This window comes from Candidatus Poribacteria bacterium (genome assembly GCA_026706025.1).
In the GTDB taxonomy this organism is placed as follows: Bacteria; Poribacteria; WGA-4E; order WGA-4E; family WGA-3G; genus WGA-3G.
On the sequence record JAPOZO010000075.1, the window covers coordinates 1 to 57,671 of the forward strand.

A 57,671-nucleotide genomic window follows, 5' to 3' on the forward strand; every position below is an offset into this window, starting at 1 on the left:
CGAGAGTATACCTAAAATATCAGAAAATGTATACTTATTTATTGGGTTCACCATAGTTTTATAGTTTGGAAACTTATTTTCAATGCAAATCCTTGCTATTGATTCGCAGGGAACCCCTTGTAGCATAGGCTGTTAGCCTGTGCATCAATTAGCGCAACCATAGATGTCAATTTTAGAAAAAACAACCCTTGCAGTCCCCAGGTCCGGTAGGTTCGGTTTCCTAACCGAACCGGATACGACGCGGAGACCTTGAAAACTTCAAACCCCTCTTGAATCCCGTACGGATGGCATCTGTGTAGAAAAACTCCCAGACGCAAGCTCCAGAGGGGCGGCATTTGTAAGGATGCTCCTATAAAATACAACGAAATATCCCTAAATTGACACTTATGGTGCATCAAGGAGCGCAACCTAACAGGATACGCTACGAAAGAGAAACTAAACGAACTCGATTTAAGTCTCATTTGTGATTGACAGAGATGGAAAAATGTGATACACTTTTGGAAATTTATCTATACGAAGGTTTGTACATAAAATGACAAAATATCCTAATCGGGCTGCACTTTATGAAGCGCATAACATATATCGGGACGCTATGCGTCCATTCATCGTTCGGTGCTTAAAAAGGGTTCGAGGCGAAAGGGTTGAAGATTTAATTCGAGATTCCTTACCCGATCCAGAAGTGGAACAATTCGAGAGCGACCTGCAAAAACACAACGGAAACATTGAAGCTGCGATGGATAGCAAGCATTTTCCGCACATTATTGGAAAATATTGGCATTGGGATCGGGCTTTCAGTCAACAATTTGATTCAAATTCAAAAATCCAATATAAGACTGGAACTATAGCGGACGGTCGAAATCTTTGGGCACATCCAGGGGTAGAGGATCTGAACTCTGACCGCACTCAGGCAGACCTAACTTACGTCGCTGAGGTACTCGGCGAGATCGGAAATAGGGAGGCAAAGGAGGCAGTTGAAACCATCCGAGATCAACTTTTTTCTGATGAAGTTGAAGAACATCCAGCGGAAGTAGAGAATGCTGCTCTTAAGGAAAACCTCGCGGATATGACTAAGCAGCTTGATGAAGCGAAAGCAGAAAAAACTGAATTGGAGAAACAAATCAAGACTAAATCAGATCGGCTGACAGAAATGGAGAGAGAATGGCTTGCTTCCGAAGAACGTCTTGAAGAAGCGGAAGTAGAGAATGCTGAATTGAAAAAGTGTCTCTCGGAAGCAGAAAATCGTCTAAGAACTGTCGAATCGGAGAGGGACGAACACATCAAAACCTTGACGGAACAGCCGAGGACGGTAGAAGCGGAGAAGACTATATTGGAGGAACGCCCCAAAAATTTGCCAAAGCAGCCAGAAATTAAGGAGTGGCGAAGGAAAATTTGGAAACAATTGTGCGACTATGCAGCTCAAAAGGACACTCCAGTTAGATTTCATAAACCGGGTTCGGAAAATTACTTAAACGTTAGCAGAAGTTTGATAGCTCTTACTGGCTTTAACATGAAGGTGTGGTTGGGCAGGGACAATAGGGAAATTGCCATCCGGCTTTATATGTCAAAACAAAATTTTTACATCCTTGAGAAACAGCGGAAAGAAATTGAGCAGGAGTTTTGTGAATCTCTTGAATGGGAGAAGTTACCTCAGCGTAGTGATAGCCGGATTTCCTTACGTAAAGATATCATTGATCCGACAGATGAATCAGACTGGCAAAACCAGCACGAATGGGTTATCTCAAAACTTGAAAAATTCCATAAAAAATTCAATGAAGTCTTTCTACCGAGAATCCAGGAACTCAATACCTCCAATTCGCTATCCGAAGACGAGGAGGACTTGCCGCTAAATACTGCTACACTTAATGAGGTAGTTATCTCCCCAGAAGATTTTGAATCATGGATAGAAGACGAAGAACCATGGGATGAGGCAGATGAGGACAATGTTTTTTCAAACGAAGTGTATACAGAATCCCAAAGTTATTCCGAGAGTCCTGCGAAGTCTCCAAAATATCAGCGGAAATGGCGGCGACCTGGGGCGGTAGCTGCTCTCCGTGACCCTGCCGAGATTCAGGAGGCTGAGGCAAAAATTGCGAACATTCTCAATCCGCGTGAAAAAACTCGTTTAGAGCGTGAATTGCGTGAGGCAAAACGCGCCGTGGATGGTTTTTGATTTTATGAACCGTAATTTACACAATGGAATCAGCGAACTCGCTGGAGCTAGTCGTCAACGCTTGGCAGATGCGAGAGCACTTCTCAATGCTGCTCGGTGGCGGGGAGCAATGTACGTTGGAGGTTATGCAGTAGAGTGTCTCTTGAAAACGAAATTGATGCACATCTACAATTGCCAAAATTTGCACGCGTTAGAGGACCTACTTCGGCAACGTTCTATACTTCCCGCGCACCGCACAGTTTTTACGCATCAATTGGAAGATTTGCTAAGACTTACCCCAGGCTATAACCGGTTAATACATAATCGTGAGATGTTATCCTTGTTTAACAAAATCAACCAATGGACACCAAACTGGCGTTACATATCCAAGCCGACAAATCGTAGAGAGGCAACTGAGTTCATAACTTCTATTGAAAGGTTTATACACTGGATAAATAACAACCTGTAAGGGAGAATTTACATAATGGCATGTGAAATATTAAAGCAGAAAATCCATGATACGCTCAGGGACGGATACTTCAGCGATACAAAAGATTTTGTAGATGTTTCTGACGGTTCCGCAGATCATGTCCATATTGTCATTGTTAGCCGAAAATTCAATGGACACACCATGGGAGGTAGAAGTGATATCATTTGGGATGAATTGGTAAAGCATCTTTCTCAAGAGGAATGGGGACACGTATTCCTCTCTATTGGTGCAACGCCAGAAGAGGTCCAGCTCTGGTAGCGAGGGATTTACAGAATGGCATCCGAAACTTTAAAACAAAAAATTCACGATACTCTCAAAACAGGTTCTTTTCCCGACCCAGACTATTTCATTGATGTTTTCGACGACGGAGATGAACACATCCGCATCCTTGTCATCAGTCGTAAATTTGATATTTACAAATACAAACGCTCAGAACGGGAGGACCGGGTCTGGGAAGACATTGTCCAAGTGTTATCCGAGGACGAACTGGCGCGTATTTCTCATATCGTCGCTGTGAACCCTGAAGAAATTAAAATTTATACCTAACGCTATATACAAAGGAAGTTATGAATCAAACCGAATTTTACCAAGCAAAACTCAATTACGAAACGGATTCTTGGGATCTCTATGAAGCACTCAATAACGGAGAATCTATCGTTGTCATAGATGCTCGTTCCGCAGAGGCTCACGCACTTGAACATATACCAACATCCATAAATATCCCGCATCGAACAATGTCTGAGGCGACTACACGTGAACTCGATAAATCTAAGGTGTATGTGACCTACTGTGACGGTATCGGCTGTAATGCTTCTACCAAAGGTGCTTTAAATATGGCGAAGTTGGGGTTTAATGTTAAAGAGTTGATGGGTGGTTTAGATTGGTGGAAGCGCGATGGCTATGAAACGAAAGGCGAACAAGGCGTTCCGGGAACTGAAGTTGTGTGCGGGTGTTAAACAGGATAGCGGAATTTAATTTGCAACTGCGAATAAGATACTGTATAATTAAAATCAGTCTGTTTCGCTTGCAGCCAAAAAGTACTATTTAACTTGCAATTGCTGACGAGATAGGTTATAATTAACACTAACATTCCCCCATAGCTCAGTCGGTAGAGCAGATGGCTGTTAACCATCGTGTCGGCGGTTCGAGTCCGTCTGGGGGAGCTTCAATTTGCTGGCGGGCTTTGTTCAAGGTTCGTCAGCAAAAATTTTTAACGTGTTTTCCTTCAAACTTGCTCCACTTTTCCAATGGAGGTTCTCATGCCTAAGAAATTTACCGATGCACAGCTGGATGAACTCTTAGCGAAAGGCTATTTAATTGTACCCGACTACTATTCAGGTGAACAACTTGCGGAGATGCAGGCTGCCCAACGCCGTGTACTCCCGACATGGGAAGAAGTTAAGGATGACCCGCCACCCGGTAGAGCGACTTTGACCGAATTCCCGCCCGCTGAAATGGCGTTATTACGTGCGATCGTGGACCCCGATGCCTGGGCATTCGCACGTAAATTTCTGAAAACGGAGCATATTCACTACCGTGCTGGGTGTATGATTGCACGCTATCCCGGATTTAAAGGCCCGGGTGTCGGTAGCGATCCAAGCAATTTGCACATTGATAACGGCAACAACTCACTGCTACCACAGTCCGAGAGTGCTCGTGAATTCGGGCAACTCGGCTTTTGGGTACACCTTGAGGATGTTGACGCAGATCAGGCACCGCTTAGACTACTTGCTAAGGAACACGGACGGGATACCTCTGAATACGAACCGCTTATTTGTAAAGGCGGAACCCTCTGTATTTTCAACAACTATACACTGCATTCGGCAAGCGATTATCTACGCGAGGACGGACAACGCTACACGTGGGGCTTCGGTCTCGGACGCGCAGACCACTATTGGGAAGGTTTTCGGCACTACACAGACAAAGGTCGGAATCCAACGTTCTCGAAATTCATCGGCACACTGACAGCAGCAGAGCGTGAAGTCTTTCGATTTCCGCCTGCGGGTCACCCATACTACACGCCCCAAACGCTTAAGGCATTAGAAGAACAGTACCCGGGCTGGAACACACGCGGCGAATATTGAATCGGATATGATGAAAGTTATGATTCCACCAATTAAATGTCAAGGAATAAAAAGCAAACTTGTTCCTTTCATAAAGCGAGTTGTGGACTGGTCTTTTGAAGGCAGATGGATTGAACCGTTTATGGGGTCAGGCGTTGTCGGTTTCAATATCACACCGCGCAACGCTGTCTTTGCAGATAGCAACCCATGTCTGATTAATTTCTATAACGCAATCGCGAGCGGAAAGATAGATGGTCTGAAAGTGAGAAAATTCCTTGAACAACAAGGCGAAATACTATCAAGATGTGGGCAAGATTACTATTATGAAGTTCGACAGCGGTTTAATAAAACGCATGAACCCTTAGATTTTCTCTTTTTAAATCGCTGCTGCTTCAATGGAATGATTCGCTTTAATCGTAAAGGGGACTTTAATGTGCCTTTCGGGCACAAGCCTCAGCGATTTGCCAAAGCATACATCACAAAGATTGTGAATCAAGTTGACTACGTTTACGTCTTGTCAAGGCATTCCAACTGGTCTTTTATCTGCCAAGATTATAGAGAAACACTCAAAGAGATTTCTGAAGACGATTTTGTCTATTGTGATCCGCCTTATGTTGGACGGCACGTCGATTATTTCGATAGTTGGGACGAAGAGAATGAACAATATCTATTTGAGACTTTGAATCAATCTCCTGGCAAATTTATCTTATCTACTTGGCATAGCAATCAGCACAGGGAGAATGTCTTTCTGAAGACGTTGTGGTCGGAATTTAATATGTTAACCAAGGAGCACTTCTATTACCTTGGCGCGAAGGAAGAAAATAGGAAACCGATGCTTGAGGCATTGGTAATGAATTACACACCTAAACACTTGCATGAGGAACCGACTGAGCGAGCCGAACAACTTTTGCTTCTCGAAAAGTTGGCAGAATATCAAAAAAGTGAGAGTTTGGTATCGTGAAATTGAGTCAAGAATGTTAAAAATCTGTTTTTCGGAGCGGTTCGGCCATCAACCATCCGATGACGTTGATAATATCGTCCTGCCGTTCCTGTAGCATCACTTCGATGAGTGCCGGTTTTTCGGCAGCAAGTGCGTCGCGTAAGGTGTCCTTGAAATCACCCAAATTCTCAACCCGCTTGGCATACGCACCGAAAGATTTTGCGAATTCAACGAAATCAGGATTGAGCAGATCGGTATCAATTGTGCGTCCTTCGCATCCCTTTATTTGAGACCCTTTAATCGCTGACAAGGCACCGTCATTTACGACAATCGCCACGACGTTGATGCCGTATTTCATAGCGGTTGCCATTTCCACTGCACCCATCAGGAACCCACCATCGCCACTGAAACAGATAACCGGACGGTCGGGATGTGCCACCTTCGCACCAATCGCCGCAGGGTATGCGTGTCCTAACGCTACGCCGATATTCGGATAGAGGAAAGTCCTCGGATCGTAGATAGGAAATTCAGCAAAGGACGCATAGCCGAGGGCATGGACATCAATCGCATAGATAGTATCCCGTGGAAGCACATCCTGTAATTCATGGATGACTGGCAACGATGGCTGTGCATCAAATTTTGTGCGGAGTTCTGCCAGTGTCTCGTCCCAGTCATTTTCGCCGGGACCAACATCCTCAATGAGTGCTTGCAACGTCAGTTTCATATCACCGACGACTCCCACATCACACGGATATTCAAGTCCAATCTCGTCTGCGTCTTCGTCAATTTGGATGAAGGGTTGGGGCAGTTCCAGACTCCAGTTTCGGGTATCAATTGAGGTGAAGCGGGGTCCGATGCCGATTAGACAATCAGCCCGTTGGAGTGCCTCGCGTCCGAGATAGCCGTAGCAGATTTGTAATGCCAGCGGATGGTCTTCTGATAAAACGCCTTTTCCATTACGGGTAACGATGACAGGTGCGTTCAGTTTTTCGGCGAGGAGCCGTAACTCGTTTCGGGCGTTTGCGTGAAAGACGGCTGATCCGGCAAAGATTAATGGCATCTTGGCGTTGCGGATAGTTTCAACGGCGGTGCTGAGGTCTGTATCGTCGGGTGGCGGTAATTCGGCGCGTTCCACACGCTTGGGGATTCGGACCTCGCCTTCTCCTGTGACGACATCCATCGGGAATTCCAGCACTGTCGGTCCGGGTCTCCCGTTCCGCATCGCTTTAAAGGCGTTTTCGACGACGACAGGAATCTCGGCGACGGTGTGTGCGATAGCACAGTACTTCGTGAGCGACTCGAAAAACCGCATCTGATCCAAACCGTGGAACATTTTGCTCGGGTGTTTGCTGTAGAGACTGGAATCGCTCTGTCCGGTGATGAGTAGAACAGGGGCGCAATCGGTAAATGCCTCTAAAATCCCTGTTGATGCGTTGCTGGCACCCGGTCCCGGCACAGTAATAGCGACACCCACCTCTCCCGTTGCGCGGGCAAAGCCGTCCGCCATCTGCGTTGCTGCATATTCATGTCGGACGAGGTAGTGGTCAATTGTGTCTTTTCCGCGTCGCAGCAAAGCGTCGTAAATCTGAATGTTTTGGGTGCCGGGCATTCCGAAAACCGCTGAGATGCCTTGCGCTTTCAAGCATTCGATGAGAATATCTCCGCCTTTCACGTTTCAGTCTCCTTTGTGTTCTTTAAGAAAATTTTCTAACCACGCATCGGGGTCATACCCCAGTCTGCGTAGGAGTCGGCAGCCGATACCTTTTAGAAAATTTGGGATGAGATTAAAGAGTCTAAGTCGCCAGTTCATAATTGGTAACACCATTTCTACTTGAAGAGTTCCGATAACCGATCGTCTTCAGAAATCCATCCGTCGCTTGCGGGGGCGGGGGGTAGCGGGTATCAATAGAGAACGTTCCCGACAATAGTATTATCATGGCAATCACAGAAATAAAAAAAATCACAGTTCAAATCCCGCCTACAAGATAGCGTCGCCAGTGTTTTTATCGAAAAAGTACATACGTTCTGGGACAAACGAGACATAGAGATGTTGCCCAATCTCCGCTGCAAAGTTCGGGGCTGTGCATGCCTTGAGAATAGTATGCGCGCCTGCGGCATCCGTTCCGAGGGTCACCTCAACGATTGTTTCCGCGCCAAGCGGTTCGACACTATAGACTTCCGCTTGAAAAGCGTTCGGAATGGATTGATGACTCACAAGGACATCCTCAGCGTGCGCGCCAAAGACAGTGTCGCTGTTTGAGGTGTTGTCGTTCAGTGCTTTAGCAATCCGGGCATCTTGGATTGTCACAGAATTGTTATTTCCAGTGTCGTCTGCTAATTTCAAGTGAAGTTCGCCATTGGTGCTGGTGATGTCGCATGGGATGCAATTCATGCTCGGATTACCGATGAAACCCGCGACAAATAGGTTGGCAGGGTGGTTATAGATGTCCGACGGGGTTCCAAGTTGCTGGATTCTACCCGCTTCAAGCACGGCGATTCTGTCCGCCATTGACATTGCTTCGATTTGGTCGTGTGTTACATAGAAAGTCGTCGTGCCGAGTTCACGTTGCCGCCAACGGATTTCGGCGCGCATTTCCGTGCGGAGTTTCGCATCCAGATTGGATATCGGCTCGTCCATGAGGAAGACTTGCGGACGACGTACCATCGCCCGTCCGAGTCCGACGCGCTGTGTCTCACCACCGCTCAACTGGTTCGGCATACGCATGAGCAGGTGTTCGATATGGAGCATCTGCGCGATATCTCTGACACGCCGGTCGATTTCCTCGGTAGAGAGTTTTCTCGGATGTAATGGAAACGCCATATTCTCATAAACGCTCAGATGTGGATAGAGAATATGGGATTGAAAGACGAAGGCGACATCGCGTTCTGCTGGCGTTTTATCGTTAACACTGACATCGTCCAAATAAATTGTGCCTTCTTCGGGTTTGTCCAAGCCAGCGATGCAGCGGAGCGTTGTCGTTTTCCCAGCACCTGTTTGACCGAGAAGCACGAAGAATTCTTGGTCTTGGATATCGAGGGTGATGTCGTCGAGCGCAGTAAGGTCACCGAATCGTTTCGTGATGTTTTCGAGTTTTACTGTTGCCATAAATATTCTATATTAACGCAAGTTGCCACTGGTCTATAGACATAGCACTCCTACGGAGTGCTATCGCTTAAATACGCCGTTTCTATAGACATAACACCCCTACGGGGTGAAGAAAGTGTCCGAGAAATCGTGTTACAATGTTCAAAACCCGTTGGTAGCAACTTGGGTTATATTACTGTATTGTGGATATTGATTTAGTATAGCATGCATCGCGTTTAGCGGTCAACAAGAATTAGTTTTCAGTCCAGAGCGATTCAGTTGTTCCGTTCTTCGGTCAGGTTTCTACCCCAGGCCCGGGAGGTGCGGTTTTGCGATGTACCATAGGGGTCAATTTAGCGATTATCCATGCCAGTCTCGGCAGAGTAAGTCTGAACTCTGATTGCTGTGATTTTTCTGATTTTTCTGATAAGATCTCTGATGGAAAATAAGATGCTGAGTGCGGCGTTGAAGTTTCTACAAAGACGGCGTTCCCGCAGAACTGCCGAGTCGTCAGGACTCGGTTTGCAGTTGATTGTGATAGGCACTCTTATCATGCAAATCAGAGCCATCAGAAAAATCACAGTTCAGAACGCAACAGTGGAAAGCGTTAGGAATGCAGATCGCATTTGGGTGTGTACACCGCAAAACCGACCATCTCGGTTTGCGTGCCGAGGGTGTTTTTGCAGACCGAGATGGCTATTTTTCTTAAATTGACACTTATGGCTTCACTATAAATTGACACCTATGGGTCCTACTTGCGTATCAGCAGCTTGCGCGTCGCCGCGTAATCACCCGCCTTAAGCGTGTAGAAATACAGACCTGTCGCAACCTTCTCACCGAGTTCATTTCTGCCATCCCAATAGATCGCACGCGAACGGCTATGATACAAACCCGCAGCCTGATACCCCAGCTGCAACTCCCGCACCACAACACCGCGTATATCGTAGATCGTCAGTGTAACGTCAGCCGGTTTGGCGAGCTGATACGGGATCCACGTTTCAGGGTTGAATGGGTTGGGATAGTTCGTGAGCAAGAGGGTCTCATCCGGAATTACAGGCGTTGTTTGCACGGATGGCGCAGCACCGACTACATCTGTGACATTGATAGTGACGGTAATTCTATTGCCGCCATGGTTCCCGTCATAGACGGTCACGGTTACTGTATAAGATGTCTTCGTTTCATAATCCAGTGGATCTTTGGTTTGGAGCTGTCCAGAGGTGTCGACAATGCTGAACGAATCCGCATCCGTGCCACCGAGTGTGTAGGTGAGCACATGAGTGGTATCCGCATCTGTCGCGCCTACCGCCGTGCCGATGTTTGTATTGGCTGCGGTATTCTCCGCGACGGAGCGAGTGGTGCTGGTGCCGTCTGTGAACACAGGTGGGTTGTTATTCAAATCAATATGATAAATCTGAACACTCGGATTTGCTGCCTTGAGGCGCACAAGGGGCCCATAATCCGAAATTGGATTTCTGTGGACATATAAATCCGTCAGCGAAGTCAAATTTTCAAGTTCGGATACATCGGTGATATTGTTTCCGAACAGCCTGAGGGATGTCAGCTGTGTGAGTTTGTCAAAGATACCCGCCGGCAACGAGGTTAGAGCATTGTTCCACAGCCTGAGCCCTGTCAGGGCAGTGTTTTTATCAAAGATACCCGCCGGCAACGCAGTTAGAGCGTTCTCGTTCAGGTAGAGATCTTCCAGGGCAGTGAGTCTGTCAAAGATACCCGCCGGCAACGAAGTTAGAGCGTTGTCGGCCAGAGAGAGACCTTCCAGCGCAGTGAGGTGGTCAAAGATACCCGCCGGCAACGAAGTTAGAGCGTTGTCGGCCAGGTCGAGCCATGTCAGCGCAGTGAGGTGGTCAAAGATGCCCGCCGGCAACGAAGTTAGAAGGTTGTCGTCCAGGTCGAGCGTTGTCAGGGCAGTGAGGTGGTCAAAGATACCCGCCGGCAACGAAGTTAGACGGTTCTCGTCCAACTGGAGCGTTGTCAGGGCAGTGAGGTGGTCAAGGATACCCGCCGGCAACGAAGTTAGAAGGTTGTCGGCCAGGTCGAGCGTTGTCAGGGCAGTGAGGTGGTCAAAGATACCCGCCGGCAACGAAGTTAGATCGTTGCCGCCCAGGTCGAGCTCTGTCATCTCAGTGAGTCCATCAAAATCACCGAGCATTAGAGAGACAATGCTCGCGCCTGGCGGATCAAGCGCAGTAATTGACGCAAGGTGTGCTTCCGTCACATCATCAACATTACTAACACTCGATATTGCCACGATAGCGTCTTGCACTTGTGTTGTGCGTTCAGCGACAGGTTTTAGAACAGTGACAGTGACAGTAATACTATCACGCTTACCCCTACCATCTGAAGCAATGATAGTTACGCTATAGGATTGTCCATAGGTAAGGGATCCACTGGTTCGGAGTTGCCCCGAGGTGTTAACAACGGTAAACGATGTCGCATCTGTACCACTCAGACTGTAGGTGAGTGTATCATTACTGCTGAGATCTGTGGCAGAAACCGGATTACCGACGTTTCTACCGGTTGGCTTGCCCCCCAGTACAGAACGTGTGGTGCTCCTGCCCTCTGAAAAGAAAGGGGCATAGTTTTCCACCACAATCTTAACGGTAATACTATCACTCCCGCCCTTACCATCAGAAACGGTGATCGTTACCGTATAGGATGTTTGCGTATCATAGGCAAGTAAGACCCTGGTTTGAAGCTGTCCAGAGGCACTGTCAATACGAAACGAAGCCGCATCTGTACCACTTAGACTGTAGGTGAGTGTATCATTCCTATTCACATCCGTGGCAGAGACCGGAGCGCCGATGTTTTTGCCGGCTCCCGTGTTCTCTACTACAGAACGTATGGTGCTGGTGCCCTCTGCAAAGACAGGTGCTCTATTGGGCGGTCTTTCGTAGACATCTGTAACGCTGATTGTGACGGTGATGCTGTCTGTCAAACTACCATCAGAAACAGAGACAATAACCGTATAGGATCGTTTCCTCTCATAGTCAAGATGAGCATTGGTTTGGAGCTGCCCAGAAGTGCTGATAATACTGAACGATGCCGCATCTGGACCACTCAGACTGTAGGTTAATTCATCGTTGTCCGGGTCTGTTGCCCCAACAGCACTGCCGATATTGATACCCGAACGCGTATTTTCAGCAATGGAACGTGTCGTGCTGCTGTCCTCTGTAAAGGCGGGCGCACGGTTTTCCTCCACATCTGTAACATCTATTGTGACGGTGATGGTATCTGTGATCTTGCCATCTGAGACGTGGATTGTAACCGAATAAGATGTTTCTGTTTCATAGTCAAGAGCCGCCTTTGTTTTAATCTGTCCCGTCTCGCTATCAATGTCAAATGTATCTGCATCTGCTGCATCAAGGCTATAGGTCAAAGTATCCCCGTCCACATCCGTCGCACTGTAAGGCGTACCGATGCTTTCACCCGCTGGTGTATTTTCTGCGACAGTGTGCGTTGTGAGACTCTCAACCGCAAATACGGGTGCTTCGTTGACATCAGAGACCTTGATCGTAACAGCAAGCGTATCCGTGAGCGTGCCATCGGAGACGGTGAGCCTGACGGAGTATGTCTTTTGCGTTTCAAAATCTAAAAGAGCCTTCGTTTTCAGCTGTCCCGTCTCACTATCAATGTCAAACGCATCGGCATCTGTCCCATTATCAAGGCTATAGGTCAAGGTATCCGCGTCTACATCCGTCGCACTATAAGGCGTACCGATGCTCTCACCCGCTGGTGTATTTTCTGCGACAGTGTGCGTTGTGAGACTCTCAGTCGCAAATACGGGTGCCTCGTTGACATCAGAGACGTTGATCGTAACAGCAAGCGTCCCCGTGAGCTTGCCATCGGAGACGCTGAGCCTGACGGCATACGTCTTTTTCGTTTCAAAATCCAGTGCTGCCTTCGTTTTCAACTGCCCTGTCTCGCTATCGAGGTCAAACGCTGCAGCATCTGTCCCATCATCAAGGCTATAGGTCAAGGTATCCGCGTCCACATCCGTCGCGCTGTAAGGGGGCCCGATGTTCTCACCCGTTGGTGTATTTTCTGCGACAGTGTGTGTTGTGAGACTCTCAGTCGCAAATACGGGTGCCTCGTTGACATCAGAGACGTTGATCGTAACAGCAAGCGTCCCCGTGAGCTTGCCATCGGAGACGCTGAGCCTGACGGCATACGTCTTTTTCGTTTCAAAATCCAGTGCTGCCTTCGTTTTCAACTGCCCTGTCTCGCTATCGAGGTCAAACGCTGCAGCATCTGTCCCATCATCAAGGCTATAGGTCAAGGTATCCGCGTCCACATCCGTCGCGCTGTAAGGGGGCCCGATGTTCTCACCCGTTGGTGTATTTTCTGCGACAGTGTGTGTTGTGAGACTCTCAGTCGCAAATACGGGTGCCTCGTTGACATCAGAGACGTTGATCGTAACGTCAATCGTATCCGTGAGCGTGCCATCGGAAACGGTGAGCGTGAGGGAATACGTCTTTTTCGTTTCAAAGTCCAGCGATGCCTTCGTTTTGATCTGTCCGGTCTTGCTATTGAGGTCAAACGCTGCAGCACCTGCTCCATCAAGGCTATAGGTCAAGGTAGTGCCTGTATTCACATCGGTTGCTATCACAGGGAGACCAACGTTAGTGCCGATAGCCACATTTTCAGCGATTGCGCGGAGGGTGTTCGCACCCTCCGTGAAGACCGGTGGTACGTTGATCTGTTCGATAACTTCCAAGGGGTGTGTTGTGGATTTGACAAGCACGTACCCGTTATGTGTCGCGGGATGCATCGGCAGTGGCGTTTCAATCTCCACGGTGACAGCATGGATCGTATTAGGCGTGCGCGTCAGCGTCAGCGTTCTACTTTCCACACTGCCTTTCGGAATGATGATCGCCGTCGCGCCATCTACCGAAGTGCCATTGGCAACCTTGATCGGTAGCATTATTTCAAAGGGCGCGCCACTCGGCACAACTGCCTTGAACCGGTTCGTTCCAACCTTTTCGAGTGCCACGACCAACGGCAATTGTGAAGCCGCGTCCGGGTTCCAACGCAGATCCAATTGCTGGAGCTCCGTCAAACCCTCAAAGATACCGGCTGGCAGTGAAGTCAGATTGTTATGAGATAACAGGAGACTCTGAAGATAGGGTGTTCCATCAAAGAGACCACTCGGTAAATCTGTGAGTGCATTCTGCTGCAAGTTAATCGCATATAGAGCCGAAAGTCCCTCAAACACATCGGCAGAGAGCGCAGGCAAGTCATTACGCTGTAGATAAAGATGTGTCAGTGATGTTAAATTGCGAAAAATACCACTCGGTAGCGTTGTCAATTGGTTAGCATTTAGGGAGAGTTCTGTCAGAGAAACGAGGTCGTCAAAGATACCGCTCGGCAGGCGGGTGAGATCGTTGCCATCAAGAGAAAGCCTTCTCAGCGATAGCATGCCATCGAAATCCCCTGCCTGCAAGGCTGTGATCGCAGCATTTGATAGATTTAGGCTTGTGATTGCAGCGAGATCAATCTCTGTCACTGTGCTACAGTCCTCTACGCCGACAGCTGCCGCAATCGCCGCGGCGACCTGTTCGGTGCGGTGGCAGACAGTCGATTGTGCGAGCGTATACCCATAATGATAAGCAGGCAATCCGGGGAACCGAAGGAATGCCACTTTTGGCGTTTCGGTGCCCGTGCCGACGACTGTAAAGGGCACGCTTTCCATGCTGCCTTGCGGGATCACAACACGCCTCGCACCGCTTGCTATATCAATCGGCAGCACGATATTAAACGGCGCGCCTGTGGGCATCACCGCCTTAAACGCACCACCACCGACACTTTGCAGAGACACAATTAGCGGTAATGGGTCAAGGACATTGCCCCCCAGTCTGAGCGATGTCAGTGCTGGCAATCCGGTAAAAATACCTGTCGGCAGGCTGCTGAGGTGGTTGCCATACAGATTCAGGTTGCGTAGGGCAGTCATACCCGAGAAATCACCCGGTTTCAGGGATGAAATACCGCTATTTCTCAGGTTAAGGGTTCTGATCGCAGCAACATCTGCTTCGGTAACACTGGCGGCATCTGTCGCGTTGGGAACAGCAGCAACAATCGCATCCCGCACCTCTGGCGTGCGTTCTATTACCGGGAGAAACCCCGCACTCCTGAGAGTATCGTTGACATCCATCACACTGACAATCACCGTGATCGTATCCGAGAGTTCTTCATCTTCAACGGTGATGGTCAGCGTGTAGAGCCGTTGGGTTTCATAGTCAAGCTGTGCTTTCGTTTTCAGTTGTCCGGTGGCAGTGTCAATCGCAAACGCATCCGCATGAACGCCGCCGAGGGTATACCTTAAAAAGTCATCAGTCGCATCGGTTGCCAACACAGGAGGCCCGATATTCAGCCCGACAGCGGTATTCTCAAAAACGACACGCGTGGTGCTGTCGCCTTCATAGAAAGACGGTGCCGTGTTTACAACTTCGTCTATGTCGGTGACGGTGATTGTCACCGTGATGGTGTCTGTGAGACTCCCATCAGAGACGGTGATTGTCACCCTATAGGCGTTTTGGGTCTCATAGTCAAGGGATGCTTTTGTTTTCAGTTGTCCGGTGGCAGTGTCCATGGCAAACGCGCTCGCATCCGCGCCACTCAGTGTGTACGTCAATGGGTCGTTTTCAGCATCTCTTGCGCGGATCGCCGCACCGATGTTTGTCGATGCAGCGGTATTTTCCGCGACAGGACGCGTAGTGCTTGTCCCATCTATGAACACAGGTGCCGTATTGATTCCCGCGATGACCGATAACGGAGCAGTATCAGCCGTGACAAGCGTATAGCCGTAATGCTCACTCGGCAGCCGCGGCAACGTCTCAATATCCACGGTCACTCCACCGGTGGTGCCAGGCGGGCGTGTGACAGTGAGTGTTTCACTTTCCAGACGACCCTGCGGAATAGTGACTGTCGTGGCACCCCCTGTGATGCTGCCGTTTGTAACGGCAATGGACAGCACATAATCAAAAGTCGCACCTATGGGGGCAACTGCCTTGAATTGCCCTTCAGCCATTTTTTCTAACGCAACAGGCATCGGCAGTGGGTCAATCGCATTGCCACCGAGACGGATCGTTCGCAACGCTGTCAATCCCTCAAAGATACCATCAGGGAGGCGACGGAGTTGATTGCCATACAGATTCAGATCGCTCAGTGCGGTCAGTCCATCAAAATCATCTGCTTTCAGGGTTGCGATATTTTTCCCTTTCAGGTTAAGGGTCGTAATCGCTGCGAGATGTGCTTCGGTCACGTCGGCAGCAGCGTCAATATCCGGCACCGTCGCAACAATAGCATCCCGCACCTGCGGCGTGCGTCCACTCACAGGCGTAACAACCGCATCACCTTGGAGATATGTTCCAAAAAACATTAAAAGTATGAAAAAAATTGCTAAAGTCCATTTACGGTTTTCAATCAACAGTTTCATAAACGCCTCCATTTTCTTTTTTATAGTAAAGCCCATAATTATTTCGACGCGCTATTGATCGTAGGGGCTGGGTTACCCAGCCCTTACGATCAGGCAATGTGGGTTGCTATCGTGGTGTGTCAATTTATTTTCGTGCTTTAGCGCATCGCTAATCGGCTCTTGTTTTTGTAGCCGTCGGATGTGACAATAAAAAAAGCCCGCGACAAAACGCTCCGTGCAAAACGGAACGCGCGCAGGCATGACAAAGGATAGAACGACCGTGAAGGTTATACTATCTTGTGAAGTATTGTGCTTATTAAATGTTAAGCGGGGGGGGGGGTGTTATCCTTAAAGACAGGACTGTTAACTGTGAGTTAATAACACACGAAATCAACGAACGGACAGAGAAACGGCGCGCAGTATGAACGCTTACACCATAGACCCTATCTCCGCGTAAAATCGGTGTAGTGATGTTGATATTGGTGTGTTCGTTTTGCATAGTGGTACTTCAATCGGTAGAAATTAAGACTTACACGACTTGTGCTAATTGTTAATAATATACGAGATTAATTAATAATATACGAGATTAATTAATAATATACGAGATTAATTATACTCCCTGAAAAAGGTTTCGTCAAATTAAAATTTCAAAATTTTTTACTATTACGTTCTCAAAGGTTGAAAGGATTTTCTTTGGTGTTTCATCTGTCACAGAACTGATTTCCGAAAAATAACGGTAACTGGGAATTTGCCACAGGAAACCAACGGCCTACTATGCTACGAAGAACACAGGAGGCACAGGAAACCAACGGTCTACTATGCTACAAGTATAAACTTATTTTCTGGTTTTACTATAAGCACGTTCTAAAGAAACAACCCGAGGTGTGATGGTGAGCCAGCTTTCTGCCGAATGCCATCACATCTCTTTGGCTTCTGGAGCGAAAAAATATATGCAATTCGGCAGTCTATAGGGTATAATTATTAAGAAGTACCCTATAGATGTAGAATGTAAAACGTTCCGTGCACATAGAAAGTTGGAGAAAGGGAAGAGATGCTGAATCGCTCAGAAATAAAAGAGGGCGGATATACAAACCTGTCGTTAATGGATAAAATTAGGCGAAAGTACGACTTAACACCGTCAATCTCGCTTGTCCTCGGATTGACCACGCTCTTCTTTCTGATCTTCCTTATATACCCGCTCCTCTATGTTTTCAAAGAGGCGTTCTGGATTGAAAATAAATTCACTTTCGCCTACTTCAAACTGATGGTGACCGATCCAAATATCCGAGAACTGGTTGTTAACAGCTTCAATATCGGTGTGATGGTCACGATCGTGACGAGCATCATCAGCCTTCCACTCGCATATTTTTTGACGCGATATCGGTATCCGGGACGCAATATGTTGCGTTCTGTCATCCTAATCCCGATGATTATGCCACCCTTTGTCGGTGCAATTGGGATGAAGCAGTTTTTCGGTAATTTTGGAAGTATCAACATGCTTCTGGTGAAACTCAATCTGATGGATATCGCTGAAACCATTGATTGGTTCGCTGGCGGTTTCTGGGGTGTGGTGATGTTATCAACGTTGCATTTGTATCCGATTATGTATCTTAACATCGTCGCTGCACTCGCAAACGTTGATCCGAGTTTAGAGGAAGCCGCCGAGAATATGGGCGCATCGCGGTTCCAAGTTTTCCGTCAAATAACATTGCCGTTGATGATGCCGGGGTATTTCGCAGGCGCGATTCTCGTCTTTATTTGGGCATTTACGGATCTCGGCACACCGCTGATCTTTGAATACCGCAACGTAATTTCGGTGCGGATCTTCAACCAAGTCACCGAGGCGAACACAAATCCAATGGGATACGCCCTCGTTGTCCTAATTATTGTGCTAACAGCGTTAGCTTTTTATGTCTCGAAGCGGTGGACGGGAAGTAAGCACTATGAGATGCTCGGCAGAGGGCATGTGACATCCCGTGAAACGGATGCCAAATGGGGGATGCGCACCATCATCTACCTCTTTATCGGGGGATTGACGTTTGTGGCACTCTTACCGCATATCAGTGTCATCCTTGTCTCCTTGACACCGGATGCAAGCCAGTGGCGATTGAGCGTGTTACCGCAATCGTGGACCTTCGCCCATTATGTTGAGACATTCACACATGACGATACACTGCCGAGTATCTTCAACAGTCTAAAATACAGTATTTTCAGCACGCTGTTGGCACTCTTAGTCGGTATTGTGGTATCATACTTGTTAACTCGGAAACGGCTCCCGTTCCAAAATTTGTTGGATGCAGTCGCGATGTTACCGTTGGCGTTGCCGGGTGTTGCGATCGCGTTCGGATATATGGGCAGTTTTGCGGATACGACCCTACTGCTGAGGTATTTCCCTGATGGGTTCGTTTCTGTCATAGACCCTCGGAAGAACCCGACATTTCTCCTGATTATCAGTTATGCAGTGCGGCGGTTGCCGTATATGTTGCGTTCCATCTATGCCGGACTCCAGCAGACGAGCGTTAGTTACGAAGAGGCATCGCAAAACATGGGAGCGACACCGATCCGAACCTTATATAAGATAACGTTGCCCTTAGTTATCGCAAATATCCTTGCCGGTGCGATTCTCGTCTTTTCCTTTTCGATGTTAGAGGTCAGTGATAGTTTAATCTTGGCAATGCAGGACAAGTACTATCCAATTACAAAGGCGATTTGGTCACTCTCTCAACGTCCTGATCACGGGGCATATACGGCGAGTGCGCTCGGCGTGGTAGGGATGTTAATTCTAATCGCGTGTCTACTCGGTGCCGGACGTGTGCTTGGTGGGAAGTTAGGCGAAATTTTCCGGATTTAGGGATATTGGTGAGAACAACACTATTCATTAATGGAGAAGGATTTGAAAGCAAATTGATTTCATGATAAAATATGAAGATATAAAATCGAAAGTTTATATTGAAACTACAGTCGTTAGTTACCTTGCAGCGCGCCCCAGCACAGATGCGACCTTGGGTGTTCGACAACGAATCACACGACAGTTCTGGGAAAACTATTCCGATAATTTTGAGTTTATCGTATCGGATGTAGTTATTACCGAAATTAGACAAGGCGATGAAATCGCAGCACAGCGTCGGATTGAGGCATTGGCAGGTCTTACGGTATTGGAATTGTCCCCGGAGGCAGTTATTCTTGCACTGGAACTAATAAATGCAGGTGCTGTACCACCACATTCGCTCCCGGACGCTCAACATATTGCTATTGCTGTGGTAAATGGCATCGAGTACCTAACCTCTTGGAACTATAAACATATCGTCAGCGAAACTAAGCGGCAGCATATAGATCAGGTTTGTCGAGCCGCTGGCTACCAACCTACGATCCTCTGTACCCCTGTAGAGTTGATTGAGGAGATGCACGTGAAAGAGAAAGAACACCCCCCCATGGATCCTATCCTTGAGGAATGCTATAAAATGAAAGAAGAGTTTGCTGCCCGATTCAAAACCATGCAGGAACTTGTCGATTATTTGAAGGCGGAAAATATAAAGAACAAAGCGGAAGGTTGGAAATATGTATCGTTCCCACCAGTCAAATGCGACAAACAAGACTAAGGTGTCTACGCTTTTGTTCCACACACAGAGTTATTTTAGACGCAAGGTATAGAATGTATGCAGGGCATTTGGGATTGCCCTGCTTTTTTGTCCAATTGCTACAGCTGAAAGAATAACAGGGGCAGCCGATTCAGTTTCGAGCAGAGCATAGACTGAAAACTTTACACTCGGAAAGAGAAAAATATAATGGACATTTTGCATAGCATTCGCGATGCGTTGTTAGAAGCGCAGGACGTACTTGATCGGTTTATCCGAAATCCTGAGAATATCACAACCATCGCGGAGACAGCGGAAATGATGCAAGACGTATTTGAACGGCAAGGCAGGATCTTCACGTGCGGGAACGGCGGCAGTTTATGCGACGCTGTCCATTTCGCTGAGGAATGTACAGGGAAGTTTCGAGATGATCGGAGACCGCTTCCAGCCATGGCACTCAGCGATGCCGGGCATATTACCTGCACAGCAAACGATTTCGGCTTTGCAGAGGTCTTCGCGCGTCCACTGTCAGCACTCGGACACAGCGGCGACCTACTCGTAGTCCTGTCAACCAGCGGAAATTCTGAAAACGTTGTCCGTGCAGCAGCGACAGCGAAATCACGTGGGATGCAAGTATTTGGACTGCTCGGTGGGGATGGCGGGGATATTAAGCAGCACTGCGATATATGCCTGATTGCCCCCGGCAACACGGCTGACCGTATTCAAGAAATCCATATTAAAGTCTTGCACATTCTGATTGAACACGTCGAGCGATTGATATTCCCAGAGAACTACCGATAGCTACCTCTTACTGTCCTTGCAAATTAACGGTGGATTTTCAGGGAGCGATGTGATACGATAAATTGTTGAGAACCTTTGAGGAGGCGACAATGAGAAGTTTTGGAACTGAGGGGCGCGTCCGTCCTGAACATCACTATATTGTTCCACGCACCGAGGAGATTACCGATTTCATCAGCCGCGTCAAAAATGGCAAGTACATCGTCCTCTTCGCGCCGCGCCAGACCGGGAAAACCACCTTCTTCCGATTGGCACTTGAAGCACTTGTCGCGAAAGACCCGACCTATTTTCCGATTCAGTTGGATTTTCAAACGATGCGTAACGCCGCACCTGCCACTTTTTATGAACAACTCTACTACCAGATTAACAGGCAAATTGAGAGCGTCTTCCAAAAACGAGGTGAGGTGCCTTCCGAAGCATTGACCCAATTTTTAGAGAACACAACGCTAACCGATCATTTTTCGATGGAAGCGTTCTTTGAAAACCTTAAAAGTTTTCTGGACAACGATTTTGGTAATCAAGGGCTTGCTTCCACGAAGGTTGTACTCCTCATCGATGAATTTGACGGTATCCCGCAAACCGTCGTGAGCAATTTTTTGTATTCACTCCGCCAAATTTACCTCTCTGACGAGATACCCTGTCCGCACAGCGTAGGCATCGTTGGGGTCAAGAGCATCGCGCAGCTAGATTACGACAGGTCTGTCTCTCCGTTTAATATCCAGGATGAATTTCAGTTGCCGAACTTTACACCTGAACAAGTACACGGGCTCCTATCACAATATACCGATGAAGTTGGGCAAGCCTTCGAGCCCGAGGTTGTTGAATCTATCCATAAGGAGACTGCCGGGCAACCTGTCCTTGTCAACGGTCTCGCGCGGATTCTTACCGAGGACTTGGATATCCCGAAAACCGAATCGATTACGATGGCACACTTTTTAAAGGCGCATATCCAACTTGTGCGCGGCCGGAACGTCAACATTCAGCATCTCACAACCAATATCCGTAGGGATAGGCGTTTCGAAAGAATCCTGATGGATATCATGTCTTATGAAGACGGCCTGGACTTCAACCTGCGGGATCCACACATCGATGAACTCGCTACGTATGGTGTCATTAAGGAAGACGCCGATGGCATGTGTCAAATTGCGAATCCGATTTATCTCTATTGCATCATGCAGGCGTTCAAGCCGACGATGAACGGACTTGAACTGGAATACCACCACGAAGACAATATAGACGGTTTTCAAGGTTACCTGACTGTCACGGGACAGATAGACATGGAACGGCTGCTTGATAACTTCCGAGACTTCATCGCACGCGCTGGCTTCAAAATCCTACAGGTGCCTGATACGCCGCAAGAATCTGTGGGACGCCATCTTCTCCTTACCTATCTGGACCTTTTTGCTCGGAGCGTGGGCGGTGCCTTGTTCTTTGAGACCGAAACAGGACGTGGCAGGATGGATCTCCTCATCACGCACGAGAGAGAAAAGTATATTGTTGAGACAAAGATTTGGCGCGGGGATAGCCGTTATCAGGCAGGCAAAAGACAACTTGCTGCATATCTCAAATTGGAAGGTGTTGGGCAAGGATACTATGTTGTTTTTGATCATCGGAGAAATCCAGAACCGAGAGTAGAGACACAAGAGTTAGATGGCGTAACAGTTCGGAGTTACGTGATTCCTGTCATGCAAAAACAACCCTCATCATAATAAAAGCCTGAATCGGGTCATCTTCGCTTGCTAAGAACAAAACGATTTGTGCAAGCAAGCTGTGATCGTGGTTACCCAAGGAGGACAACTTATGGAGTCATCGGAAAAAAATAAGGCGTATTGGCGAAAGAATTTGCAATACCTTGCTATTTTATTGGGGATTTGGTTTATCACCTCGTATCTCTGCTCAATTGTGTTTGTTGATCAGTTGGATAAAATCCAAATCAAGGGTTATCGTCTCGGTTTTTATTTTGCGCAACAGGCATCAATCTGGATTTTCGTTGAGCTGATCTTTGTCTATGCCTGGTTAATGAACCGTTTGGACAAAAAGTATCAAACTCCCGAAGAAGCGGAGGATCCACAATAAACATGAACGTACAAGCATGGACTTTCGTGATGGTTGGACTCTCCTTCACACTGTATATCGGCGTTGCACTTTGGTCGAAAGCACGCTCGACGGGTGATTTCTATGTTGCAGGGAGTAATGTACATCCGGTTGTCAACGGCATGGCGACGGCAGCAGACTGGATGAGTGCTGCCTCTTTCATCGCAATGGCAGGGATGATCTCCTTTATGGGACGCGACGGTTCCGTCTATTTGCTCGGATGGACAGGTGGCTACGTCCTGCTGGCGTTGTTGTTGGCACCCTACCTCCGCAAATTCGGTAAGTATACGGTCCCTGACTTCGTCGGTGACCGGTATTATTCACAATTGGCTCGGATTGTCGCTGTGGTGTGTGCAATTTTTGTCTCGTTTACTTATGTTGCAGGACAGATGCAGGGTGTTGGCATTGTCTTTTCCCGGTTTCTGAGTGTCAATGTTGAAACCGGCGTGCTTATCGGTATGGGAGTTGTATTCTTTTACGCTGTACTTGGCGGTATGAAGGGTATTACCTACACGCAGGTCGCACAATACTGTGTGCTGATTTTTGCCTATCTCGTTCCTGCGATTTTTATCTCTATCCTTATTACAGGCAATGCGATCCCTCAACTTGGGTTGATGGGGAAAGTGGCAGATGGTTCAGGATTATATCTCTTGGATCGGCTCAACGGTTTGAACGAGGAGTTGGGGTTTAACCTATATACCGATGGCAGTAAAGCGACGATTGATGTCTTTTTTATCACGGCAGCGTTGATGCTGGGGACAGCCGGACTTCCACACGTGATTATCCGATTTTATACAGTGCCAAAAGCCTCGGAGGCACGAATTTCTGCGGGCTGGGCACTGCTGTTCATCGCTATTCTCTATACCACCGCGCCAGCAGTTGCTGTGTTTGCTCGGACAAATCTCCTCAAAACCGTCAGATACGAACAGAATGGCGTTTTAACGGATGTTAGATATGAAGATGTACCGGAGTGGTTTAAAAATTGGGAAGCGACGGGATTGATTACATTTGATGATCTAAATAGTGATGGAAGAATTCAGTACCGCGGTCCGAAATCAGATGTGGCAAATGAACTTGAAATTAATCGAGACATCATGGTATTAGCGAACCCTGAGATTGCGAAACTTCCGAACTGGATTGTTGGGTTAGTCGCTGCTGGCGGTCTGGCAGCAGCACTTTCAACAGCCGCGGGCTTACTCTTGGTGATCTCTACGGCGGTCGCGCACGACTTACTTAAGGGAAGTATCGCACGAGGGTTGTCAGAGAAACAGGAGTTAACAGCAGCGCGTATCGCCGCAGGTGTTGCCGTCTGTATTGCAGGGTACTTTGGCATAAATCCGCCGGGGTTTGTCGCGCAAGTCGTTGCATTCGCCTTCGGGCTTGCGGCGAGTTCGTTCTTTCCCGCGATTGTCATGGGAATCTTCTCTAAACGGATGAACAAAGCCGGAGCGGTTAGTGGTATGATTGTCGGTATCACTTTTACTGCGGCGTATATTATCTATTTCAAATTTATTAGCCCCAATCTCAACACCTCAGAACACTGGTGGTGGGGTATTTCGCCGGAAGGCATCGGAACTGTCGGTATGGTCCTAAATTTCGTTGTTTCTATTGGTGTCGCTGCTTTGACGCCACCACCACCTGATGAGGTGCAGGCACTTGTTGAGGATATTCGGGTTCCGTAACCAAACACATTGGACCTAACTTTAGGGACACACATTGAGGTATCTCATGAAAAGCAAATTGAAAGTAACAATTTTATTTTTTCTTTCCGCTGCCATCGTTTTTTCGGCGAATGCAGCGGAGGTCAAGGATTTCATGCCGAAGGAGAGTGTTTTCTATCTGCAGCTTCAAGATATAGATGAAGTCTACGGCGAAATTGAGGTCTCGGAAAATTGGGAGAAAGCACTTGCCCTATTACCAGATGCTGTCGCGGATTGGCAGGAGATGCAACAAGGGTTAGTGATGGCACAAGGGGTCCTGAGCACAGACCTAATGGGTGTAATTGAAACTGTGGGTTACCGAACCGCTTTGGCGATATGGTTAGATGAAACCGGCACTCAGCAGATCGGACTCGTCATCCATTCGGGTGGTAACCTTGGTGAACTTCAACGCTTTACCAAGATTGTTGAGGGGTTGCTGGGTATGTCTGGTGGCGGTACTTTACGTTTGGATGCCGGTGTGTACCAGCGGGTTCACTATAACGCGATGGAAATAGAGCAGAATATTGCTAAATACGGGTTTGTGGATGAGTTTCTCGTGCTTGGTGTCGGCGAAAGGGCTTTTGAAAAACTGATAGATACCTACCGGAAGGATAGCCCGTCTGTCCAGCAGAACCAAGAATTTACCGATGCAGTCAAGAAAATAGGGGCCGGGGTCGCCATCGTGTTCGCCGACGTTCCATCCCTTTTGCCTATGATAAATGATATTGATGCGGCAAACCGAGAGCGTTTTGCTGTTTTTCAGTCCCTCTTTGCCCGGCTTAATTTACTTGAAACAGGTCCCTTCTTTCAAGTATCTGTCGAATTTGATCCAGATCTTCCAGAAAATGAAATCGGTCTGTTTTTAAAAAAAGGCGTGGCACTGAAAACCCTGAAGGCATTATCTGCTCAGGACGATCTGTTCGTTGCTATAGCACCCAACATTCTGAAAAGTGTGTGGGAACTTGTTAGCACTGAAATGGAAAAAAACGCAACGGGTGAGACCTACGCGGCGATCTCTTTCTTGGAGGGACTGCTGAACCTTAATCTGGAGGAGGATGTTATGACGGGATTGACTGGCGAACTTGCGCTATCGGTTCCTGACTTCACCACATTTGATCCTCAAGCCGTAGATAACCTTAATCTTGAGTTTGACGGCACATTTGTACTTGACGCAGATGGCGTGGAGACGGACGGTGCTATTATTTTTAGTCCAAGTCATCAGATGAAATGGAACCAAATCGGCAATAGTCTGTCTAACCTACAAAATGCCTCTATTTCTCAAATCGATTACAACGGCACTACGGTATCAGGGTTTGCCTCAAGTATCTACTATAGCAAACTAAATGACCTGTTTCTTATGGGATTTTCGGAAGAGCAGGTGTGTATGCTTGTTGACGAGATTAAGAAGAACAAGAAGCTGTCTTATTTAAAACAGGTGCCGAAGACCCCTGTAGCGTTCACACAACTGAATTTAGCGCGGATTTTAGAGGCAGCAGCGGAAGGCGCACCACCTGCTGATAAAGTGCTTGTCGGTTCCAGAGAGATTTCACCTATACTCGCGTGGCTTTCAGTCGAAGATGATGAAGTCCTATTAGAAATGACCTTATCAGGAAAAGAGATCCCGCTTGAGGTGCTCGCGAAACTCGCCCCGTTCTACGTTTGGTCTATGGAGAATTAGCAGACGCTACCTTATTAGGTTCAACCCGTCAAGGAGGCAACCATGTTGATTCAGAAACGATTTCTACAGCATACAAACACTAAACAATGGTTTTGGGTGTTAACAATTGTTACCAGCTTATTAGTCGGTTTGGGGATTGGTCAGATGGTGCGGTTTCAGGAGGCAACGGCGGAATCACAAGAGGAAGTCCTCCCACAACTGACTGCGGAGCTTGATGCGCTCAAAGCAGAACATGAAAAGATTCAAGCGAAGTGGCAATCCGAACTACTTGCACAAATCGTACCAACTTTAACGGACGAGTCAGACGCCGTAAAGCGTCAATTTGTGGATTTCCTTGAAGAAATTGGGAGTCCCGGGATGGCTGCACTTGCTGTAATGATCCGTGATCCGGCTAAGAGTGTACGCAAAAAGGCGGCGGACACATTAGGCGGAATCGGTGAACGTGAGCGGAAGGCAGGACGGAATTATGATGCTGCTGCGATCGGTTTAGCAATGGCACTCAAAGACGATTCTAATGATGTTTTCCGTGAGGCCGTTGCGGAATTGGATGACGTTCGTCCGACATCTGCGGAATCGCTTGCTGTCGTCGTACCAGCACTCATCGCTGTACAAACGAAAGGTTCATCAAGTACACGCAACGATGTACTCGACATTTTAGGACAGATCGGCGAATATCTCGCAGAAAATGGACAGTCCACCGATATAATTCGAGATGCTTTAATTATGGGTCTAAATGATAATTCGACTAAAGTCCGAACCAATGCGATAACTGAGTTGTCTGATATACGAGCAGCATCTGCTGAAACATTCACGGCGTTGATAGGTGCACTGTCAGATGATGCGAAGTCCGTGAGGGCACGTGCTGAAGATGTGTTGATTAAACTCGGTAGAAGCCACGCTGTGAGCATCACGCCTCTGTTGGCAAGTACGCTGACGAACAACCAATCAGCCACTACGCGCGGACATGTTGTTGATGTATTGGGGGAAATCGGTGAGGCACTCGTGAAGCGGGGTGAATCCGATGAGATGGTAGTCAAACCGCTTCTCGTTGCATTGCAGGATTCCGTCGCAGATGTCCGACGTAACGCCGCTGACGAATTGGGTGAGATGCGCGCGAAATCACCGGCGGCGGTAACCGCATTGACACAGGCACTGGAGGATTCTTCTAAAAACGTTCGTAGTGCTGCGCAAAAGGCGATTCGACGGATTGAGGCGGCGAAATAGGGCTTCGCCTAAAACGTTAATGAGAATCAATTTTCTTCCTATTGTCGAACAAATAGGTTTTTGATGCGTCTAATACTATTAATAAGTATTTTAAAATAGTATATGCTGAAATGTCTCTGAACAGGACGTGAGACATAAATCGTCAAGTAATTTGTTAAACTTATTTGTGGTTGATGCGTCTTATATTGTCAACTGAGGGAAATGACTTAAGATAAATTTAGAGAACAAAATAACACCAAGGCTACCGCTCGCGCGGGTCAAAATTCCCGCCAGCATAGAGCGTTCCTGTTATGCAAAACACACAAAATACAACTTCGGTTGTTGAGGTGATGCGAGAAGCATCTCTTCTCTCTGAGCAAGACTATACAGACATCGTTAGAGAAATAAACGAGACGGGCGCATCTGAAGCCGCGATCCTTTCCAAGCATGGTGTGTCATCTGACCTCCTTACCCTTGCTACAAAGAGTGTCGAGGCGCGAACACCCCTCGTCCAATTGGAAGGCGTTGCGCCTGAACCTGATACTCTTGAAAAGGTGTCTCCAGGGTTTGCCTACCGCAATAAAGTCGTCCCTATTGACCTAAATGGCGATGAACTCACCGTCGCAATGGCGGATGTCCTGGATGTCGTCCTCATAGATGAACTTGAACTCATCACAAACTGTCGGGTGATTCCTGCCCTTGCTGATGAGGCGGACATTGACGAGGCAATTATCCGTCTCTATGGACGTACCGCTGAGAGCCTACTCAGTGCTGGTATCAAGGGCCCCGTCGGTGCTACTGAGACGCTTGAACGTGAGACCATTGAAGATTTCGGCATTGATGAGAAAGATCTCAGCCAAGATCCGACAGTCATACACGCCGTTGACCAGATGATTATTGATGCTGTCCGGATGGGCGCGAGTGATATCCATATCGAACCCTATCCGACACAACTCAAAATCCGATTTCGTATTGATGGTGTGCTTGAGGATCAACCCCAACCGCCTGCCTATTTACAATCCGCAATCACCTCCCGTATCAAAATCATGGCGGGCATGGATGTTGCTGAACGCAGACGGCCTCAAGATGGAAAAATCAGTAGACGGATCGGTAGTGTCGGAAATCGACAAATAGACCTTCGGGTTTCCACTGTCCCCACTGTTGCAATGCTTCATGGTGAAAGTGTTGTCCTCCGTATCCTTGACCGGCAGTCTATCGACTTTGGACTCGCTGAACTCGGATTAACTGAAGACAATCTCCAACTCTTTCAACGCATGATCCGCAAACCACACGGCATCATCCTTGCCACCGGTCCTACAGGTAGCGGCAAGACAACATCACTTTATGCCTGCCTGAAAGAGATCAACTCACCGGATGTTAAAATCATTACCCTTGAAGACCCAGTTGAATATGAATTGGAAGGTATCAACCAAATCCAGGTGAATCCCGATATTGATTTCACTTTTGCTGTTGGACTCCGTCATATCCTGCGTCAGGATCCGGACAAAGTCTTAGTCGGTGAGATTCGTGACTATGAGACCGCGGAGATGGCGGTTCATACGTCGCTTACCGGTCACCTCGTCTTTAGTACACTCCATACAAACGATGCACCGGGAGCAATCACGCGGCTTATTGATATGGACGTTGAACCGTATCTTGTTGCTTCTACGGTGGAAGGTATCATAGCCCAGCGGCTTGCCCGTCGAGTCTGCAAGGCGTGTTGTGAAATGTATACCCCCGATAGGGATGAATTAGTGGGGCTTATCGGAAATGGTCATAACGGTAATGGCAACGATGTCACCATCCCGCACGACCTTAAGATTCCGCGAGCCGTCGGATGTAAAGAATGTCGCGGAAGAGGCTACAAAGGTAGAATTGGCATTTTTGAAGTTTTACTGATGACTGATGAAATTCGTTCAATGGCTCTTAAACAAGCATCGACAAATGAAATTCGTCGCCTCGCAGTCCAATTGGGCATGAGAGGTTTACGTGAAGATGGGTGGCGCAAAGTCACCGCAGGCTTGACAACTGTTGACGAAGTTGTCCGGTTAACGCAGGAAGATGAATTTGATTTCGAGGAAGTTGTGTAGGTAACTTTAAACGCCTCTCTATGAGATGGAGTGTTATACGATGAAGTTAATCGCAATTGGGAGTGCAATTTTACTCTTTACACTTCCCGCGTGGGCGGGGACATTTCTCGAGAATTTTGATAATAACTTCGGTGTGTGGAAAGAACTTCTCATGGCTGATGCCGTGCCAGGCTCTTGGGAAATCGTTGACGGTGAACTTCATGCGGTAAGTCCTGATGGCTGGACCCGTTTCCTTACAGTTGGTGATGAGACGTGGCGAGATTACACCTTTGAATTTGATGTCAAACCGCTTGATAATCGAGGTCCCAGCAATATTGTTATTACCGCTCGAATCAAAGGGAGTTGGGGTGTATGGTGTCTCATCGGCGATTTGCCTTTTGTTGACAACATCTCCGATGTTAAGTTTGCTGCTGGCAATTTTCAGGACCCAAATACGTTCTTATTTTCGCATAGCAAGCGCTTTCGATTTTTGAAATTAAACAAATGGTCAAAGCTAAAGTTGGATGTTAAAGAAAACATCCTAAACTTTTGGATTAACGGAAATCAGGTTATTGGACCTGTCCAACTTCCAAACCGTAGAAGTTTTGAGCGTTTTGATGCTATTAGAAAGGAGCATGCAGCTGAAGAAGGAAGGGAATTGCCAGCATTGCAGCTGAACGGGCTCCAAGACTTTTTGACAGGCGCAGCGGGCTTAGGGCTTTCAAATCAAACAGCGAGATTCGACAATGTTGTAATTACCGGAGAGAGTATCCCAGACAGGCAGGCATTCTCAGTAACACCGAAAGCGAAACTCGCGACAATGTGGGGAAGTCTAAAGCGTTTTTAGGATATACCTATGGTTTTGGACTCTGACGGAGGGTTTGATCGTGCCGTTATTCCGATATGAAGCACTGACGCATGGCGGTGGTAGCGTAAAAAACACACTGGAAGCTGACTCTAAAGCCGAACTTATCTCTCGGTTGCGACAGATGGGATATTGGCCAACGGACATTGTTGAGGAGACAGAACAAGACGCCCCAACGGATGTTCGTGGATGGCTTAAAATTGGGCGCAGTGGGGTTAAAGCGGCAGACGTTGAATTCTTCACCTATCAGTTAGCGACACTGGTGAATGCCCATGTCCCGCTGCGGCGTGCTTTGGAAGTTGCCCTCGGACAGGTCCAGAATCCTGCGCTTAACCGCATCGTCTCTCAAGTTGCATACGATGTTGAACACGGAGCAACTTTTCACGACGCGCTCACCCAGCACCCGAAGGCTTTTTCAGACCTATATGTTAACATGGTGAAAGCGGGTGTGAGCGGGGGTGTTCTCGGTTTGGTCCTCGAACGCCTCGCAGAATTTGCAGAACGCCAAAGACTCCTCAAAAACGATGTTATCTCAGCACTCTTTTATCCTATTATCTTGTTGACGCTTAGCATTTCCGCTGTTGTCGTACTTATGATTCTCGTCATACCGAAATTCACTGCGATGTTCAACGACCTCGGTGTCGAATTGCCGTTGCCAACGCGAATCCTTATTGGGACCACAGATGCCTTCCAGACCTATTGGTGGGTGGCACTCGCCATTTTCATCGTAGGCGCCGTTGGCTTCAGACAATACCTGCGGCTTGAAACCGGCAAAATCTGGTTTGACCGGTTGAAGCTCAAATTACCACTCATCGGCCCCATAATTAGTACTTTTGCCATTGTCCGTTTTACCCGAACGATGGCAACACTTTTGGAGAATGGTGTACGCATGCTGCCTGCCCTCCAAGTCGTCAAAGATACGATCGGAAACAGGGTATACAGCAATGTTGTCGCCGAAGCAGAAATAGAGGTTGAGCAGGGTTCTACGCTCTCTCGTGAACTCAGTAAAAGCAATGACTTCCCTGAATTCGTTACCCACATGGTGGCTGTCGGTGAGGAGTCGGGTGAACCTGTTCACATGCTCAGTAAACTCTCTGAATACTATGATTTAGAAATAAAAAAGAGCCTTGAACGCTTAACGACTTCCATCGGACCTCTTGTCATCCTATTGATGGGAGTGATAATCGGGTTTATCGCTATCGCGATGATCCTCCCGATCTTTGAGGCGAACCAATTACTAAGCGGCTAATATGCTTCTTAGGTGTCAAAAAGCATCTTATGAAAATAATAATATAGGAGAATAATTAAATGTTCATGCAACTGAAATCCGATGAGTCCGGATTGACCCTGATTGAACTAACGATTGTTATCGTTATCTTAGGGATTTTAGCAGCCTTCATCGCACCACGGGTGATCAATGCCCCGCAGCAAGCGAAAGTCTCGAAGGCGCAAACAGAGATTAGCGGTATGAAAACCGCGTTGGAACAGTATGCTATCGCAGTCGGTGAGTATCCGACAACGGAGCAAGGATTGAATGCCTTGTGGCGCGCCCCGAGTCCAGCACCACCGAACTGGGACGGTCCTTATATTGGTAGCCCGAGTTTCGAGGATCCATGGGGTAACCCGTACGTCTATCGGCAACCGAGCACCCATTACGGCTATGACTATGACCTCTATTCAATGGGGAAAGATGGCAAAGTGGGCGGCACTGAGTTAGACGCGGACATCACCAATTGGGTTGAAGAGACAACCGGAGTCTATTAAAACAGTGATGAGAGGAATAAATAGGCGAGATTCGCGGTTCTCGCCTATTTCTCAATTCCAAAGTGGTTTCACGATCACGGAGTTACTGCTCGTTTTGACGCTGATCGGTATACTGTCGGCGATATCTATGCCAACACTGAAGGGGTTCGCTGCAACGCGTCGGCTGAAAGCGTCAGCGTATACAATCCGCAGTCTCCTCACGTTCGCACGGGATATGGCAATCACTGATCGAACGGCATACTTAGTTGTCTTTGATCTTGACAACGGGCGGTGCTGGCTCGCCTCCAGTGAGACGTTTAACCCGAGTACCCCACTCACGTCCGCACTCACTGCCCAGAATTCTACGGCTGTCGCCGCATCCCGTACCAACACAAGCGCGAACCCGCTGACAACAAATTCTGTTCAACAGGAGACTTTGACCCGTACTGGTGGTATCTTGGGAGTGCCTTACCCGATGGAGCGAAGCGTCACATTAGCAGCTATGGTGACCAATCGCAATGGGCGTACGCTTCAAATTGATTCAGGTGTCGAGTCCGTCTACTTCTCACCAAATGCAACCTCTGAAGAAACACTCATCTACCTCCAAAACACACGCAATCAGATTATGTCTATTGCTATTGAGACCGCCAGTGGACGCGTGAGTGTGCGACAACTCCCTTCAGGAGAGGTTGAGACGTTAGGGTTTGAAACACCAGAAAACTAATTCGCCTATAGTTTCGAGTCGGGATGTAAAGTATGAAGCAGCCAATTAAACAGTTGAGGTCAGCCGAAGAAAACGGTTTTACGCTTGTTGAGATACTCGTGACATTAGCAATTTTGGGGGCTGTGCTCCCCGCGCTTCTGCATGCATTTGCTTCTGCTGCACGTACCCAAGGACTTTCAGACAATAGTACCACGGCACTCTATCTCCTTAAATTTCGGATGGCAGAGATTGAGATGGCAGGTTACCCTGATGTTGGTGAGGAGACAGGCGAATTCGGTAATAATACACGCTACCGCTGGAGTTCTGTCGTTGAGGACATAGAATCTGAAGAAGTTGAAAACGTCCGACGGGTTCAGGTAACCGTCACATGGCAGCATAGGAACCGAGAACGTTCTATGTCTATGAACACCTATGTCGCTGACCGACAAAAGTCAGAAACACAGCAAGGACAACAGCCGGGCGGGGGTCGATAACCGTTCCTTCGATATTTCAACGGGGCACCGCAGACATGAAAATTCAAAAAATGTCCACCAACACCACTGGTGAGAGTGGGTTGACACTCATTGAAATGCTCATGGCAGTTAGCATTCTCGTCATCATTGGCGGGTCGGCGTATTTCGCTTTCAAAACAGCGGTGGATGCCTACCATCAGACGGAAGCAAAAATATTAGCTGCCCAGAGATGCCGTTTCGCGATGGATCGGCTTGTGACGGATCTCAAGAACATGCAGGTCTCACTTCAGGAACCTGAACTCGTACTCTACACACAGGATGGACCGAGCCAATCGGGCGATAGAGACATGCTGAGTTTTGTCACCCTTGTCAGGACAGATCCCGATCCGTTTTTGGAGCAGCTTTCAAGTTTTCAAGCGCAAAATGCATCACAAATTCCTTTACCGCTTCTAAGCGATGTCCAACGTGTGGCTTACTTTGTTGCTGCGGAGCCGCAACCCGGTCAATCCGGGCTGGGGGCTGAAAATTTTCAGGGTGGTTTGGCAGGAGACGCGAGTCCCGAACAAGAGGGCGGTTACGCACTCTTTCGCGTCGCAACCACAACGCTTGATCCAGAGGTTGTTATTGGTCCCTTCTTACAGACAGGCACAGTACCAGAAACAGACGAAAACGGAGAACCGATTTACGTTGACATCGCCACGCTCATTATTGGACTCGCTAATTTCGATCTACAATATTTTGATGGGGAAGCAGAGGTATGGAACACCTCATGGGACGATACCGAAAGTCTTCCGAGTGCTGTACAGATTCTGATAACTGTCCAAGGCGAAGCGCAGAGAACTGTAAGTCCAAATACCACACAGTTTGGCACCCAAAATCAACAACCTGTAATGCCCTCAAACAGTATGACCCAATCAACGATGGTGTATCTCCCCGCGAGTGCTACTACTGGTGGTGCCGAAGGCGCACCTCAAGGGGGACCATAGACCATGTTCCTGAGAAAAAGGGTTTCCGATACATTTTACAAAGACCAGAATGGATTATCCCTTGTTTCAACGCTCTGGATACTTACGATCCTCTCTATTTTGGCTGCACAGCTGCTCTACTCGATCCATATCGAGCAACGTACCCAACGGAATTTTTTAGATAGGGCGAAGTATCACTATGCCGCGAGGGCGGGCTTTGAGTGGACACTCGCTGTTATGCGTACAGACCAGACCCCTTTCGACTCACTCGGTGAAAGTTGGGCTGAACCTATTCAAGGACAGGTTGATGATGGCGTGCAGGTCGGAAATTTCTTGAACTATCAGGTGACCATCACCGATGAAGCCTCAAAGGTCAATATCAATGCTGCTGATGTTGGGCTCATCAGTAATTTGCTGGCACAAACCGGAGTTTCGCCGGATGAACCGCTCATCCAAGAACTTGCCAACAGTATTGTAGCAGGGCAGCCGTACCGAACCGTTCGGGATCTTGCACGAGTAGAAGGGATGACCTCTGAGATTTTGTACGGCACGCAACAAATGGCAGCGTTTACACAAGGCGTTACAGCCCCACAAAGCACGTCTACGAGCACGGTTGGCGGACTTCCAACGGCAGCAGGTACTGACAGTCTTCAAGCAACTACAACAGAGACGCAGCCCGGATTGGTGGATTTAGCAACCATCTATTCACTTGACGCAAGCACCGATCCAAACGGAGCGTCGCTCGTTAACGTCAATACAGCGGACGCAGAGCAGCTGACGCAAATTGAGACGCAGTCCAGTCAAGGTGGCGGGCAATCTGTTTTTTCACAGGCGGAGGCGGAATCCCTGATTCAGCAACGTGAATTTGACAGATTCGCTGCACTCATAGATGTAAAAGCAGTCTCCGATGAACTTTTCAACAACATTCAAAACCAAATCACCACTGAGGATTCCGGTGGAAATGAAGACGATGGAGAAACGAACAATTCACAAGGAAACGGACCACCGCGCCAAGGCGAAGGTGGACAAGTCAATATTAATACCGCCGATGTCGAAACCTTGGAATCCTTGCAGGGTATTGACGAAGGTATTGCCCAACGTATCGTCGAGCATCGCGATTCCCAAGGATTTTTTCAGAACATAGATGCTGTTAAAGATGTCACAATGTTAACGCGGCAAGAATTTATCGGTATTGTTGACAAAATAACCCTTAAAGATGGAGATACCCGCAGCGGACTTATTAACATAAACACTGCGTCGGCTGAAATCTTAGCACTGCTACCGGGGATGGATTCGCAAAAAGCGCAGGCGATCGTTGAACGCCGTGAACAAGATCCACCCGACGATTCACCGATACAGAATTATACTGATGAAGAGATAAAGGGAAACCCGTTCACTAACATTTCACAACTCTCAGACCTTGAGGAGATTGACTTTGAAACGTTCAGGGAAGTCGTCGATTGGGTAACCTACCGTTCACACGGGTATCGTATTGCGGCAAACGGTGTCGATGCTGCAGGTAAAGTTATCTCGACCTGTATTGGTATCATTGACCGGACGGGTGACCAAGTCGTCGTCCAATATTGGAGACAGGATTAGAGGAGTGGCTATCAGCCATCGGCTTTCAGCAAAATGGCTTTCGGCTTTCGGCTTTCGGCTTTCAGTAAAGAGTGTTCCGACCCAATTACGTTCTCTTGCTGACGGCTAACGGCTGATAGCTGACGGCTAATGCGCTGACGGAAACCGATTGCTGACGGCTGAGGCAAAAATGGCGAAAAAACGAGTTGTGGCGGTAGATATCGGCACACACATAGCGAAAATGGTTCAACTTGAACAGTCATCTGCGGGCGTGCGTCTTATCAACGCAGGTGTTGTGACGTATGCGAACAGGGATGACCGACAGCAGATGGCGGCGTTGATGCAGAACCTTTGGTCAACCTTAGGAAAACCACCGAAACAGGGGAACTTAAATTCGCTATTCAACAGGCATAAGACGGAAGTTGTTCTCGCGCTGCCGCGATCCTTGGTAAACACAAAACGTTTAGCCAACTTACCTGCAGCAACTGATGATCAACTCGCGAATATCGTCGAAATCGCTGCAGAAGCAGAGCTGCCTTTTCGGATTGAGGAAGCGATTTTTACTTACCACGATATACACCAAACATCAGAAGCGACCTCGGTAGAGTTGATATCTACTCGGCGCGCATCGGTCACAGGATATCTGGATATCCTCGAGCAGATTGGTGTATCCGCATCGGGCGTTACGCCTTCAATGATAGCCATCGCTGAAGCGGCAATGAACAGCGGATCCACCGAACCTACGTTCATTGTCGACATCGGTGCTGCGCAAACAGACTTTTGTTTTCTTGAGGACGGCGCACTCCGGTTTTCGCGAAGTTTTCGCTTGGGCGGTGATAATCTATCTGAGCATGTCAGTCGGGCATTGAACGTTGATCCTGAAACCGCCGCGCAAGAAAAGCAGCATATCTCCGCGGGTGAGGCACCCACCTCTGCGTGGACAGCCGAGTTGATCAGCGAACTCCAGCGTTCTATTGCCGCTGCGACTGCACATCGGGATACGGATAGTTTTGGCACAGCGGAAGAAACCGATATATTGGGCGGGACTACACGCTCCGAAGCGAAGACCGAACTCTGGTTATGTGGTGGTGGGGCGCGCGTTCCTGATCTCGCAACCGTTTTAGAAGCGGAACTCGACATTCCGACATACTTATGGAATCCACTTCATACTATTGAACAACAGGCAGCTATTAAAATTGACCCTGAGCGAACGGAAGCCAAAGCTATACTCGACGAATGGGGTGATACACTTGCTGTGCCATTAGGTGTTGGGCTGGCTACTTTGAATCCGGAAACGCAGATATCCTTGTTGCCAAAGGAGGCAGCCGAGACACTGACACAAACAACACGGCAGCAACAGATTTTTGCGACAACTGGGTTGGGCATTTTGGTGATTGGTGGACTCCTTTTTGGCGGTTATACCCTTCAACGCTCACAAAAACATAGGACGGAAATGGTAGAGGCACAACTTGCGGGTTACGCCCAACCGGTGGCTGCCGCAAAAGCACAACTTGGACGAGAATTGGCACTTACAGAGATGTTGGCACATAACATCTCACCGCTTGATATTTTACACGCACTCAGTGAGATGTTTCGTGATAGAACGCAGGTCGCTTGGACAAATTTCAATATTACCAATCTCCATACGCCTGAGACAGCGCGCATAACCTTCAACTTGGAGGGTGCCTCCCATAATGCCATAAATAACCTTTTAGGTGCCCTTGATCGTTCTGGGGTTTTTACCAATGTTCGACCGGGTGAAGTTACAACCATTTCTCAAAACAGAAAACAGATTTTCCAAGTGCAGGTGCGGTGTAACTTAAAATCTTCTGCTGTACGGGCATTCGCGAAAAAACGCTACCCGATGCCCGATCCTCAAGTCGATGAACCAGAAAGGCAGACGGAATTTTCTGTCGCGCCCCCGACATCAAACAACTTTGAAAATGAAAAAGTCGAAAAAGAAGAATAAAATATACATCACTGCGAAACAAAGATGGCACTTTTACAGAGGATAAATTTATGGAACTGGATCTCCAATTAACACCACACGCCAAAATTCTGCTCGGTATTTTGGGCGCGGTGCTGCTAATTTTGCTTCTCATACAAGGCGTTCCTGCCTTTTATCGTTTGTTTGCAAATCAGAGCACAAAAGCTAAACAGGAAGAGTTGTTGAATGCTGAAAATTTAGTACATGCTGCCGAGGTGCTTAAACCAATTGAGTCCGAGATCTATAAAGCAACCGGATTGGCAGATACAGCAGATCAGCAAGCACGGAGCGGTAACCAAGGGGCTGCAACGCTCTTTGATACGCAGCTTCCAGAGACTGTTATTCGCGCGCGCGTTGATGCATTGGTTAAACGTGCCGGTATCCAGCAGAATTATCAACTTCTGACGAAACCTGGAACCGGTAAACAGACCCAAAAATTAACAATGCAAAATCGAGAGCGTCTTGTCCTCTATCTCTATCTCAAACATATAGAAGCGGAGGAAAGCGAACTTATAGAGATAGCAGAGCAGACGGCAGAAGCTGAATCATTTGATATGTTGATGGACGCATGGCTGTCTGGAACAGAATCTGAGTTAGACACGGATGAAAAAGTGGAGGAGACAGACGAAGATGCAGCGTCTGGAAAGGCATTATCCAGCGAAGAACCAGTGCCAATAGATGAAGCACAGCCAGCAAACCCGATAGCCGCTGCGGCGCAGTGGAAGTTCACCGCAATGCCTGAGACGATGCCGCTCACTGTTCGTGCTAAACTCGCTGGATATATCAAAAGCATGGTAACGCAGCAGTTGCGTGGTGCGACGGATTTCAGGCAAGGTTTCTTTGAAGCACAAGTTCTTAAAATTAGAACGCCTGCTACGCCGGGTATCTTCGGCATTGGTGCCAAGCCTGCTACTGTTGAGGTTCAGTTACGAAAAGATAGTGGACTGTTGGATATTCTCATGCAAGCACCGGACGAGTACACTGAAGAACCATCAGACACAGGTGAACTTCAATCAGCACTCGTCAAATATATTGAAAGGATTCAGGAGCAGAGTGCAACCCTTTTGGCGCAGCTCACTTTAGCACCACCAACTTACGAAACGCAACTTTACACCGTTGAAATGAAATTTAAAACAGATCTCGAAAAACTCGTTAACTTAAACCGTCTTATCGAAACAGATGCCAAGTGGCTAACAGTCCGCGATTTGCGAATTTCCGCGGATAAACAGGCATCGCAATCTCAAGCACAACGCGGTCGGAATCGTGGCGGGGATGAGGCAACAAACTTGAATGTTGATATATTTCTTATCGCTCGAATATTCTAACTTTACTGAGTTTGATCGTTCGGTTTAGGTCTGAAAAAAACTGTCTAAATCTTAATGAGGTCTCTTTATAGTATTCTTGTATTAGAAGACGCCGACGAGGTTGACAGGAAATGTAATAAAACAAAAAAGGATCAGATGTTATGCAAGGACAAAAATTCTTAATTATTTGGCTACTGTGTTTCGGATTACTTAGCGCGGGAGTTGTTGAACTACAGGCACAGGAACAGCAGCCGATGCGCGTCGCACAAACCGATGAGCAAGGGCGTGCAATCCGTTTTGACTTCAACTTTACAAGCCAGGAACTCAAAGGCGTTCTTGAATGGCTTTCACGAGAAACAGACCTCACGATTATCGCCAGTGAAAACGACATTCGCGATAAACAGTTCTCCCTCATTAATCTCAGAAATGTGACCATTGAAGAAGTTGTCGAGCAAATTAAAACTGTCCTGACACAATACGATCTCACCCTCATCCAAACCGATAGCACACTCTTAGTCACAACCTTCACACGCGCTATGAGAACAAAAGGGATCGTCAAAAGCATTACACCTGACCCTAATCTCGTTGATATGACCGATGAGATTCAAACTTATATCATTCGATTGACGAACGTCGTTGCCTCAGAACAGGTGGACCGTCTCAAACCGCTCCTTAATAATCAAGCACATATTTTCGCCGATACTGCAACAAATTCGCTTATTCTAACAGATGTCTCCTCCAATATACGACGCATCGTTAGAATTCTACAAGTCGCTGACGAAGGTGAAAGATTTCCATTAAAGATTCTTATTTACCCGCTCGCTTTTGCGGATGCCAACAGTTTGGCGCAGGCACTCACAAACATTTTTCGGGAAGAGGAGGGGCGCGACGAAAGGCAATCTGATAACGGTAGTGCCCGTATGACTGCAGAAGAGGCGCGAGCCGCAGCAGAACAGATGAAGACTGACGGCACCGGCTACGAAGTTCTTGATGGCACCATTAAGATTATTCCCGAAACCAACTCCAATTCACTCGTCATCAAAGCCTCCGAGGCAAACTTGATTATCCTGCAGGAGATCATCAAGGAACTTGATGTTCCATCCACCGCACAAACGCAGATACGGACCTTCCAACTTAACTATGCATCGGCAGAGGATGTCGCACAAACCCTACAGGAAGTACTCACGGGTGAACGTGGAGGGGACAACCGTAGGATGGATGCTTGGGATCGCGCGAAATTAAGGAACTGGCAACGCGAACAGGGACTTGACCAAGAAGGTATTGTCGGGACCGTCAACGTCGCTCACAATGACCGACTCAATGTCGTTGTCATTTCCTCAGATCCACGGAACTTCTCTATCATTGAGAAGGTTGTCCAAGAACTTGACAAGGAACAGACACAGGAAGAGATTAGGCTCTACTTCCTCAAACATGCGGACGCTGAAACCCTCGTGCCGAGCTTGCAGGACCTCTTTGAAGGGGGTAGTACCGGTCGCGACAGGGAGCGTCCTTGGTGGGAGCGCAGGTACCGGGAACCTTCTGAAGGCGGTGGCGGATTTGGTGTGCAAGGCGAGGTTCACCTTGTTGCTGATGTACGCCTCAACGCTATCCTTATCTCAACCAGTTCACAAAACTTTGAAACAATTGATAGCCTCATAGAGAAACTTGATGTTAGCATGCCGGACCAAGAATGGGGCACCCGTATGTATAGACTCCAATACGCTGATGCTCAAAATATCGCCGCTGTCATCAATAACACCTATCAAGGCAGTTCTGGAAGTAGTAGAGATTTTTTCTTTTATCTTCCTCAAGGCCAACGGAATCAGACACAAGGTTCCTTAGCAGGCAATGTTACTGCTGAACCCTATCCTACACTGAATGCTATCATCATTTCGACTGCTACACAGCGTAACTTTAAACTCATTGAAGAGTTTATCAACTCTATGGATGTCCCTACACCGGAGAACCTAAAAGAAGTCACTGAAGCAATTCGGCTTGAGTATGCAGATGCCGAGACACTTGAGGATGTCCTTGAAGATGTCTGGGAAGGTGAAGATGATGGTGGATTTAGTAGTTTTAGATTCTTTGTTATGAATGCTGGCAGACAACAGCAGCAAGATATTAATTCCTTGCGTGGAAAAGTTACAGTCTTCGCTGAGAGTGATACCAATACCCTAATTATTACTACGCTCCAGCGGTATCTCCCTGATGTCAGGGCACTCATTAAGCAGTTAGATTTCGTACGGGGTCAAGTCTGGATAGATATCCAAATTCTTGAAGTGACACTTGATGAGACCACCAAACTCGGTATTGAACTCACGGCGCAAGAGAACAAACTCTTCGGTGTATCCCCGGTTCCTGGCAACCCGCTTGTCGGTAGTCTTGAAGGTCAACTCGGGCTTGAACAGGAGATCTCTGGGTTTAATCTCGGCTTAGCGACCAAGGAATATATGGCACTCCTCCACACCCTCATGCGTGAAAACAAGGTACAAACCCTTTCAACACCGTCTCTGTTGACACGAGATGCCAGAACCGCCACGTGGAGTAGTGGACGCCGTATCCCATATCTCCAAAGTGTTGATACCACCAGTATTTTGGGAGAGGCTGTCTCACAACCGCTCTTTAACTACGATTTTATCGATCCACCGGTGGGCATCAATATTGATCTCACTCCTTATATCGCTAAATCGAAAGCAGGTGAAGACGGCAAGCGCACCATTGGCTTGGATATTAATAACATCAGTGCCAGCAATTTCATCGAGTTTACTGACTTCAACGCGCCTATCACCGACGACAACTCCATCAGCGTTTATATTGATGTGGAAGACGGGCAGCAGATTGTTGTTGGCGGTATCATCCGTAAGAAGCAAAAACAGGTAGAGAACAAACTTCCGATCTTAGGCGATATTCCGTTGCTCGGTCGACTCTTCAAAAGCACCGAAACTGCTATGGAAGACACTGAGATTGTGATCATCATTACCCCGCACATCGTCGATATTAAAAATCCCGGTGACCTTGAGAAACTCAAGGAGAAGGCTGATAATTGGCAGCGTAACGGGGCCATCGAAATGGAGAAGAAAACAAAGGAAACAGACGAATAAGCATTTGCTTCTCTACTCTAATCCCCACTGTTTTTTCGCTTCTTCAAACGAAATTTTTTGGCTTCCGGTGTGAGAAATCGGGTTTTTGCCGACCCATCGCTCATCGATCGGATGCTCTGCCGGTTGGAAACGAATGTCGCAACTGATACGCCAACGATCTGAAAGGTTCTTGGTGGAGGTGTGCATCGTGTGCATCGTGAAGATGATGACATCCCCCATCTCGAAATCGGCTGTCTGCCACTCACCCCCGTATTTATGGCTGATTTCCATCGGATCGCGTCCGAAGTGTCCGGGAGTCCCGTCTCTATCAACATCTGTTTTGCCGTAGGTGTCCCGAATCGGTGCGAAACTCGGTAGGTTGTGTGAGCCGACCAAGACTGTCAACGTTCCCATCGTTGCAGGCACATCACCGAACGGTACCCAACAGGTGTGCAGCTGCTTTGAGCCTCTCCCCATATAGACGAAATCGAAATGCGGTCCCGACCAGCCGTCGGGACGGACGAACCGGAGCCACTTGTAATCAAATGTGCGGGTATCGCCACCAAAGAAATTTCGGAAAAACTTGAAAAGTTCATCACCCTCCAAAACGGATTGGACATCTGGATGGTGTGTAACAGCGGGTGTGCCCATCGTTCGTCCCGGACTTCCTTCACCTGCGACTGCCTCCATGATGTCGGTGTCGGGTTTGAAAACGTTATCTTTTCCGTTCCCATTGGCGTATTCAAGGATCGCGCGCCGCCCCGCGATCAGTTTTTCTTTATCAATTAAACCGCGAGCGAGTAGATACCCGTCTTCTGCTATCTGTTTGTGCAAGCCTTCTGCTGAGTCAAGCACGGTGTTACAGTCCCGAAGCACACCGAGGTGTGGACCTGGAAAGGCCAGTTCATGGTCTCCTACAAAAACGGTTTGTGCCATTATGTTCCTCCGAGTAGGGGTTGTGCCCCAAGTTGAAAGAGTGCATCGTTTGCTGGTGTCTCAAAAGTGAAAACAGGTTTACCCCACGCTATTACCATCTGCGCGAACTCTAAGGTCTTGCTGTCTTCTGCGGCATGTGCGATACAGATTTTGTCCGCAAGTGCTGCAACGAAAACATTGCGTCGGTTCGCCAATGCTGCTGTTGATCGGTTGTGGCGACTCTCAAAAGTAGAGAAAATTAATAACCGTTCATCGGTTAATGCGTCTCTTCATGCCGGTTTCAGTCGCATCTTTTCGATGCTTCGTGCCGGACATAAGAGAATCGGTTGTACACCGCGTAGTAAGACGCGCAGGCATTCTTTTTCAATTGGCGAGTGATAGCCTCCGATCGTTGGGATCCCTCTTTCTTTGAATGTCTGTGCCAAGTCGTGTGTCTTCAATATAAGTTCACCGGGACACTTGCGAGAGCAGAAGAGCACCCAAAGGTCTCCATTTAAACGGGTGTTTTGTCCCGGTAACAAGTTGATATTCCCGCGCGCCCAGATCGTTTCTGGGGTTTCTGTTTTTAGATATTTTTTTAACCTTTTTGGGTAATTCGTGTCTGTCTGTGTGATGTTTTGAATTGACGGTATCACTTTTGGATCCTAAGTAAAGTACTATCGTTGCCTTGTGAAAGTGTCTAAGCGTTAATAGTATTATTTTAACAAAACTTGTTAATTAGTGCAAGGGTATAACCTGTAGTGAAAAATTGCGATTGACGCAGCAGTCAACGTCTGTTAATATGCTGCTGAAACTCAGTTTTCACGGAACACACTTATAGTAAAATCCGAAAACAAATGAGCACTTGCCCGAAGGTAACCCCCTTATCAGGGCGGAATAAGATCAGAATCGCTTTGACTTGATGTGTTTCAATAATTATAGGCTTTACTATAAATCTGACAAAATATCGGAGGTGTCACTTATGAAGGAATATTTAGAGATTCAGAAACCTGAACTTGGTTATACTTACGAGTTTGAGGTGGATCAACTTGTTCAGATGTCCGAATGCTTGGCGGCACACGGTTTCGCGATTGTTAAAGATGTTCTGCCGCCTGAGTTGGTTGACAGTCTCAAACAGGCGGTCTTTGATGGGACGGATCCAAACAGAGCATTGGAACATGGGCAGAGCCGGACCCGACACGCTTGGGTTGAGTCTGGTCCGGGGGCTTGGCAGCTGCTTGGATATGACCCCTTCATGAAAATCCATCGCCATCTCATCGGGACAGACGAAATGACTGTCCACCGTTCTGCTGCTATCATTCGGATGCCCGGATCCCAGCCTGTTGCATGGCACACGGATTGGTGCGGGTTTTCGACAGACACACCGAAGAACTCGGGCGATGTGTTGAACCGTGGACTGTGGCCCTCAGGCAAATGGTTCTATCTGACGGGTTCTCGTCCGGAACACGGTGGTCTGTGCGTGATTGAGGATTCTCACGTAGAGAACTGGGAGGGACCTGAAGGTTTCAACCTAACTGCCGACAAGCGTTCCTTCTATAAGGAGGGTGAAGAAGAGAAGGCGTACGTCGGTTTTGATATTCCGGGGTTAGTACCGCTGTTCACGAATCCGGGGGATATGATTGTGTTTGCGCATCGGACGTATCACGGTGCATTTCCGAACCAGATTGATGAGATCCGGTTGTCGTGTGCGATCGGTTTTCGGAGTCGATCTCACCACATTGATATTCCATGGGAGATTCCAGACGACGGTAGGCAGTTCTTAGCGGATTTACCGCCGCATTTTCAGCAATATACGCATGGGTATACCAGTATTGATGTGGCTTGGCGTGGGTAATTGTCTGAATGCAGATCGCAAATGTAAAGCAAAGACAAATTTTGCCGCGTGTGGGCAAAATTTGGGCGAGTACGCCGCAAATCGCGGATTATCGCGGATGACGCGAATGACGTGGATTTTTAAGAGTGTTCAGTCGTGCCAACATCTTCTGTAGGAGCAAGTGTTTTTGCTTGGGTGTTTCCCCGCGCTCGCGATACTCATAACAAATACTGCATCAAGCGGAAAGTTGACGATGGGGTTCGGATGGTGCGCCGTTTTGGAGCCAAGTGATAGGTTGTTCTTCTGTTGTCCTATCTGGATTGACCCAGATAATGTTTCGGATTTCGCCGACCTGTTGAGAGGCTTGCTTGAAAAGTTGCCGGACGGTTTCGTCAAGCGAAATAACCGTTTGATCGGTTGCGAGTGCTGCTTGTAGGAGGTGAAAATCTTTTTGTATCGCTTCAATCTCATCTGTGTTGTTTGTTGTAGTTGTGACCTTGGCTTGAAGTTCTTCATCCTCTGGTGGATCAATGCGATTTATTTTCTTGCGTGCATCCATTGATACCCGCCACCGACGGGCAAACCGGGATTGGTGATTTTTCCATTCGTTGTTGATTTTCTCTGTCATCACGATGCGGTGACTTAGCGACAAAACCGCATTTAGAAAATCACGACAATGTTCGGCGCGTGGATGGGTTGCTGTTTCACTACCGGAGGCTCGGGCAACATCAGCATCAATCACCAACTGTTTTGAATCTCTTGCTCTCAAGATGCCTCCTCTTTGCCAAAGTGAAGTCTATCTACGGCATCAAGATAACGGCTCTGTATTGTGAGATCGACATCTGCAAAATCTTCGGGCCACTCTCCATAAGCTCCTGCTTCGTCTAAATCGGCACTGTTAACTTCGGTTACGCCATCTGCACGCCGTGTGAACCAGTGCAGTTTGACCAACTCTGGCGGGAGGTCTCCTTCAGCAACAAGTGTTTGGATCCCCAACAGTAGCAGTGAACTGTGCGTTTCGGCGACGACACGGACCCCGCGCTTCGCAGCGTCTGCCAGCACTTGCGCTAATGCAACTTGTGCGCGTGGATGGAGATGCAGTTCGGGTTGTTCGAGATAAACTAACTGTCCAGGCTCAGCAACAATCAAAGCCACTAAAACGGGCAGAACTTGCGATACCCCTAATCCCACGTCAGCGATATTGACCATATCCGTATGGTCAGTGCTGCCGCGTGGGAGACGACCCACTTGAACTTCAATGCCTACGTCCCCAATTTGTTTGGTGCCAACTTGTCCTGTCAGTCCAAGGATGTGAAGGGCACGAACCACCGTTTTCAGGCGTTCATCTTTTGCCTCCTGCCACTCGTGAATGATACTTGCAACGTAATTTTCAAAGGTGCCGAGGTACCGGGGTCCGGTGCTGATAAGTTTGTAAATACGTTCTGGATTACCGCGTAAGCCGGGGAGGTGGATGCTGTTGAGAATATTGGACTCAAAGTCAGGGGTAATGGTAAAAAACGTATAGCCATCTTTGAATCCAAGAACTAAAAAACATCGGAAACGCTTCACTGTATCAAGATCCTTGGGAATTGAGAGTCCTTCAATTACAGATTTAATTTCCGCAGATGTCATTTCAGGATACAAAGTTAAACACTCAGAAGACAAGGTCTGGTTGTTTCTTACTTTCTCTTCTGCTGTCATTTCGATAAGTTCAATCCTATTTTCCCCTTTTCTGTAAGTTGTCGCCACCGAGCGAGAAAAATCATGCACGTGAGTTTCAATCCGAAGCTGGAAACGGTCAGTACCTTTTTCACCAATTACCGTGGACAAAAATTGCGCTGTTTCAGTAAATTGTACATTAGGCCCATCAATTAACAGCGGTCCTGGATCATAGGGTGCCTCCAGTGTCTGTTTTAGCAGCAATAGCGGTTGCATGATGCTGGATTTCCCAGAACTGTTCGCGCCGGCAAGGATTGTCAGTGGACGGATGTCTATTTCACACTCCTCCGCTATCGACTTGAAACCCTTCACAGTTATCTTGGTGATGCCTTTTATCGTTTGTTCCGACATGTAGAACCTGCTCCTTGTAATAATCGCTTACTTAATCGTTCACTTTTCGTACGTACTTGGTTCCCCGTCCCTTACCTATCACATCTAATAAACTTTTACCCACCATATCCCTAAGTTCCTCATAGGCAGTTGTATTTGAAACACGATTAATCTGAACGTATTCCTTCCTCGTGATTTGCCCGTATCTTTGCACATGAAACAAGGCATTCCTTTGACGCTCGTTCAACTGCTCTGAAATGTCGTCAATTTCAACATAAGTGCTCTCTTGAATCGGGGAATCAAAGATGATTTTGGTTTCAAGGGGGTGAAACTCATAACGCGGTGCTTTGTTTCCCCACTCCTCACATAATCTGCGCATCATCCTGATACCAGCACCGTACCGTTCAATGAAACCGACATCAAACATGAATTGACTCAAAGTAGGGTTTACCGGTTTGTGAGTCGGTTCGTTTGGACTAACGCCTTCTGGAAAAGTGCCGGGACTAATAACCTCAAAACGGTTATCAAATATAAAAACTCGGACATCCACAGTTTCTTGATAGCTGCGGTGAATCAAGGCGTTGATAATCGCCTCTCGCAGTGCCTTCAGCGGATACTCAAACTTATCGTCTCGTTGGAAACTCTTTGAGGTCCGAAAACTGAGTTTTCTAATGCCAGACAATTCGTTTATAGTAAGACTATAATCACCCAACACCGGCAGGATTTGGAACCCCGCCGGTGATGGATGGTGATTGTGACTTCTACAGACCGCCGATGTAGCAGGCGATGAAGAAGAGTGCGAAGTAGTAGATGATCGGATGGATCTCTTTGCTACGTCCGGTTACTAATTTGAGGAACGCTAACGAGATAACCCCGAAACCGATGCCGTCTGTAATGCTGAAGGAGAGCGGCATCATGATCATCGTGAGGAACGCCGGGATCGATTCTGTGATGTCTTCCCAATCGATCTGGATGATGTTTCTGAGCATCAACCCACCGACGACGATAAGTGCTGGCCCAATAATCGGATTGATGGGATAGCCGCCGCCGATAATCTTAATGAGCGGGATGAAAAGGAGCGAACCCAACATGAAAATCCCAGTGAAGACAGCGGTAAGTCCTGTGCGTCCGCCTTCAGCGATCCCGGTTGCACTTTCGATGTAGCATGTCACGGTGGAAGTGCCGAGGCAAGCACCACCAGCGGTACTGGCTGCGTCTACCATAAGTGCGCGTCGCGCTTTAGCGAGTTTTCCGGCTTCCATGAGTTCCGCTCTATAGCCGATAGCCGTGAGTGTGCCGATGCTATCAAACATGTCGATGGCAAAGAACACAAAGATGACCGGAATGAGGTCCAGTTTGGCGAAGATGTTCGGGAACTGTAATTTAAAGAGCGTTGGCGTTGGATCCGGTGGAAGGGCGGCGATGCCCCCGTAGTTAACGAATCCGAAGATCAGGTTAGCCCCCGTTGTGATAAGGATACCAATCAGAATCGCGCCCCGTACTTTACGTGCCATGAGTGCGAGTATGACCGCGATGCCGAAGAGTGCGAGGAGGATATGTTTAGAGTCGAGATCTCCTCGCGTTATAAACGTGGCGGGATCTTTTGTAATGATTCCACTCATCTGTAGCCCGATAAAGGCAATGAACAGTCCGATTCCAATGGCAATCGCGTTTTGGAGCGAGGCCGGAAGCGCGTTCATGACGGCTTCTCGTATTCCTACAAATGAAAGGATAAGGAACAGCATACCTGCTATGAAAACGATGCCTAATCCTTCCTGCCAAGATAGACCTAAACCGCTGTTGCTACACACTTCAAAGGCAAAATAGGCGTTAAGCCCCATCCCGGGTGCTAATACGACGGGATAGTTCGTAAGAAACGCCATAAGGAATGTTGCGATTGCACTGGATACGCAGGTCGCCACCATGACAGCCCCAGGGTTCATCCCAGCAGCTGAAAGAAAATTGGGTTGCACGAAAATAATATAGGAAATCGTCATGAAATTCGTGAAACCTGCGACCAGTTCGCGTCTCACCGAAGTGTTGTGGTTTTTTAACTCAAATAGCTTTTCTAGCATCTTTCCTCCTTGTTTCAGTTAGTTTAGTGTAGGCAGTTATGGAAAGTTTGGCTGGAGCACGCCGTAAGGCAATTGTTCCCCCTTTAACCCTGCGAGCAAATTCTCCATCGCCATTGTTGCCATTTTCATCCGTGTTTGGACAGTCGCACTGCCGAGATGCGGTGCAATGATAACATTGTCTAAACTGAGGAGTGGGTGATCGGTATTGATCGGTTCCGGTTCGGTTACGTCAACGGCAGCACCGGCAATTTGCCCTTGCTTGAGCGCGTCGTATAAGGCGTAGTGGTCAACGACGGGACCTCTGGCGATGTTGACTAAAATAGCAGTGTCTTTCATTGACGCAAGTTCTGCTTTGCCGATAAGATGTGTTGTCTCGTCGGTCAGTGGCACGTGAAGCGACACGAAATCGGAGGCTTGCAGAAGTTCTTCAAATGCTACGTATTCTACGCCGAGTTCCTCTTCCCAATCGGGTCGGCGTTCGCGTTTGTAGTAAAGCACGCGCATATCAAACGCTTTTGCGCGCTTGGCAACAGCGTAGCCAATTCTACCCATACCAACGATCCCTAACGTTGCGTGATGCACATCGGTACCCCAGAGGATATTCGGATCGTAATATTTCCACTGCTTGGACACTTGGACGTGATTATACGCCGGGACAATGTTTCGTGCGGTGGCGAGCAGGAGTGCCATCGTCATGTCAGCGGTGGTATCACTGAGGACACCGGGTGTGTGTCCAACTGCGATGCCGCGTTCTCTGCAAGCCCCAACATGGACATGATCATAACCGACCCCGACGACGGAGATCGCTTTGAGGTTCGGTGCAGTCGCGATCATCTCTGGAGAGACGGGTTCGTGTCCATAAGTCATTAACCCGTCAAGCGGCGGAATTTTTTCGGCGATAGGCGGTAAGATAGCACTCGTATGCCACATATCAACTTCGCATTCTTCCGCGATTTTCGCACGAATTTCTTCCGGGATAGGTCGGGTGATAAAAACTTTAAATCCTGACAAAGCGTTCCTCCTTTTGTGGGTTATGATCTACGATAAAAAATACGTATCGGTGTGCCGTGGAATCCGAATTCTCTGCGAATATTGTTGACGAGGTATGCTTCATACGGTTGACCGACCCGGTTTACGTTTCGTCCGAAGATAAGAAACGTCGGTGGTTTCGTCTCAACTTGCGTAATGTATTTCAGCGCGGGACGTACACCTTTGACACGTGGTGGCGGATGCGCGTTGCGTAATTCCAGCAGTAATTCGTTAAGCGCGGGTGTCGGGATATGCGTGCAATACTCTCGATGAACTTCTAAGGCTGTCGTTAGTATTTGGGTAACGCGTTGCCCCGTGGCAGCAGAGACGAAGACACGTGGCACATAATCGAGTTGCGGGAGTTGGATGTCAAGTTTATCCATAAACGCCGGGTGTGTTGCGTTATCCTTTTCAATCAGGTCCCATTTATTCATGACTAAAACAGAGGCTTTGCCTTGTCGTTCAATGAACTTGGCGATAGCCTTATCTTGTTGTGCTGCCTCTTGGGTTACATCCAGTACGAGAACAGCAATATCGCTTTGGCGGATACTATGTATGGCGCGTTTGACAGTTGCGGATTCGAGTTCGTCGTTGATCGCCGATTTGCGGCGCATTCCGGCTGTGTCAACGATTTCAAAGGGGATATTGTCGTGAACGATTTGGATATTCACAGCGTCGCGCGTCGTGCCGGGTCGGTCATCAACGATCATTCGCTCTTCACCGAGTAGGTTGTTGATAAGTGAGGATTTTCCGACGTTGGGTCTGCCGACAATCGCGATTTTTATGGTGCTGGATGTATCGTATAGTGTCTCGTCGGTTTCCGGTAGGCTGTCTACGACAAGGTCAAGGAGTTCTCGAATCCCATCGTTTTGAACGCACGATGTCCATATCGGTTCTGGGAATCCGAGTGCGTAGAACTCTGCGGCTTCATTACGGAACCGTTCGGTATCTACCTTGTTGACGACGAGGAAGATGGGTTTATCGGTTGCCCTGAGTTTATCGGCGACGGTTCTATCGTGTGGCATGATACCGGTTCGAGCGTCAACAACGAACAGTATAAGGCTTGCTTCATCCAAAGCGGCATCTACTTGCGATTGGACGTTATCGATAAGCCGATCGTCCGGATCAATGTCTAATCCGCCGGTATCAACGATGGTAAAAGCGCGGTCTTCCCATTCAACATCTGCGTAATTCCTGTCGCGCGTTACACCCGGTGTATCATGGACGACAGCGAATTTACGAGGCATTCTCGTTTTTTTTATGTTGCGCGGTTTGTCGCTCGTTTCAGTTTCGGCATCGTCGTATGTGTAAGGCAGCGTTATGGGTGCCGATGCAGTGATTCTATTGAAGAGCGATGATTTCCCGACGTTGGGTCTGCCGACAATCGCAACAATGGGGCATCTGGTTTCCATTTTTTGTATTTCCTTGCGGATAAGTTCCACTGTTGGTTACTTGACAATTTTCGCGTTACCAGCGAAACCACAATTAGGTTGGCTTTCCAAGCGTCGTTTTGTCACCGGAAACGGCAATAACCGATTTTATCACAACAATGGTAGGAATTGCAAGCAATACTCCCCAAAAACCGAGTACGGCTGCACCGACAATAACGGCGAACATAATCAGCAACGGGTCTACATCAATGGCATCGCTCATGATTTTTGGGGAGATGAGCGAATTGTCAATTGCCTGAATACCGAGGATGGCACCCAACACAAATGCGCAGCGAACGAGGAAATCAATCTCCCCGAAATCTCCGGCTGCCAACCCCATGAGCATGGCTACAAACGCGAAAGCACCACCGATAAAGGGTCCGAAGGTCGGTATAGCATTACAGATACCGGCAAGTATACCGATAACTAAAGCGAAGGGAACACCTATGACACTGTAAGCAATGGAGGAAATTATCGAGACGATTGCGATGACTGTGACAAGTCCTCTTAGAAACTCTTGTAAATTCTTGTCAATTTCACGCAGATATGCTTTGGCAGCGTCCCGATGCGTTTCAGGCACGAGCGTGAGGAAACTCCTGAAATAATTATCAAACGATTGGTTGGCGTACACAAACACGATGAGTGCGAGGGACAGAGTCGCTAAAAAACCGCCAAAGCCAAAAGCGATTGAACTTGTGAACTGAAATATTTCTCTGACAGCCTCGCCGCCGGTTTGTGCAATTGTCGGTATTCGTTCCGTCAAATACGATTTTGCCTGTTCAACGATAGGTTGGTCCTCATAGGCGTGGCTAATGCCTTCCCTGTATGTCGTAAACGTTCGCCATCTGGCGGTGGAAGTAGTGCGATGCCAGATAGCAGTGCTGTTACCAACGTATACCCCAGAAGGTGCAGAGGCTAACAGTGGGGTTGCTGGTGCCCCAGAAATTACAGGTGTCCTTTCCGTTTTTAGCCAGTCATGACGATTCCATCCATGGAGTCCATCCGGAGTGTTCGCATATAATTCGATTGCGCTGTCATTTGTGTCACCTGTTGTATCATCGCCACCTGCCAGAGCATAAACTTCCTTTTTTATTTCAGTGAGTTTTTCCCATCCGAGGGAAGAACCTTTTAGGTGCCAATGCACTATCGTGATTATAGATGAGGTGTTCGTCTGTCGTGAAGTGGTTTCCGCTTCGGTTTTCTTCGATGTAGGTGTGGTGTCTGTCTGCTCTGACTGCTCTGAAGGTACCGCATCAACTTCCGCTGCTGTAGTTTGGATTTCTTCCTGTTCTAAGGGAATTTCCGCGTCCATCTGCCTTGTACTGGCGACGTAGGTTACGCGATCACCATTGGTATCTGTAGTAGAGATGATACTCACAACAGACCTGCCGCTATAAATGTTAGGCGCGACCGGGTTCCATGTTTCGCCTGCGTCGTTACTTGCGTAAAGTCCTTTCTGTGTTCCGACGTAAATCTGTGTATCATCCCAGTGTGGAACGTTGATGGCTTGGATAGACAGTGTATCAAAAGGGGTGTCTTCCACTTTATGCCATACCTGTGTTGAACTTGCGTCGTTTTCGTCAGCAGGTGGTGTTTTATAGTAGCGATATAACCCACTTTGCGTGCCAGCGTAGATAATGTTTTCACTCGCTGTAAGTACTTGTATCGGTTTACCGAGGAGCCCACCGTTGGTGATACCGATAGGGGAAAGTTTCCCTTCAGTGTTTGGTCGCATTTCATAGATCCCGTGGTTCGTGCCGAGATAAAACGTTTCTGTGGGCGGGGATTTCTCGTTGTTTTCGGTAACTTCGTCTTCATCAGCACGCGAATTAACACTGATAGCGACTGCTGTAAAGGTTTCACCGATAGCGTGCGGCAGAACAGTTTCATGGTAAAACTTCAGTAACCCAACTCCCATCTGGCTGGCTTGTCTACTCACCTGTTTGCCGGTATAGAAAAGCACGCCGCCACAGACGAGCACAATCACAGTGGTTGCGATGCCGCGTTGGTATTGCTTTTTGAATGGGAGCGCGTTCCAGAGGAACCTGAAGACGTAAGCGAAACCGAACCCCAAAATGAAAGGCATCAGGACACCCAACAAGCGTATAAAAACCCAGACGCTTATCATTATGATTTCCAGTATAACGATGCTTCTTATATCGATCCAACGATAGATACGCGTGAGCAACACAATCAGCAATATCGGGACTACCGGATGTAGTAGCATCGTTCGACTGCCGTTGGAACTGTTGCCTTTGTAATAAGCGAAAGCGATCCATACAGCAGCGAGTACGACGCTGATGATTGCGAGAATTGTTGCACCGTTGAGTACCGGTTTTTGTGGGTTCGGTTCGTTTTGTGTGTTCATTGTGTTATAGTTATCGGTTATCAGTTTTCAGCTATCAGTCGTCAGTTAAGAGGGATATCTGATTTATCCAAGTCTTCTCTTAACTGAAAACTGAAAGGTTTTTTGAAAAAAAACCGAACCGATAACTGAAAACTAATTACGATGTTGCTGGCACTTCGGTTGCATTTCCGTCTCTGGATTCATACGCCTCGATTACGCCTGCGCCGATGCTGTCGCCCCAGACGTTAACTGTGGTACGGAACCGGTCGAGTAGCCAATCAATAGAGAGAATAAGTGTTATACCCTCAACTGGAAGATCTACGGCTCTCAGTACAATAACCATTGTGACGAGGCCCGCTTCTGGGATTCCTGCAGCACCGATGGCTGCCAATGTCGCGGTCAGCACGACGACCACCTGTTGTGCTGGATCCATGGAGATCGCATAGACTTGGGCGATAAACATGACAGCGACGGCTTCATAAAGCGCAGTGCCATCCATATTAATGGTTGCTCCCAACGGAAGCACAAAACTGGAAGTCCGGCTGGAGACACCGTTCTGATTCTCGACCCCTTCCATCGTTAGCGGGAGGGTTGCGCTGGAACTTGCTGTCGAAAAGGCGTTGAGTAAAGCGGTTGCCATGCCTCTGAAGTAGTTCAGCGGATTTCTGCGTGCAAGCAACAGAAGCAGGATTGGTAAAGCAATAGCACCGTGTACGCCGAGCCCTAAGACGACTGTCGCACTGTACTTGCCCACGGCGACGAGTTCGGGCCAGAAACCCGCAAATCCTTTTGCCTCGCCAATCCTGCCTGCGATTAAACCGAAGATACCGAGCGGTGCGACATACATGATCCAGTGAACGAGTTTCATCACCGCCTCATTTAGCCCCGAAATCACAGCGACGACCGGTTTGCCAATATCACCCAACATGGATAAAGCGGCACCAATGAGAAGCGAGAAAAAGATTAAAGGCAAAATGTCGGTATGCACCATCGCTTTGAAGACGTTTGACGGGATCATCCCCTCTTTACCTGTCTCTTCGTTGCCGAGGAATACCTCTTTGATGGTGCTGCCCATCGTCTTTTCCATTTTGCCGGACACGCTTGTGGCAATCGGTAGGTTGATGTTAACGCCTGCACCTGTGTTTTGGGGTTCTATCGTCTCAAGACGACCCTCAATGAATAATAGGCGTTCACCGGTGTCTGTTGTGACGTAACGCGCATCCTCCGATAACGGTTGCCACGACTCCACTGTGGCTGTTGTCCCGGAAATTGATTTCACTTCGCCACGTAGGTTTTGATCGGCGAGCGTGATGACGTATTTATTGTTATATGTCCGATTGAATTCGCCGCTCATCTCAACAGTGAGCATCTCGGTGCCAGACAATGTGTAACTCAGATCAGGACGTTCTTCACCTTGTGATAGCCCTTTTCCCGGCGAGATGATGTTCACAAGAATCATCCCGATAATAACGGAGATGGCGGTTGTTGCCATATAATACAGGACGGTTCGTCCGCCGATGGAACCGATGTTGCGGATGTCGCCTAAATTGGTTATCCCAACGATCATAGACAGGACAACAAGCGGGACGACGATCATCTTCAAGAGGTTTAAGAATACTTCACCGAGTATCGTTGTGTGGACTGCGAAGTCTGGTGCGTAACCACCGATAATTGCACCGGCAACAATCGCAATGATAATTCCGTAAAGCAGCCCGAGGCTAACTTTCGGTTTCTGTTCGTTTTCATTTTCATTCATAGGTTGACTCCTGTTTTAGTTGTCAGTTATCAGTACGGTTTTTCTGCGAAAAACCTTTCAGTACTCAGTACTTAGTCAAGAAGAGACTTCGCTGACAACTGAGTACTTGTTTTACTTGCGTATCAGCATTTTTTTGGTGGCGTTAAAATCGCCTGCTGTAACGGAGTCGCGTGTGGACTCCGTGGACAATGTATAGAAGTAGACACCACTTGCGACTGATTCACCGACTTCGTTTTTGCCGTCCCAATACGCGGCACGGGTGCGGGTTTGGTAGATGCCAGCGGGTTGATGCCCTAATTTTAATGTTCGGACCAAGGTCCCGTTCACAGAATAGATGGTCAGGATAACTTCTGCCGGTTCAGCGAGTTGATACGGTATCCATGTCTCTGGGTTAAAGGGGTTTGGATAATTGTGAAGTAATGCGGTTTCTTCCGGGATGAACAGTGTTAAGAGTCGTTCAAGATTGGCGATGCCTTGTTGGAAGGTAATGGATCCATCACCTTCAATTTGTGCTTGTGTTATCCATGCTTGTATCATTGCTGGGTCTAATAAATCTAAGTCGTTTATAGCAATAGCGGAAGGTGCTGCAGCGTCGGTTGATTCACCGAGATGTTGTGCGACGAGGATGAGGTCTTGGATGTTAATAGTTCCATCCCGATTGACATCTACTTGCGGATTGATAGACGCATCTTCACCGAGGTGCCGAGAGACAAGGATTAGATCCAGGACACTCACCTGTCCATCTCGGTTTACGTCTCCGGTAGCAAGTTGTCCTTCTATCGTGAAAACTACCTTGTGGGGACCCGCAGGAATGCTATCACCCGTGATAGAACCTAATTGGAAGTTTTCCAGCATTATTTGGGTTTCGCCACCTTCCTTCGCTGTGAATGTCACTGACAGCAGTGTACCTGTCCCGGTGACACCGTCTTCGTTGAGCCTCGCTGAACTCAGTTTGCTAATCTTGCCTGTAGCGTTATCAATTGTTCCTTTTTGGAAGAAGGTCGTTCCGCCGCCTTCCTTGAGAAAATCGCCTTCATTGACCTCAACTGTTTCAAGTACTGATGGATCAAAAGCAATATCAAATTGCCAGCCTGCTAAATCAAATACATTCTCTGCGTTGACCTCAAGGGTGAAAGTATCCCCGGCATGAATATTAGACTCGGAAAAGGTATAACCTACACTCGGATTCTCCACCATATATTCCGTGCTAGGTGCAAATCCAGCAAAGAAACTTATTGCCCTATAGGTTTTATACACATGACTCACTAACAACACGTTCTTCCCTTTTTGCAATGTGATAGGGAAAAAATCCTGATAATCAGAATTCCATGTTTCACTATCAATATAGTGTGGATAATTGTAGACTAACGCGCCATTGAGCCAAACTTTGCGAGGGAACTCACCTGCACCTATGAACATTTTCGTCTGCTGTATTCGTGGAGAATATAAGGTAATGGAAGCATAAATAACAACCAAACCTGATTTATTTTCAATGGACATCAATCGCCGAAGGTTATCAAGGTTACTATCAGATTCATTCGGATTATAATTATAAGGCTCAAGGGTACCTGATAACCATACGTTATCACCAATGCTATCGCCCGCCGTTACCCCGAGGGTAGCAATCTGTTGCTCTGTAACCTTCCCATCAGATGCTTCTGCCAAATAATCTACACCTGTATCCGAGTAATAAAAACTATTGTTAGGTTTTGGTAACTGTAACCATAACCAGGGGCCATCAATTTTGGGGCCATCTTGTGGATAGCCGGGGTTTTTATGCCATTTGAAGACCTCCAAGTTTTCGCGTATACCGTCTAAGGGCGAGATATCATCTATGTTATTGGAATTAAGGAGGAGCGTTTTCAAATTGTGTAAGGAGGCGAGTGGTGAGACATCTGTAATGCGATTGAAGCTTAGATTTAGCGTTTCTAAGCTGTGTAAGGAGGCGAGTGGTGAGACATCTACAATGTTGTTTTCGTTTAGTATGAGCGTTTCTAAGTTTATCAAGCCAGCGAGCATTGAGATATCCGAGGTTCTATTGTTGAAAAGGTCGAGATGTTTCAAATTGGTCAACCCTGCCAGCGGTGAATAGTCTGATATCCCTTTAACATATCGAAAACCGAGCCAGGTGAGTTTCGTTAAACTTCTTAAAGGTGAAATATCGGTTACACGGCTGGCATATAAGTTAAGGCGCGTTAAGTTTGTCAATCCTGCAAGGGGTGAAATATCGGATATATCAGTTTTTATGGTATCTAATTTTCTCAG

Annotated in this window: 43 protein-coding genes and 1 tRNA gene (1 of these 44 running past the window's edge); 28 read left to right on the plus strand and 16 right to left on the minus strand. The window is 47.8% G+C overall.

All coding sequences use genetic code 11. The features are described from left to right. Positions 1–532 precede the first annotated feature (532 nt). The 8 genes from OXH00_18990 (at position 533) to OXH00_19025 (ending at position 5,663) form a co-directional block, all read left to right on the plus strand. Complete coding sequence (locus OXH00_18990) at positions 533–2,170, plus strand: DUF4268 domain-containing protein (protein ID MCY3743109.1); 1,638 nt, start codon at positions 533–535, stop codon at positions 2,168–2,170. A gap of 4 nt (positions 2,171–2,174) precedes the next feature. Beyond that, complete coding sequence (locus OXH00_18995) at positions 2,175–2,618, plus strand: hypothetical protein (GenBank protein ID MCY3743110.1); 444 nt, start codon at positions 2,175–2,177, stop codon at positions 2,616–2,618. Positions 2,619–2,633: 15 nt separating this feature from the next. Next, the gene (locus tag OXH00_19000) at positions 2,634–2,897 is read left to right on the plus strand and encodes a hypothetical protein (GenBank protein MCY3743111.1); all 264 of its coding nucleotides are present in this window, start codon (positions 2,634–2,636) and stop codon (positions 2,895–2,897) included. Positions 2,898–2,912: 15 nt separating this feature from the next. Continuing rightward, entirely contained in the window at positions 2,913–3,185 is a 273-nt protein-coding gene (locus OXH00_19005) for a hypothetical protein (protein MCY3743112.1), read from the plus strand. Positions 3,186–3,205: 20 nt separating this feature from the next. Beyond that, complete coding sequence (locus tag OXH00_19010; GenBank protein MCY3743113.1) at positions 3,206–3,595, plus strand: rhodanese-like domain-containing protein; 390 nt, start codon at positions 3,206–3,208, stop codon at positions 3,593–3,595. Between the two features lie 134 nt (positions 3,596–3,729). Then, positions 3,730–3,802, plus strand: a tRNA-Asn gene (locus tag OXH00_19015). Positions 3,803–3,898: 96 nt separating this feature from the next. Next, the gene (locus OXH00_19020; protein MCY3743114.1) at positions 3,899–4,723 is read left to right on the plus strand and encodes a phytanoyl-CoA dioxygenase family protein; all 825 of its coding nucleotides are present in this window, start codon (positions 3,899–3,901) and stop codon (positions 4,721–4,723) included. Positions 4,724–4,733: 10 nt separating this feature from the next. Next, a complete protein-coding gene (locus OXH00_19025) occupies positions 4,734–5,663 on the plus strand; it encodes a Dam family site-specific DNA-(adenine-N6)-methyltransferase (protein ID MCY3743115.1) in 930 nt (309 codons plus the stop codon). A gap of 16 nt (positions 5,664–5,679) precedes the next feature. Here the strand turns inward: OXH00_19025 and OXH00_19030 are convergent, their stop codons facing one another. From OXH00_19030 to OXH00_19045, 4 genes are all read right to left on the minus strand, one after another. After that, positions 5,680–7,314, minus strand: a complete 1,635-nt coding sequence (locus tag OXH00_19030) for a thiamine pyrophosphate-binding protein (protein ID MCY3743116.1) — start codon at positions 7,312–7,314, stop codon at positions 5,680–5,682. Between the two features lie 3 nt (positions 7,315–7,317). Further along, positions 7,318–7,452, minus strand: coding sequence for a hypothetical protein (locus tag OXH00_19035; protein MCY3743117.1), 135 nt, complete (start codon positions 7,450–7,452; stop codon positions 7,318–7,320). 168 nt (positions 7,453–7,620) lie between these two features. Further along, positions 7,621–8,748 carry an ABC transporter ATP-binding protein gene (locus tag OXH00_19040; GenBank protein ID MCY3743118.1) on the minus strand — a complete coding sequence of 376 codons (1,128 nt, stop codon included), beginning with the start codon at positions 8,746–8,748 and terminating at the stop codon, positions 7,621–7,623. Between the two features lie 730 nt (positions 8,749–9,478). Beyond that, positions 9,479–16,177, minus strand: coding sequence for a cadherin domain-containing protein (locus OXH00_19045; GenBank protein ID MCY3743119.1), 6,699 nt, complete (start codon positions 16,175–16,177; stop codon positions 9,479–9,481). A 1,030-nt stretch (positions 16,178–17,207) separates the two neighbouring features. Here OXH00_19045 and OXH00_19050 point away from each other — a divergent pair. From OXH00_19050 to OXH00_19140, 19 genes are all read left to right on the plus strand, one after another. Continuing rightward, positions 17,208–19,007, plus strand: a complete 1,800-nt coding sequence (locus OXH00_19050) for an iron ABC transporter permease (protein MCY3743120.1) — start codon at positions 17,208–17,210, stop codon at positions 19,005–19,007. A 61-nt stretch (positions 19,008–19,068) separates the two neighbouring features. Further along, positions 19,069–19,755 (plus strand): type II toxin-antitoxin system VapC family toxin, encoded by a 687-nt coding sequence (locus OXH00_19055; GenBank protein MCY3743121.1) that lies wholly within the window; start codon positions 19,069–19,071, stop codon positions 19,753–19,755. 186 nt (positions 19,756–19,941) lie between these two features. Then, on the plus strand, positions 19,942–20,532 hold the full coding sequence (locus tag OXH00_19060) for an SIS domain-containing protein (GenBank protein MCY3743122.1): 591 nt from the start codon (positions 19,942–19,944) through the stop codon (positions 20,530–20,532). Positions 20,533–20,621: 89 nt separating this feature from the next. Further along, positions 20,622–22,238: an AAA-like domain-containing protein gene (locus OXH00_19065; GenBank protein ID MCY3743123.1), complete on the plus strand. Its 1,617-nt coding sequence runs from the start codon at positions 20,622–20,624 to the stop codon at positions 22,236–22,238. 91 nt (positions 22,239–22,329) lie between these two features. Beyond that, on the plus strand, positions 22,330–22,605 hold the full coding sequence (locus tag OXH00_19070) for a DUF4212 domain-containing protein (protein ID MCY3743124.1): 276 nt from the start codon (positions 22,330–22,332) through the stop codon (positions 22,603–22,605). Between the two features lie 2 nt (positions 22,606–22,607). Continuing rightward, positions 22,608–24,305, plus strand: coding sequence for a cation acetate symporter (locus tag OXH00_19075; protein MCY3743125.1), 1,698 nt, complete (start codon positions 22,608–22,610; stop codon positions 24,303–24,305). A gap of 46 nt (positions 24,306–24,351) precedes the next feature. Further along, positions 24,352–26,001, plus strand: coding sequence for a DUF3352 domain-containing protein (locus tag OXH00_19080; GenBank protein MCY3743126.1), 1,650 nt, complete (start codon positions 24,352–24,354; stop codon positions 25,999–26,001). A gap of 42 nt (positions 26,002–26,043) precedes the next feature. Beyond that, a complete protein-coding gene (locus OXH00_19085) occupies positions 26,044–27,225 on the plus strand; it encodes a HEAT repeat domain-containing protein (protein ID MCY3743127.1) in 1,182 nt (393 codons plus the stop codon). A 290-nt stretch (positions 27,226–27,515) separates the two neighbouring features. After that, complete coding sequence (locus OXH00_19090) at positions 27,516–29,294, plus strand: GspE/PulE family protein (protein MCY3743128.1); 1,779 nt, start codon at positions 27,516–27,518, stop codon at positions 29,292–29,294. Positions 29,295–29,334: 40 nt separating this feature from the next. Continuing rightward, complete coding sequence (locus OXH00_19095; GenBank protein MCY3743129.1) at positions 29,335–30,120, plus strand: hypothetical protein; 786 nt, start codon at positions 29,335–29,337, stop codon at positions 30,118–30,120. A 40-nt stretch (positions 30,121–30,160) separates the two neighbouring features. Then, positions 30,161–31,387 (plus strand): type II secretion system F family protein, encoded by a 1,227-nt coding sequence (locus OXH00_19100; GenBank protein ID MCY3743130.1) that lies wholly within the window; start codon positions 30,161–30,163, stop codon positions 31,385–31,387. Positions 31,388–31,446: 59 nt separating this feature from the next. Continuing rightward, on the plus strand, positions 31,447–31,902 hold the full coding sequence (gene gspG / locus OXH00_19105; GenBank protein MCY3743131.1) for a type II secretion system major pseudopilin GspG: 456 nt from the start codon (positions 31,447–31,449) through the stop codon (positions 31,900–31,902). A gap of 7 nt (positions 31,903–31,909) precedes the next feature. Beyond that, the gene (locus tag OXH00_19110; GenBank protein MCY3743132.1) at positions 31,910–32,605 is read left to right on the plus strand and encodes a prepilin-type N-terminal cleavage/methylation domain-containing protein; all 696 of its coding nucleotides are present in this window, start codon (positions 31,910–31,912) and stop codon (positions 32,603–32,605) included. Between the two features lie 32 nt (positions 32,606–32,637). Continuing rightward, positions 32,638–33,078 (plus strand): prepilin-type N-terminal cleavage/methylation domain-containing protein, encoded by a 441-nt coding sequence (locus OXH00_19115; protein ID MCY3743133.1) that lies wholly within the window; start codon positions 32,638–32,640, stop codon positions 33,076–33,078. A 35-nt stretch (positions 33,079–33,113) separates the two neighbouring features. Beyond that, positions 33,114–34,043 (plus strand): type II secretion system protein, encoded by a 930-nt coding sequence (locus tag OXH00_19120; GenBank protein ID MCY3743134.1) that lies wholly within the window; start codon positions 33,114–33,116, stop codon positions 34,041–34,043. 3 nt (positions 34,044–34,046) lie between these two features. Next, a complete protein-coding gene (locus tag OXH00_19125; GenBank protein MCY3743135.1) occupies positions 34,047–35,621 on the plus strand; it encodes a helix-hairpin-helix domain-containing protein in 1,575 nt (524 codons plus the stop codon). 169 nt (positions 35,622–35,790) lie between these two features. Then, positions 35,791–37,569, plus strand: coding sequence for a pilus assembly protein PilM (gene pilM, locus OXH00_19130; protein MCY3743136.1), 1,779 nt, complete (start codon positions 35,791–35,793; stop codon positions 37,567–37,569). A gap of 50 nt (positions 37,570–37,619) precedes the next feature. Further along, on the plus strand, positions 37,620–38,912 hold the full coding sequence (locus tag OXH00_19135; protein ID MCY3743137.1) for a hypothetical protein: 1,293 nt from the start codon (positions 37,620–37,622) through the stop codon (positions 38,910–38,912). Between the two features lie 140 nt (positions 38,913–39,052). Continuing rightward, positions 39,053–41,992, plus strand: coding sequence for a hypothetical protein (locus OXH00_19140; protein MCY3743138.1), 2,940 nt, complete (start codon positions 39,053–39,055; stop codon positions 41,990–41,992). Between the two features lie 12 nt (positions 41,993–42,004). Here OXH00_19140 and OXH00_19145 read toward each other — a convergent pair whose 3' ends face one another. The 3 genes from OXH00_19145 to OXH00_19155 all read right to left on the minus strand — a co-directional run bounded on the left by OXH00_19145 (position 42,005) and on the right by OXH00_19155 (position 43,542). Further along, positions 42,005–42,907: a phytanoyl-CoA dioxygenase family protein gene (locus OXH00_19145; GenBank protein ID MCY3743139.1), complete on the minus strand. Its 903-nt coding sequence runs from the start codon at positions 42,905–42,907 to the stop codon at positions 42,005–42,007. Next, positions 42,907–43,101, minus strand: coding sequence for a hypothetical protein (locus OXH00_19150; GenBank protein ID MCY3743140.1), 195 nt, complete (start codon positions 43,099–43,101; stop codon positions 42,907–42,909). Before OXH00_19150 ends, OXH00_19145 begins: the two co-directional genes overlap by 1 nt. Positions 43,102–43,176: 75 nt before the next feature. Then, the gene (locus OXH00_19155) at positions 43,177–43,542 is read right to left on the minus strand and encodes a hypothetical protein (protein MCY3743141.1); all 366 of its coding nucleotides are present in this window, start codon (positions 43,540–43,542) and stop codon (positions 43,177–43,179) included. Positions 43,543–43,868: 326 nt separating this feature from the next. On the opposite strand from OXH00_19155, the gene OXH00_19160 reads away from it, so the two are divergent. Beyond that, the gene (locus OXH00_19160) at positions 43,869–44,741 is read left to right on the plus strand and encodes a phytanoyl-CoA dioxygenase family protein (GenBank protein ID MCY3743142.1); all 873 of its coding nucleotides are present in this window, start codon (positions 43,869–43,871) and stop codon (positions 44,739–44,741) included. A 214-nt stretch (positions 44,742–44,955) separates the two neighbouring features. On the opposite strand, the gene OXH00_19165 is transcribed toward OXH00_19160, so the two are convergent. The 9 genes from OXH00_19165 to OXH00_19205 form a co-directional block, all read right to left on the minus strand. After that, positions 44,956–45,489: a hypothetical protein gene (locus OXH00_19165; GenBank protein MCY3743143.1), complete on the minus strand. Its 534-nt coding sequence runs from the start codon at positions 45,487–45,489 to the stop codon at positions 44,956–44,958. Then, positions 45,486–46,790, minus strand: a complete 1,305-nt coding sequence (locus tag OXH00_19170) for an AAA family ATPase (protein MCY3743144.1) — start codon at positions 46,788–46,790, stop codon at positions 45,486–45,488. The genes OXH00_19165 and OXH00_19170 overlap by 4 nt, the downstream gene beginning before the upstream one ends. Before the next feature lie 31 nt (positions 46,791–46,821). After that, positions 46,822–47,484, minus strand: a complete 663-nt coding sequence (locus OXH00_19175) for a hypothetical protein (protein ID MCY3743145.1) — start codon at positions 47,482–47,484, stop codon at positions 46,822–46,824. A 46-nt stretch (positions 47,485–47,530) separates the two neighbouring features. Continuing rightward, on the minus strand, positions 47,531–48,844 hold the full coding sequence (locus OXH00_19180) for an NCS2 family permease (protein ID MCY3743146.1): 1,314 nt from the start codon (positions 48,842–48,844) through the stop codon (positions 47,531–47,533). 36 nt (positions 48,845–48,880) lie between these two features. Beyond that, the gene (locus OXH00_19185) at positions 48,881–49,855 is read right to left on the minus strand and encodes a D-glycerate dehydrogenase (GenBank protein ID MCY3743147.1); all 975 of its coding nucleotides are present in this window, start codon (positions 49,853–49,855) and stop codon (positions 48,881–48,883) included. Between the two features lie 20 nt (positions 49,856–49,875). Beyond that, positions 49,876–51,285 (minus strand): ribosome biogenesis GTPase Der, encoded by a 1,410-nt coding sequence (gene der / locus OXH00_19190; GenBank protein MCY3743148.1) that lies wholly within the window; start codon positions 51,283–51,285, stop codon positions 49,876–49,878. A gap of 73 nt (positions 51,286–51,358) precedes the next feature. After that, positions 51,359–53,671, minus strand: coding sequence for an AI-2E family transporter (locus OXH00_19195; protein MCY3743149.1), 2,313 nt, complete (start codon positions 53,669–53,671; stop codon positions 51,359–51,361). A gap of 136 nt (positions 53,672–53,807) precedes the next feature. After that, entirely contained in the window at positions 53,808–55,406 is a 1,599-nt protein-coding gene (locus tag OXH00_19200; protein MCY3743150.1) for a dicarboxylate/amino acid:cation symporter, read from the minus strand. Positions 55,407–55,517: 111 nt separating this feature from the next. Beyond that, positions 55,518–57,671, minus strand: partial view of a leucine-rich repeat domain-containing protein gene (locus tag OXH00_19205; GenBank protein ID MCY3743151.1) — the 3' portion only. Its footprint extends 1,923 nt past the window's final position; the window shows 2,154 of its 4,077 coding nt (coding positions 1,924–4,077); its start codon lies off the right edge, out of view; it ends in the stop codon at positions 55,518–55,520.

Coding starts and splice junctions, on each gene's coding strand:
- OXH00_18990 (MCY3743109.1), top strand. CDS start 533: ATGACAAAATATCCTAATCGGGCTGCACTTTATGAAGCGCATAACATA.
- OXH00_18995 (MCY3743110.1), top strand. CDS start 2,175: ATGAACCGTAATTTACACAATGGAATCAGCGAACTCGCTGGAGCTAGT.
- OXH00_19000 (MCY3743111.1), top strand. CDS start 2,634: ATGGCATGTGAAATATTAAAGCAGAAAATCCATGATACGCTCAGGGAC.
- OXH00_19005 (MCY3743112.1), top strand. CDS start 2,913: ATGGCATCCGAAACTTTAAAACAAAAAATTCACGATACTCTCAAAACA.
- OXH00_19010 (MCY3743113.1), top strand. CDS start 3,206: ATGAATCAAACCGAATTTTACCAAGCAAAACTCAATTACGAAACGGAT.
- OXH00_19020 (MCY3743114.1), top strand. CDS start 3,899: ATGCCTAAGAAATTTACCGATGCACAGCTGGATGAACTCTTAGCGAAA.
- OXH00_19025 (MCY3743115.1), top strand. CDS start 4,734: ATGAAAGTTATGATTCCACCAATTAAATGTCAAGGAATAAAAAGCAAA.
- OXH00_19035 (MCY3743117.1), bottom strand. CDS start 7,452: ATGAACTGGCGACTTAGACTCTTTAATCTCATCCCAAATTTTCTAAAA.
- OXH00_19040 (MCY3743118.1), bottom strand. CDS start 8,748: ATGGCAACAGTAAAACTCGAAAACATCACGAAACGATTCGGTGACCTT.
- OXH00_19045 (MCY3743119.1), bottom strand. CDS start 16,177: ATGAAACTGTTGATTGAAAACCGTAAATGGACTTTAGCAATTTTTTTC.
- OXH00_19050 (MCY3743120.1), top strand. CDS start 17,208: ATGCTGAATCGCTCAGAAATAAAAGAGGGCGGATATACAAACCTGTCG.
- OXH00_19055 (MCY3743121.1), top strand. CDS start 19,069: ATGATAAAATATGAAGATATAAAATCGAAAGTTTATATTGAAACTACA.
- OXH00_19060 (MCY3743122.1), top strand. CDS start 19,942: ATGGACATTTTGCATAGCATTCGCGATGCGTTGTTAGAAGCGCAGGAC.
- OXH00_19065 (MCY3743123.1), top strand. CDS start 20,622: ATGAGAAGTTTTGGAACTGAGGGGCGCGTCCGTCCTGAACATCACTAT.
- OXH00_19070 (MCY3743124.1), top strand. CDS start 22,330: ATGGAGTCATCGGAAAAAAATAAGGCGTATTGGCGAAAGAATTTGCAA.
- OXH00_19075 (MCY3743125.1), top strand. CDS start 22,608: ATGAACGTACAAGCATGGACTTTCGTGATGGTTGGACTCTCCTTCACA.
- OXH00_19080 (MCY3743126.1), top strand. CDS start 24,352: ATGAAAAGCAAATTGAAAGTAACAATTTTATTTTTTCTTTCCGCTGCC.
- OXH00_19085 (MCY3743127.1), top strand. CDS start 26,044: ATGTTGATTCAGAAACGATTTCTACAGCATACAAACACTAAACAATGG.
- OXH00_19090 (MCY3743128.1), top strand. CDS start 27,516: ATGCAAAACACACAAAATACAACTTCGGTTGTTGAGGTGATGCGAGAA.
- OXH00_19095 (MCY3743129.1), top strand. CDS start 29,335: ATGAAGTTAATCGCAATTGGGAGTGCAATTTTACTCTTTACACTTCCC.
- gspG (MCY3743131.1), top strand. CDS start 31,447: ATGTTCATGCAACTGAAATCCGATGAGTCCGGATTGACCCTGATTGAA.
- OXH00_19110 (MCY3743132.1), top strand. CDS start 31,910: ATGAGAGGAATAAATAGGCGAGATTCGCGGTTCTCGCCTATTTCTCAA.
- OXH00_19115 (MCY3743133.1), top strand. CDS start 32,638: ATGAAGCAGCCAATTAAACAGTTGAGGTCAGCCGAAGAAAACGGTTTT.
- OXH00_19120 (MCY3743134.1), top strand. CDS start 33,114: ATGAAAATTCAAAAAATGTCCACCAACACCACTGGTGAGAGTGGGTTG.
- OXH00_19125 (MCY3743135.1), top strand. CDS start 34,047: ATGTTCCTGAGAAAAAGGGTTTCCGATACATTTTACAAAGACCAGAAT.
- pilM (MCY3743136.1), top strand. CDS start 35,791: ATGGCGAAAAAACGAGTTGTGGCGGTAGATATCGGCACACACATAGCG.
- OXH00_19135 (MCY3743137.1), top strand. CDS start 37,620: ATGGAACTGGATCTCCAATTAACACCACACGCCAAAATTCTGCTCGGT.
- OXH00_19140 (MCY3743138.1), top strand. CDS start 39,053: ATGCAAGGACAAAAATTCTTAATTATTTGGCTACTGTGTTTCGGATTA.
- OXH00_19145 (MCY3743139.1), bottom strand. CDS start 42,907: ATGGCACAAACCGTTTTTGTAGGAGACCATGAACTGGCCTTTCCAGGT.
- OXH00_19160 (MCY3743142.1), top strand. CDS start 43,869: ATGAAGGAATATTTAGAGATTCAGAAACCTGAACTTGGTTATACTTAC.
- OXH00_19170 (MCY3743144.1), bottom strand. CDS start 46,790: ATGTCGGAACAAACGATAAAAGGCATCACCAAGATAACTGTGAAGGGT.
- OXH00_19180 (MCY3743146.1), bottom strand. CDS start 48,844: ATGCTAGAAAAGCTATTTGAGTTAAAAAACCACAACACTTCGGTGAGA.
- der (MCY3743148.1), bottom strand. CDS start 51,285: ATGGAAACCAGATGCCCCATTGTTGCGATTGTCGGCAGACCCAACGTC.
- OXH00_19195 (MCY3743149.1), bottom strand. CDS start 53,671: ATGAACACACAAAACGAACCGAACCCACAAAAACCGGTACTCAACGGT.
- OXH00_19200 (MCY3743150.1), bottom strand. CDS start 55,406: ATGAATGAAAATGAAAACGAACAGAAACCGAAAGTTAGCCTCGGGCTG.